The organism is Ferruginibacter sp. HRS2-29, from assembly GCF_024343615.1.
In the GTDB taxonomy this organism is placed as follows: Bacteria; Bacteroidota; Bacteroidia; order Chitinophagales; family Chitinophagaceae; genus Ferruginibacter.
This window is the reverse complement of record NZ_RJUB01000146.1, coordinates 1-56,972: the sequence shown is the minus strand read 5'-3', so window position 1 is coordinate 56,972 and position 56,972 is coordinate 1. Positions and strand designations below refer to the sequence as shown.

The following is a 56,972-nucleotide window of genomic DNA, read 5'->3' as shown; positions in this document are numbered from 1 at the left end:
CACGACCTGGCACTGGTGGCCGACATGGCCGATGAAGTGATCGTGATGTACAGGGGGCAGATTGTGGAACAAGGCGACGCCAAAGAAATATTACAATCTCCCAAACATCCGTATACCAAAGCTTTGCTGGCCTGCAGACCCGGCGCAGGGAGTAAGGGAAAAAGATTGCCGGTCATCAGCGATTTTATCGAAAGGGATAATATTGATAAGAATCTGGGTGGTGATAACACCGGCAATGGTGAAAAAATGAATATTGCTGATAGTAACGCCTATGCTGCTACACAGGATGTTGTTGGTGATAACACCAACAACGGCGGCGATAAAAGTATGGTTAAGGATAATACCAACAACGGCGGCCTGGTAGTAATATTGCTGATAGTAACGCCTATGCTGCTACACAGGATGTTGTTGGTGATAACACCAACAACGGCGGCGATAAAAGTATGGTTAAGGATAACACCGGCAATGGCGAAAAAATGAATATTGCTGATGGTACCGCCTATGCTGCTACACAGGATGTTGTTGGTGATAACACCAACAACGGCGGCGATAAAAGTATGGTTAAGGATAATACCAACAACGGCGGCCTGGTAGTAACTTCGGAGGAAAATATATTTCGGGAAACAGAGAAAAAGACCATTCTTTCCGTAGAAAACCTGACTGTCTGTTTTCCGGGCAAGCGCAATATTTTCGGCAAAGCTATTTCAGTTGTGCCCATCGTAAAAAACGTCAGTTTTGAAGTGAAAGAAAATGAAACGGTAGGGCTGGTAGGCGAAAGCGGTTGCGGGAAAACCACGCTGGGCCGGGCGATCCTGCAACTCATCAAGCCGAGTTCGGGAAAGATCGTGCTGGAAGGCACCGACCTCACTACGCTCAACAGCGGACAACTGCGGGTGATCCGTAAAGACCTGCAGATCGTTTTCCAGGATCCATACGGATCATTGAATCCACGCATCACCATCGGTGATGCCATCATGGAGCCGTTGAATGTACACCGGATACATTCTTCCAAAAAACAACGCAAGGAACAGGTAGTGGAATTGCTCGAAAAAGTGAGCCTCCAGGGCGATCATTTCAACCGTTACCCCCACCAGTTCAGCGGCGGGCAGCGCCAGCGTATCTGCATTGCCCGTGCATTGGCATTACAGCCCGATTTCCTGATATTTGATGAAAGCGTTTCCGCACTTGATGTGAGCGTACAGGCCCAGGTGCTCAACCTCATCAACGACCTGAAAGCGGAGATGAATTTTTCTTCCATCTTCATTTCACACGATCTGTCGGTGGTGCATTATATCAGCGACAGGGTGCTGGTGATGAACAAAGGCCGTATCGTGGAAGAAGGTACCGCCGATGATATTTATTTCAACCCGTCAAATGCCTACACACAACAGCTGGTGCAGGCCATTCCCGGCAAAGGGTTATTTTAATCTTCGTATTCCGAAAGGGATTTGAAATTGTACCCGTTCTCATTCACAAAAAAGTTGCGGGCACTGCGGTGATAACCGAATAATATCTTCTTCAGCTGTAGATTGAATTGTTCTTCGGCGGGTTCATACTCCTTGAACTTTTTGTCGGTCAGTACAGAAAGATCATCGTTGCTGCTGAGATCCGTTCCCGCCAGCGGCTGCAGTCCGCTCATGCCTATCTTCCAGTCATCCGAACGTTTGATCCTGTATTTGAAAAAATACACCACGCCATTTTTCCCTTTCAGGGAAGCCGTTTTTTTATCCAGCATCACGATGGAATCCATCTTGTCGTAATTATTCTGCGACAGCATATAACTGCGTGCAAGCGCCAGCTGATTTTTATATGCTTCGGGAAATTTGTCAAGCCGCCTGATCTCTTCCAGCTTGCTGTATAAAGTGCCAACCAGTTTTTCCTTCATCACAATGCCATTGAAAACCGAATCGGGAACTTCCTTTTTATTGCGCAGCATCAATATGGCCGCATTCATTTTTACATAATCGTCCTTGCTCTGAAGCAGCCGGGTAAAATATTGCTGCACATTTACATCCTTGTCGTAAAATGGCATGAGCAGCACCGCATAATCGTTCAGTCCGTAAAGATTGTTGCCGCGGTTATATTCTCTCGTCACATCATCCTCATCATTCGCTTCTTCCTTTTTCTTTTCATCCTGCATCTTCTGTTCGTCTGCGGCTTTCTGTTTTTTCTGCGCCACTTTTGCATCTATGTAGATCGAAGAAAAATAATCCTTGTAATTTTTAGCTTTTATGAACCCGCTGTCTACGAGCATTACCAGTAATTCCGTAACAGGTTCCTTGTAATCGGCCAATGTGGAAAGTTTCAACAGGTCAGGAAAAAGCGCAGCGCTGAGTGCCAGCGAATCTTCAAGATTGTTGAACACGGAACGATAATCGTCATCATCATTGAATATCGGCGGATCCTGCAGCATGATCTCTTTCAGCACCGCATACGCATGACTGGTCTTGAGCCTTGCCAGCGATTTGATCACTTCATTTTGAAACAACGCCGTATCGGCAGTCTGTGTATACAATCTTTTCAAATGATCCGGGATATCATTGCTTACCGAATCCTTTATGTAACCCAGTTCCGAGATCAGCTTTGCTTTTGTATCAAAATAATCCTTGTCACTGACCGATAAACGTGCGATGGCATCGTAGATGTAAGGGGCGCCTTGTTTTCCATAATATACATTGGTGATGGCCTGCTGCGCTTTTTTGTGCAGGGCGCTATCCATGCTGAAAAGATCTTTGAAAAACAAACCCAGTTTTTTTTCATAAGGTTCAAAAAGTGTGTCGGTGCTGTAAGGAACAAAACTTCCGAAAACGGAATTTACAAAATCGCTGCGGCCGCTGAGTGTATCCGAAACAGTGGCGATAGAATAAAGGTATTTGTCTTTAAGCAGCAACATCCGCTCGATCATCCGTGAAGAACCGGTATCCTGCAAGGTGAAAAAATATCCCTGGCTACCGGCGGGCAGGCTCAGGGCAGATTTATTACGAATGACCATATCGTTCTTGCCCACATATTCATTGATCGCGTTTTTCCAGAACCGCCCGGAATCGGATATATAAAAATACTTCGGGTACTCCTGCACCGACACCGACACCATTTCGCCGGTAGAATCGCTTTGCAATATCCCATGCCTTTCTTTCAACCAGTAAGTGATATAGCCCGAAGAGTTGTTGCCATTGTAAGCATCCTGCGTTGTTTTTTCTATCAGCGAACGGATGCCTTCGTCCAGCTGAGGTTTCACCGGGGTATTTATTTTAAAATGAAAAAATGAATCTACAAAAGCCGTTGAAGGCGCATAGGCATAGTTCTCCCATTTAACAGAGTTGATGAAAGCAAACGCTGTGTCGTTCGCATCAGCGGTACGTTTCGCAAAAACATAAAAACCGGCACCTTTCAGGATATAAGCGGCATTGACGAACTGCCCGTTCTTCAATTTTTCCCTGACGAACAATGCGGGATAACCATTCCATATTGTTTGTTTCCTGCTGATCTGTTTGTCGAAATAATCAGGGCTTCGGAAAGATTCTTCCACCAGGCTCAGATCGAAACTATCTTCTTCGATGAAATTATAATTGTATACATTCTTTTTGAAAATAAGATAGGCGTCACCGCTAGTGTTGTCTGCGGCTTCGTACTCCCAACGGTCTTCCCTTATCCTGTCGTAATACTGGTGCGCAGGCTGCGGCAGGTTGATGCTGAAACCTTTTTGACCCGGCGTAAAATTGACGGGCTTATTTTCCAGCGGTTTTAATTGTATGGAATTAAAAAAACGGGCAGCTTCTTCACCGGCTACATAATCGTTCTTCCCGCTCATTTTGAAAAGGATGATCTCAAAGGGTGTGATGAAGATCTGGTAGCGTTGCAGATCGCCCCGCCTCGTGCGGTTGGTGATATCATAACCATTATAACCATTTTTTTGAATGACTGTTTTGGTCAATATCTTCCCCGGGATATTTTCATACAGGAGGCTGTCTATTTTTTTCTGCACTTCCGATTCAGCCTGGCCCGTAAAAGACGAATAGGTCTTTACTCTCGTTACGAGATAATAAGACCCGTTGTTCATGTCTGCAAACTGGCTCCTGTCGAGCGGTACGTATGCATTCCTGAGCACATAAAGCTGCCCCGGCACATCTACGCAGTACATGCCATCGGGTGAATATTGCGTGGTGAAATTCACTTTCACTTTCAGCTTATCGATATTGTCTTTCTGGTTGGCATCGCGGTCGGCCATTTTGATCGGGCGAAGAGTGTACCCCATTTTGCGGAGCTGCTCAATCACGCCCCTTTCTCCGGGAAGATGCGCCGCACCTACCCCTGCAAACAAAGACCTTTTCCGGATGATACTATCGATTGATGCCGCCTGGATATCGTTTCTTTTATAAAGGAATTTTTCGCGGAAGGCCGCCGAGCTCTCCATCATGTTATCCAGTGAATCCATCAGGTCGAGATCGCCCCGGCGATAAGCATTCTGCATTTTTTCCACCAGGCTACCCATGGTTTCACCATCGAGGTCTACATCTTTCTTTTTCTTTTCTTTCGCCATATCGGCATAGGCTTCCAGCACCAGCTTTTCCGATTCGTAATAATCCTCTACGCCTGCAGGTGCTTTACCAAGTTTGCGGCCCGTCTGGAAAATATAGAGATCAAGAAAAGTATCTTCTTCAAAATCTTCCTTCATCTGGTAAGAACGATACAGCAGACTGTTGACAACAGGTGGCTCGCTGCTCAAAGCAGATTTGAGGAGATCATCGTATTTGGTGATGCGGAAACTGTTTTCGGTGAGATAATCCGTACCGGGGATCCGGGTATAATTGGTATAATTCTGATTCAGGTCGTTGAGGCGCACCATTTGTGGCTGCCAGGTTTCGGGATTGAGCTCGAGGGCCACCGCATCCACATTTTTCAACGCATAATAAAACGAATCGCTGAGGTGAAAAGCGAGTTTGCTGCTCACATGCATGGTCCCAAAAAGGTAGGAAGGCCTGGTAAGCCCGTTGCCGGTGATCTGCCAGAGCAGGCTGGGATAGCTGGGATTGTTTTTTTGCTGGGCACCCGAAGTGAAGGCTGACAATAAAAGAACGAAAAAAAGCTGGACGAATTTAGATAGGTGCATAGTTGAGTATAAACGGCTTTTGCCTTGTATAAAGTTGGGGATTAATGGACAAACCCCCAAAAAAGGGAGGGGATTTAACAGATTGGGATTTTTTTTGAAGAGTTACGGGGTGGCGGGTTATTTGACCGTTAGCGAATACTAAAGCGAAGCTTCTCTGCGAAACCTCCTTTATCTCTGCCACTCTGCGGTTAAGGAAACTTCGCTTCACCGCAGAGAACGGGAGAAAGCAGAGATTTCGCAGAGAAAAGCTTCGCGAACGATAAGTTCACCCGCAACTCTAAATGCCCTTATAAGGCACTAATAATCAAATTTTTACACCCAGCCAAATTTTTCTCCCAAAACCCGATTTTTAGTAGTAACTTCGCAGCCTTTAAAATCATGCCGTAACATGATAAATGCCTTTTAAAATGAAAGGCTACCTATCTCTGTAAACCTTTTACAGTTCCTGGCATGTGATAAATAACTTTTATAAATAAATTTATTGCATGAAATTATCTCAATTCAGATTTGACCTCCCGCTTAACCTCATTGCCCAGCACCCCACCAAAAAAAGAGAAGAAAGTAAAATGATGGTGGTACACCGTGCTACCGGACAGATTGAAGACCGCCATTTCAGGGACATCATGGAGTATTTCGACGACAAAGATGTTTTTGTGGTGAACAACACCAAAGTTTTTCCTGCCCGTATGTATGGCCGCAAGGAAAAAACGGGCGCCAAGATCGAAGTTTTTCTTTTAAGGGAACTCAACAAGACCAACAAGCTTTGGGATGTGATCGTTGATCCTGCCCGTAAGATCCGTGTTGGTAATAAATTATATTTCGGCGAAAGCGATGAACTGGTAGCCGAAGTGATCGACAATACCACCAGCCGCGGCCGTACGATCCGTTTCCTTTGGGATGGCACCGACGACGAATTCCGCCAGATGCTGGATATCATGGGCGAAACCCCGTTGCCAAAATACATCAAACGCAAGCCGGAAGAAGAAGATAAAGAGCGCTACCAGACGGTATACGCCAAGCACGAAGGTGCGGTAGCTGCGCCAACTGCAGGTATGCACTTCAGCAAAGAACTGATCAAAAGGCTGGAGATCCAGGGGGTACGCTTTGCGGAAGTTACGCTTCACACCGGCTTGGGCACGTTCAGGCCCATTGAAGTGGAAGACCTGAGCAAGCATAAAATGGATGCTGAATATTATAAGATCGATGAAACTGCCTGCACCATCGTAAACAAAGCCAAGGAAGGAAACCACCGCATCTGCTCTATCGGTACCACTACCATGCGGGCGATGGAAACATCTTATACGGCTCAGAAATTACTGAAACCGTCTGAAGGCTGGACCAATCATTTCATACACCCGCCATACCAGTTCAACATCGCGGATGCGTTGGTGACCAATTTCCACCTGCCAAAAACGAGCCTGCTGATCATGGCATGTGCGTTTGCAGGTTACGACCTGATGATGGAAGCGTATAAAAAAGCGATCAAGGATAAATATCGTTTCTTCAGCTATGGGGATTCGATGCTGATCATCTAGTGAATGGTGAATAGTCAATGGTGAATAGTCAATGGTGAATAGTCAATAGTCAAAGCTTGATACTTCGTAATAAAATTGGAAGCTCCCTTTACGGGAGCTTTTTTAATGCCTGACCCTGTAGTTTAATTTCTTAAAAAAGATTATACAGAAAACTCCTACATCTTACCGTCTTCCCGGCTATTTATGGCATGTATGGGCAAAAAAAAGGGGCCGAGATGGAAATCTTAGCCCGTATTAATCCAATATCCTATGAAAAACCATACTAAAGACGAAAAATTTTAGATTTTATTGTGAAGAGAGTGTTAAAGGAGAAAAAAATTATTGATTTCTAAAGATTTGCAGATAAAAAAAGGGCGTTATCTTTAAAAGAACCAAAATCGCCATCATGAAAACCTTGCAACAATGGCTTGCCGAATATGGGGAAAGCCATCAGAATGGAACCAATAAAACCATTCACTGGATCTGCGTCCCCGCAATCTTCTTTTCAATCGTAGGGTTGTTATACAGTATTAAACTACCGGCATCGATTGCTGGTTATCAACTGAATATAGCCACAATATTGTTGATTTTAGTCATTTTGTACTATGCTTCCTTATCCAAAACCCTCTGGCTGGGTATGTTGCTGTTTGGGGCTTTCTGCCTCTGGCTCTGCCACCTGGTGGAAAGATCGGGGTTCATGCAATTGTGGTTGCTCTCACTGATAGTGTTCGCTGTCGCCTGGGTGGGGCAATTTTACGGGCATAAAGTAGAAGGGAAAAAGCCGTCGTTTTTAAAAGACATACAATTTTTAATGATCGGCCCGGCGTGGCTGATGAACTTTATTTATAAGAGATTAGGGTTTAGGGTTTAGAAAAAAGTTTAAAAGGTTCAAAAGTTCAAGAGGTTCAAAAGTTAATTGCATTCCATTAGAATGTAAACTTTTGAACCTCTTGAACCTCTTGAACTTTTGAACCTTTTGAACCTTTTATTCCAGTCCAAAAAGACCGGCATTCAACGCACCCAATGTCTGGTCTTTAAAGCTTCTGGGGATCAGTAAAGAAATATTGTGCCTGCTGCCACCATAACTCACCATTCTTACCGGTATATCATGAATGGCATCGAATAATTTACGCATCACTTCCTTGGTTTCGGTGATCTCGTTGCCCACGATCGACACGATGCTCTGGTTGGTATCGATCTCCACCGTACCATACGCTTCCAGCTCACGGGTGATCTCGTTGAGGTAAATATCATTATCGATCGTAACAGAAACCGCCACTTCAGAAGTAGTGATCATATCGATCGAAGTCTTATATTTTTCAAACACTTCAAATACTTTTCTCAAAAACCCATACGCCAGCAACATGCGGCTGCTCTTGATCTTGATGGCGGTGATATTATCTTTTGCCGCAACAGCTTTTACGCCTGTGCTTCCGGCCTGTTCGGTAATGAGTGTACCTTTTGCCGAAGGCTCCATGGTATTCAGCAATTTCACCGGCACATTATAAAACTGCGCCGGCCAGATGCTGGCCGGATGCAGGATCTTTGCGCCAAAATAAGCCAGCTCGGCGGCTTCTTCAAAACTCAGCTGCTCGATCGGCCTGGTAGTTTTTACCACCCTTGGATCGTTGTTGTGCATACCATCGATATCCGTCCATATTTCGCATACATCTGCATTGATGGCAGCTGCAATGAGCGAGGCGCTGAAATCGCTTCCTCCACGCTTCAGGTTATCCACTTCACCTTTGGCGTTTTTGGTAATGTATCCCTGTGTGATAAAAATGGGTGTATCCTTATGTTTGGTCAGCAGTTGAGATAACTTCACTTTGATGGTGCCGATCTGTGGTTCGTCCTGCGTATCCAGGGTCATAAAATCCAGCGCCGGCAACAGCCTGTGCGGTATCTGCTGCTCTTCGAGATACAGGCAAAAAAGTTTGGTGCTGAGCAATTCGCCCTGCGCCAGTATATCCTTATTCAAGGCTTCGCTGAAGGAGATTTTCAAAATGATGGTGAGAAATTCGAAATGCTCGGCCAGTATCTTCTTCGCCTCAGAGATCAGCTGGTCATCGCTCAACAGTTCATCTACAAACTGGTAATACAATGCTTCCAGTTCCCATATCTTCTGCTTCGCTTCGTTCCTGTCGCCCGCGGCAATAAGGCTGCTGATCTCCACCAACGCGTTGGTAGTACCGCTCAATGCAGAAAGCACCACGATCTTTCGGTCATCATCCGCAGTTATCAGTTTCGCTACTTCTTTCATCCGCTGCGGCTTGCCCACACTGGTGCCGCCAAATTTCATCACTTTCATTGTTCAATTTATTTTGGATTGCAAATATAAAGCAATGTATGATCTAAGATGTATGATCTATGATCTGAACTTTCGGTTGGAATTATTTTCAGAAACTGAGCAACCTTCAATCCAAAAAAGATCATAGATCATACATCTTAGATCAAAGATTAAAATCCGATTCCAAATCTATTTCCCAGTCCCCTAAGATCCTCTACCACCACATTCAGCAGATCAATCCCCTTTTCCATCCTTTCTTTTTCCATGGCTGCTTCGGGCTCACCGGGAATGATCACGGCATGTTCGCCTTCCACGGTAGCCGATTGTTTGAAACGGGTGATCCATTGATCCATATTGTCCTTGAAATCCTGCGCCGGCCGGAAGGCATCTATCCGCATGGCGCCAAAGAAATGGCCGATCCCTTTGCCCGGCATATTTTCGGGCATGGGCACATAAGCCGGAAACGGCGGCACCCAGGGGCCGTAATTGGCACCACTGAGAATGGCTGAAAATATATCCACAATGCTTCCGAGCATATAGCCTTTATGGCTGCCATGTTCGCGGTCGCCGCCGAGTGGCAGCAAAGCCCCGCCTTCTTTCAACTCATGGGCATTGTTACTGGGTGAACCGTTTTTTGTCTGCACCCAACCATCCGGCACGGGTTTATTTTTTCGCTGCAGAATTTCCAGCTTACCATTCGCCGCGGTGGTGGTGGCAAAATCGGCCACAAACGGCGGTTGTTTTCCCGCAGGGATCGCTACCGCAATGGGATTGGTACCCAGCAGCCTTTCGGTGCTGAAGGTAGGCGATACCAGCGGCGACGCGTTCGTCATAGCGATACCGATCATATCATGGGGCAGGGCCATCATGGCGTGGTACCCCGCTATGCCAAAATGATTGCTGTTTTGCACGCTCACCCACCCGGTGCCGGCATTTTTTGCCTTATCGATGGCTACCTGCATGGCATAGGGCGCCACCACCAGCCCTAATCCGCTATCGCCATCTACTACCGCAGTGCTGGGTGTTTCATGAATGACCTTCAATTCAGGGGTCGCATTGATGCGGTTGGCTTCCCACAGCCTTACGTAGCCCGTGAGCCTGGCCACCCCATGGCTGTCGACCCCACGCAGATCGGCACTGATGAGCGCTTTGGACGCTGTATCTGCATCCGTTTCATTACAACCGACCCTGGAAAATATCGCATGGCAAAAATCATATAATTGCTGGTAGGTAAAATTCTGCTCCATGCTGCGAAGGTAGTGAATGGTGAATAGTCAATAGTCAATAGTGAATGGTGAAATCTTCAAAGTGTTTGCTTAGGTGTGAAGTCTGTATTTCCAGAAGTAAATCATACCAAATCCTAAAAACTTAATATCAGCGTTCCTGATCCGTTTTGTCCCGACGGGACAATGTATGGGTAGAAAAAAATATCCCCCAACAATCCGTGCCGTAGGTACGGTATATGGATTTTGGATGTAATAAACCGTACCTATGGCACGAAAGCCTACCCGATTTAAATATCCGCCCAGGGGATATTCTTGTGGCACAAATACCAGGCACAATTTCCCCATTTTGCCGCCCCAGGCATGCTCCTGAAAAGTGCCATTCTTCTTTTGCTAATTCGTGTAATTCGCTAAAATTCGTGTAATCTTTCTTAGATTTGCAGCCCGATTGCGAACATAAATTAAAAGATCATTTAAATGGGAAGGATATTTGAAGTACGAAAAAGTGCCATGTTTGCCCGCTGGGATAAAATGGCCAAAAATTTTACCCGTATCGGGAAAGAGATCGCTATTGCTGTAAAAGCCAGCGGACCTGATCCGGATAACAACCCGGCATTGCGCCGCTGTTACCTCAACGCGAAAGCGGTAAACATGCCGAAAGACCGTGTGGAGGCCGCCATCAAAAGGGCGATGGGTAAGGATACCAGCAGCTACGAAGAGATCGTGTATGAAGGATATGCACCGCATGGTATTGCGGTGATGGTAGAAACAGCTACCGACAACCCTACCCGTACGGTGGCCAATGTGCGCATGCACTTCACCAAAGGGCATGGTTCATTGGGCACAAGCGGAAGCGTTGGTTTCGGTTTTAATCATATGGCTGAATTCAAGATCAAAGCTGCCGGGCAGGATGTGGATGAACTCGAACTGGAACTGATCGACTTCGGACTGGAAGAGATCGGGGAAGATTCTGAAGGAAATATCGTGATCCGCACCCCTTTTAATGAATATGGCAATATGGCCAAAGCGCTGGAAGAAAAAAAGATAGAAGTGATCACTGCAGAACTTACCCGCATACCAACCACCACCGTAGAATTAGGCGAAGAAGAAGCCAACGAAGTGCTGAAGCTGGTGGATAGGCTGGAGCAGGATGAAGATGTGCAGAAAGTGTATCATAATTTGAAATAGTGAATGGTGAATGCCCGCCCGGCTGAATGCCGTTCGGACGGGGTCAATAGTGAAAGCGTGAAGGGTTCTAATAAACAGGACAGTTTACATTATCAGATATTAAAAAAGATCAGCAATCATGCTGATCTTTTTTGTGGTATATATGCCTTACTACAGCAACTTCATATTGCTCAATGCCTTGTTACCTGCTTATTTCATGTCCATCTTTCTTTGACATTCTCTATATTTTCTGCAAGGTCATTGTAATCAGAATGCCCAACATAACATGCAAAATAGGGCTTACTGCAATGTATTTTTTTTAAATCAGCTTCGTGGGTTTTCCAATCTGCTAATTTTTCTATTGAAATAATCTCACCATTTTGCAGCATTAATGTTGAATTGAACACTTCCGTTATGCCTTCTAACTCTTTATCAATTGGCACTTCATAAAACGGCCCTTCACCAATACGGAAATTTTCATAGCTACCGTCTTTAAATTTCGCAAGAAAAAAATGCGCAGGTTCGCCGTTGATCTTTTTTAAAATTTCTTCCGGCATGGCAAATTTACATTTCTCCACTTTGATGATTTCATCATTAAATCTGACAATATTTTCAGCAACAAGATGATGTTCAATGATATTTTTTTGTACAAACTCTCTATCATGAGGTCTGTCATTTGTTACGCCCCTGCTCAATCTTTTTTTATGCAATTCGCCATATATAAGATCGATCATTTTTCTTTTATGCCTGAATACAACACACGGAAGGATCGTGCCGTCATTTAATGAAACAGCAGCACAATATTCCTGGCCATAAAAATCTGTAAAATTTGGGGTGATCTGCTTTTGTAAGAAATAAATTAAATCTCTCTCATCAATGGGCGAACCAAAACGTTTATAGTTTTCTTCATCTCTTTCAATTATTACCATAACTATCAATAATATAAGTGCAGAGCTATATGCGCATTTGGAATCAGTATCGCGACCGGCGATCACCATTTGCCATTGTTGGTGTTTTTTCGCCATTTTCGCCGTTGTTGGTGTTTTCACCAACAACACCTTTGGGCTAAAAAAAGTTGTTGGTGAAAACACCAGAGACATCCTGGGACCTAAAAGAAGTTGTTGGTGAAAACACCAACAACGGCGAACATTCGTAATTCGTAATTACTCCCCCATCATCTCCTTCACCACCCTCAACACATCTTCCACATTCGGCTTCGCAAAATAATCCCCATCGCTGCCATAACCGGGGCGATGCGCCTGTGCGGTGAGTGTTCTTGGGGCTACATCCAGGTATTTATATCCTTTCTGCTCTTCCATCACTTTATTGAACATATAAGCTCCGGCGCCACCGGGTATTTATAGCAATAACTATTAGCAGGAATTCGATCCCCCAATTTACAGTTCCCCAAAATAAGCCCGCGATAACAACATAGTGTTTTGTCAAAAACCAGCAAATAGATAAGACAGCATTGATGATCATAACAATCGCAGACCAGCTACCTCAAGACACACGAGTGGTTCTGGGGACTACTCGTGCCAGAGGGTTGAACTCGTCTTTCAAGACCTATAAGATTAGAAATAACCGCATTATTCCAATTACAATAAATTATTTCTTACAAGATAAGCTAAGCGTGCACAAGCGATACAGGAGAAAATCACATAAGCTATAATTACTGATATGATAAAAGTATTGTGCTTTTTTCCTTGATATTTTATTAAATAGTGAGAAATAATTTTTTCTCGATTTTTATATAGGATAAAATAATTCGTACCAAGTACTATTAACGCTAAAAAAATTCCAAATATGGCAGCATTACCTTTTGCAAATAGAGAGCCTGCGAAATAAAATACTATAGTAAATACATTCAACAATAGTACTGTACTAAATAATGACAGCCCTGTAAATGCTGAATCTGGTAGATCTTTTTTGATTCGTTCAGCAAACCTTATAAATAAAAAATATGTATAATAATATATGTTATCCATGTGTACCGCTATTTACCGTCTCCAAAAATTTTATCACCAATTCCATAATCAATTATGGACAATACCACTCCTGCCACAGGACAAAAGTAACCAATAACACTAATTGCCACTTGAGTTACAGCGTGGGCTCCACTCACATTACCCGCCGCATAGTTAGCAATGGCAGCACCTACGCCGAGAACTAATGCACCTTGTGAAAGTTTTGCCAATCCTTTTGTCCCTATAACCCCTCCACGTGCAAGATTTGCTGCCGCAGCTTCGGCTCCGCCTGCATTTATTGCAACTTCTGCTATCCCTTCTCCCGTTGTCAATACCCCGGTCACAGTGGTTACATTGGCTACAGTACTCGATGCATCGGAATTGGAACCTTCACCCCTTACATCTGGCTCTGTATTTGCACGATCGGAACTTGTCGTGCTTTGCTTTGCATGTTCTTTTCCATTTCCCGTTTCTCCATCGGATGACCCTGATTGGAGTGTTGGAGGTTTTGCTCCTTTTGCCACTTCCACATCCGGCCCTGCTTGTGAAGCATCATACATTATGCCATTATATCCGTCTTTTTCTTTAGTATAAAGTAGGTAGTCCTTTCCAACTTCGGTGTATGTATCCGTTGTACTGTTGGTGGGTATGCGGAAAACTTCTTTCCCCTTATGAGTAAATATGTGATCATCTGGCTTCATTCCATCAGGATCAATATATCTAAGTGGATTATTATAAGCATAGTTGTAAGGAGAGTGTCGACGCATTAAATCGGTCTTAGGATCAATAGTATGCCATTTTCCTATCTGTGGATCATAGTTTCTTGCACCAAAATCATATTGTTCCAGCCCACTTCCATCTGCAAATTCATTACTATTTAATTCTTTGCCATTAAACTTATACCTATTTGTTAGCGCTCCTAAAGCTTTAGAAGATATCCCCGCCATCGTCAACCCAAACGGATAATAATGTGTCTCCTCCAAAATAGGCCCCGGCGTATGGATCACCTGCAAATTATCAAAGAACACATCGTAATTACTTTCATTACTAACGTACACATAAATGTACCCATTTTTTGGAATTGAAATAGTGGGAATGGTAGAAATAGTATGAGATTTAACGGAGCCGCTTGCCCCTACCTGGTCGAAGCCGCCACCGGCATAGCCGAATTGTTCGTCGAACATGATCCAATTAATGAATGCCCTTGGGGTGGTAGAAGTTTGTGCGGGTTGACTGCCTAACAATCCAGTTACTGTTGTAGGAAAACCGCTTTGCCCGGTGATCTGAGGCGCAGTAACCCCCTTGGCGGCAATGGATGGAGCACCTATAAAAGTACCGATAATGTCTGCTACGGATAAGGTAGACGTGCCGGTAGTATACCCTCCACCCGGTGCCAGGTGATAGCTTTTACCGTAGATGTTGAGTTTGTCGCCTGCCATCACTTTTAGTACTATGCCCAGGCCAGTTTTATTGGTGCCGGCGTTGGTCTTGTACATTTTTGTGGTAGTGGCCGCCGTATTGCTATACGGGTTATTGTTGTAAGGCGGGTTGCCATTGTTGTTGGCATACGTAGCCGAGCCTGATGGGTTGGCGACGGCTTTTGTATTGTCGATGTTATAATACAACGCTTCTGTGGTAATGGCTGTGCCGCCATTATAGGTAGCGTTTTCCATGGTTACCGCGGGATATACATTCGGCTGCTGAAACTCATCGGTCAGCACCATCCTTACATTGCCTAAATGATCTTTGATAAAATAATCATATTCCAGCGGCGGCGTTGCGGTAGCTTTATAGCGTATCCTTCCTTCTTCTTGTGCTAAAAATTGCAGTTGGTCGGTGTATTGCAACGACACCAATGAAGGATTGGAATATTGTTTTGATTCAAACACCGTTCCATTGAGATAAGTAGTGGTGGTGGTAATGTTGCTGGTATAGCTGGCCCCGTTAAAAGGCACCGAAGCATTATTTTCCTGTGTTTGTTTGCTCAACTTGTTGCCTCCCGCATCGTACACGTAGGTGATGGTTCCCTTTCCGGTAACGGTGATTACCTGCGGCAGGTTAAGATGATTGTATGTAATGGAGCTGATGGCTTTATTATTGTCAAGGTTCATATTACCATTCACATCATAGGTATAATCATCTGTAGCGCCGTTGCTGCCGTCTTTAAAATCAGCCAGCTTTCCGTTATCGGTACCTGTGATGGCATCGGTTACTTTCGCAAGCTTATTGGTATTGGTGATATAGCCATAGCCCAGGTCATCTATCTGCGCCGAAGTGATGGTCTTTAATCCCCATTGCTGCATCCGCAGGATATTGCCGTTAGCATCATACGCCAGTGTGGGGTCGAGGCCATCCCCCATTTTTACATTATAATTTACGATACTGTTGTTCCAGCTTCCGTCACTGTTCTTCTGCTTAAAGTCTGCTTTCATCAACCTATTCAAAGGATCGTAGGTGAAATCGTATTGACGGTTTACACCATCCCCTTTAGTTTTCCAGAGCATACCGCCAATGTTGCCATTAAATTGTGCCGCTGCATAACTGGTTCCGCTTACTGATGCAGTTGTTTTATCGTATGCCAGCTCCATTCCAAAATAGCTGGTACTGCTGTTTGATAGATAACCCCGATTGATACCAAGCAGCCACCCGCGGATATTGTAATCATAGTTGAGGGTTTCTACGGGAGTGGATGTATAGTTGCCGGATACATCACGGGAGCGACCGAGTGATTTTGTTTTAAGGTTTCCCAAAGCATCGTACTTCATTTCGGAAACCGTTACATAATTGGACGGTACTACACCAGAATTCACCAGGCTATTACCGACTGTCTTTTCTGTTTTCAGCAATCGCCCCAGGTTATCATAGGTGCTCCTGCTTACTACTACAGAATTATTGGAAGACGGCCCTGAAATGGCAGCTATACTTACCAGTGGCTGACCGGCCCATGAATATTGAATGGTGCTGATATCTACGCCCCCGGTATTATTCTTTACCTGCGTCTGGATCAGTTGTTTTTTTTCGTTGTAAAAAAGTGCACTGTATAAATAGGAAGAAGTTCCGAGTACTTTGGTTCGCGTGCCGGTTACCATGTTTTGCAACATGGATGTGGCACTGTTTGATTGCGCATACGGAAACGTGGTATTACTGGCGGTAACAAAATAGGTATCGTAAGCCGTATTATAGGTATTGGTAAGTCCTGTAGTGTACAATGATTGCCAGCTGTAATTATCGTAAAAAGTCGTGGTCAGTTCTTCGTAACCGGGGTAGCTGGCCAGGTTGGGATAGCTGTAGCTGCCATTGGCGGCAGTAATATGATAGGAAAGGTTGTTGTAGTTAGATGCGTCGGTGATCAGCCCGGTAGTAACCGGCCTGTTTAAATAATCATAGGTAAGGTACATCCATTTTTTTTGCCCGGTAGCGCGCATGGCCGCATCCTGCGACATCACCAGCCTGTCGGCATTATCGTACACCATCCAGGTTTCGCCTGCTCCCGGCACTTTTTTCATGATCATCCGGTTGCGGGTATCGTATTCATAGCGGAAGCATTGCTCAGCCAGGATGGTGGTATTTATTAACACCCAGCCTGCTGCACGCACCAGTTCAACTCCTTTCGGCTGGATAGCACATCTTAAATTACCAATATCATCATACAGATAGTATGTACAGGTCCAGCCGGGGTGATCGCTGCCGGTTCCATCATCTGCGGTGGCGGTAAGTTGTACCTTCTTCAGGATAACGCTGCCGCTTTTGTCTTTAAATTCTATTACCTGCTTCCCGTTTTCATCAACGGTCACCGTTTTCTTCTTTCTTTGCATTATTGGCAGGATGTATCAGGATCAGTGACCTGTCGGGCACATCCGGCAGCCATAAATGATTTCCAAACTTTGGGCTGTATCGCTGTACTACCAGGTACTCTCCTTCGGGGATGCACGAAATACGGGGTGCATTTTTTTTCCATGGCAACTCTATCGTTGCACATATTTTTATCTTATTAAAAGACAATACTCCGTTAGTGCCTCCGAGGAGGTACGTTCTGAATAATTCCAGTTTCATGATGAGTGAATTTGTGAGTGCCCTCCCGGCTAAATGCCGTTCAGACAGGAGTGAATGGGGTAATCAGCTTAAGCGTTCCCCTGCATGGGTTGGCGGTTTTATCCGCGATGCAGGACTACAAGCGTTACAAAGCCGCTTTCCGGCCCTGGATCTGAGCAATGAAGTCGTCGATTGCAACAAGGTCATTTTCGATGCAGGTGATCTGAAATTCCAGGGAATTCATGGCAACTGAACCATAGCTTTCCGACTTTTCGTTTAACAGGAAAAGTTTATGCTGTGTTTTCTTCAATTTGCTCTCCATCGACTTTTTAGCATCACCTTCAGGAAGATTGGCAATCACTGTTTCATAGGCAGCAATTTCTGCTTCAAGTGCAGGCCTTTCTGTTTCTATGTTCAGGGTATTGTTTGTGATCCCCAGGCGCTTTTTATCCTGCTGATACTTTTTAATTTCGATCTCCTGTTTTTGCAACCCTGCCGATGTTAACAGCGCATCACAGTCGGCCACTGTGGTCAATAATAAGAGTGAGTACTCCATTGTACTTGATTTTAGAAGTTAAATAAAATGGTCACATAGGCTTCTCTTTCGCGGCCGTCGCCGGATTGAGATATTGGTTTAAAAGGCTTGCTTCGGCCAGGAGCAAGTCGATTGATAACTGTAGTCGGAGTTGCGCAATCCTCCCACAGGTCAATAATTTTCGTTGTATTGTTTGTTGTATGTCGTCCAGGTAATCAATTTCTACCGGTGCTCCATTTACAGCAGGAAGCGATTGCACTGCCTGCCAAATCCCGCGGCTTTTACGCAATGTCGCTTCAAAGTCAAGCTGCATTTTTCTTAGCTGTTGCCGGAGACAGTGTTGCTGCCAGGTGTTTTTTGAAAGCATGGCTTCCCAGATACTTTTTGCTTCGAAACCCAACATCAGCTCACTTTCAATTATTCTCAGTTGCTCCTCTATCGGCATTTTTCCACCGATTGCTGAAATCTTTAGAAACTCTTCCAACCTTTCTACTGCATGGGCTGGCAAGGGGCGTTCGCCTCTTTCAGCCATATTTATCTGGCTCCGGGTTGTTTTAAGCATTTCAGCCATGGTCGATTGGCTGAGCATTGCTTTTTTGCGGAATTCCCTGAGTGTACTCATGTCAAAAATTTTAAAAGTTCAGTTTTAGACGCCTTTGTGCCAGAGCCGCCATTTCTATTTTCCGCTGACACGTTTTTCGTGTCAGCGGAATCTTTTTTTTGGGCGACTGGCACACCACCACCTAAAATCGAAATTGGCTGGATACTCAATTTTTTCCTTCCATCCCCTTTCCTCCATTCCCTCTTTCTGAAAACAAAGCAACAACATTCAACCAGGCAAAAAGGGGCCATGGGGGCACCTGCCCCTACCCGAAACCCAGTACAGCAGCGGCTTTTAATTTTTAAAAAAGTTTACAAAAAATCACAAGAATGTTGTTTTCACCATAAAACGCCGGTGTTTTTCCCGGCAAATCCTGAGGTTTTTCTCCCTAAATCCTGAGGTTTTTTCCACGGTAAAAAGTTGCAGGACGCTAATTGTATGCCTTCATTTGCGCCGCATTTTTCATCCGGATCCCAATGGCTGAAAAATTTTTTTAAAAAAAGTCGGCCTCTTTTGAAACGTTTTGCTCAAAAAGTGGCGATAGTATTTATAAACCCGTAAAAACCTAAACATGACTGTACCAGAATTGATCGAACAAGCATCTAAAAAAAATGTCAATGCCCAGCGCAAGCTGTTCGACTACTATTATGAAGAGTGCCTGACTTATTGTAATGTCAGATTGAAAAACCGGCACGATGCTGAAGATGTGGTATCAGAGTGCTTTGCAGCATTTTTTGTAAGGCTGCATGTATTCAAGTACCAGGGGGAAAAATCTGTCATCAATTGGTTGAAAGGATTTATTCGCCTTGAGTGCCACCGGTATAGGCGCACTTACGGCCATTGGATGACGGCGGAAGAAAATGCCGTCCGGGAGTTAACGTTCGAAGACGTTGTTATGGCGAATTTGTCTGCAAAAGATCTGATGGACTTGATTATGCGATTGCGGGAACCCGGCAGATCTGTATTCATCCTGTCGGCTATCGAAGGTTTATCACACGCCGAGATATCAAGCCTGCTAAAAATTAATATCAACACATCCCGCATTTACCTGAAGCGGTCGAAAGCATATTTACAATCACTCATCATCTCAAACTCACCAAATCATGGAAATTAATGAAACCTCCGACCTGGGCGATAACCAGTATAAAAAACATCCTGACCAGCAATACATGAAAGACGCGAAAGAACGTGTATGGCAAAATGTGCTCATTAAAATGGAAGTTCAGAGGGTTATTATAGCAAGTTCCAGGAAACGAGCTATCCGCCGCCAGGTTCGGGCACTGGCTGCCTGTAGTGTTATATTGCTTGGCCTCGCCATATTTTTTGCCTGGAGACAAAGTTCAACAACACAACTAGCAAAAACAGCTATCGCCACAAATAGCCATATTGGAATTGATAGGTCTTACATGATTGAAGATTCTATAAACCTACGTTCCACAAAACCTGCAATTGTTTCCAGGGGAAATAAGATGACTGACGAGCGCACAGGGCGCCCCGCAACAACACTTATAACACCCCATAAAAAGGTAAGACAGGAATCACTTCAGCATAATAAATTCTACGAGCGGCTTGATCAAAACCAGCGTCAACTTCCCAACCCAGACATTCATTTGGCCGCTGTTAAAGACAGTGATCAGGTAAGGCATGCCCAAGATAGTTTAACCGTAAAACCACCAAAAGGGGTTCGGATAACAGATAATGATCTCTGGCAAATGCTTCAACAGCGCATAGATCATAAACCTCAGCTTAAGAAAAAAGACACACTTTTTAAACCAGCAATTATCAGGCAATCGCAAGACACCAATAATTTAATTAATCAATAAAGTTGTTTTATGAAAATTTTTATCCTCTTACTATCCATGTGTATGATTTATCACACTAGTAACGCACAATTATTGCTCAAAAAACGAACTAGTAAGATTGAGCAAATGGAAAACTTCACCTGTAGTTATTTCATTGATTTAAAAGCGAACAATAGCATGCGAATCGATATTTACGATATGGGTGGCGCGCCATTAAAAACAAACCTGGACTCCCTATTCAACATTATTATTACCACTTACCGCCAAATGCAGGATAGCCTTGTGGATGATCTATCGGCCAGGAAGCTTAATATAAGCCTTTACGATACGCTGATGAAAGTGGTAAGCTGGAGTTCTATTCCGCCTCAGGAAAAGCGGCTACTGCTGTACGAAGGAAATAGCAAACCGGTAAAGTTTTGCCAGGACACCGTTTATCTGAATGTTTACAGTATCACTCCATCCTCGCAGGGGCAACCTCCATTTTTACGGATTACGCTTCTTCTTAATGATCTGGATCGAATCGACTCTTATAACAATGGCAGGTATAACGCTATCCTCAAGACTATGGATAGGGACAATGATCACCTGTGGGGTTATACACAAAAAGGGATGCTTTACCTGAAAGCTGATCCCGAAAAGCAAATACTCAAAGCTTACAACCCATATAAAAAGCAGGTCATCCTAAAGTTTGATTTTTCGTTAAGTGCCCAGAATTACAAAGATCGTTTTGTCCCCTCTGTTCATCTTGGAATGGGGCTCGCAATAGAGCAGTACAATATGCAGGTACAATACTGGATAGGAAGCGAAACTCATTTTACTTTTTCAAAAGAGCATAACGGAGTTTCGAAAACGATGAAGAATAATTTTTTAATAGCGGGATATAGAACAATCAACCTGACGTCTCCCAACAAACCGTTTCGGATTTATCCCAACTTCATGCTGGGATATCTGGTAAAACGCCGGGATCATATCTACAACAATCACTCGTTTAAGCTGGAAGTAGCAAGGATATCTGTAAATAAAGGTTCCCTGCGAATTGACCCCACCTTCTACTTTCATGATTTTTTTAAAGGCATTATCCCAAGCCTTAGGATTACCCAGTCATTAAAATAGCCTGCTAAAACTATCTGTATGCAATATGAATTTCATAAAATAATGGAAATGCTTAAGAATAAGCTCGGAAAAAGAGCAGGTGATTTCGTTTTGCTCCGCTCCGAAAATAAAGTATTTATTTCATCGATTGCCGAATCGGTGACCAGCGCACAAGTACATTTATATACGCTGCTACGTACCAATGACTATGCCACCTTAAGTCATTATGTACCACTTTATGAAAGGGATATTATTACATCGTTAGATTTGATCCATCATTACATCAAAGAGTGTGTCAAGGGCGCTAAACCGATGCCGGAACATAACGTGCAGGCATTTAAAATCTTTATCGAAAAATTAGAGGGCTTGTTGGAGTTTGTTCAGGAACAATTTTGCGCACACAGAAATTATGAACAAACCATTCCGGAGAAAATGAGGCATGACCAGGAGAAGATAGTGGTAGACTTTTTGAAAAAGATTGATAAAGGTTTTCGTAAAGCAGATATAATACCTCTGTTGCAGGCCTGCGCAAAAAAGCCATTTCTCGATTATCTCGATGAAGACAAAACTTTTACCTACCGGCGGTTAGATTTTTTGAGATCGTTTATCGAAAGCTGGGACGAAGGCCTGAAAACGGAAGAGTTGAATGAAGAGTTTGTGTTATTTTTTTTGATAGGAAAAAATTACAACGATTACTTATTCTATGAATTTTGTAAATCTTTGATAATTGGCCGGGCAAATGAACTCTTGGATACAAAATCGCGGCTGTTGTATTACTACCATCAACAGAAACTAATGAGGGAATCCAGCCTGCTATATTCTTCCCGTTACAACTCTCTACTCCCCTCCATTTCCGAATCCCTTTCGTTGCTTATAGCCGACGAGCTAAAATACCTGGAGCAGGTTTACCAACACGAACAATTAAATGCCGGCAGCCCCCAATTACATAAGGCTAACGCAAAAGTGAAGCTGGATTTATCGGTGGAAGAATTAAGCCTGGCAGTACACGTCTTGATGGATGCGAAGATCATCCGGAATGAAAATTTCAGTGAAGTGATCCGGTGGGTATCGGAAGTATTCAGTACAAAAAATACCATCACCCCATCGGTAAAGACGCTAAAGAGAAAAGGCACTCAATTTTCCCCAAATCTGGTAAACAAGTTTCGCGATAAGATTATGGTAGTATTTAATCTTGCCCGCAAATATGCAGCGGCGTAATCTTTTTTCTCAAATTTTTAAAAAATCAACTAATGGCAGACAACAAAAAACTCAAAGGCAAACAAGACCGTATACGCGTAGCAGCTGCTGACCCCTCAGAAGTTGAATATCTGCACCGTACCTATCACATGCTCAGTCACCAGGCTATCAGCGGAGCTATACGGGCGGCCGGGCCTATGCGAAAAAATATTGTGAAATACATTAAAGCGAAACACCGCTTTGTATTGGGATGTTATGGAACTAAGTAACGCTAAACTGAATTATATGCAACTAAGTACCCTGATTAATATCGCTTTTCGTTACGATGCTATCTTAACAAGGTACGCAAGAATCCTGACGGGATCCAAACCGGCTGCCGACAGTATTAGCATGGCCGTATTTGAAATGTATTATAATGCAGCGATCGAATTGGATGAAAGTGCATTACGAGCTTACCTGCTATGGGCGGTGAAAGAAAGATGTATTAAATGGAAAATGGCAAATGCGGTTTGGCATTAAAACTTATTTTTATTTTTATGTGTAAAGGATGCTGTAGAAACAGCATCCTGTTTCTTATTGTACCTTCTCAACCATTTTGAAAAAGTCGGATAATTTTATCTCAAAATAATCGGTCAACGCAGCTAGGCTACTAATAGAAATATTTACTGCGGCAGTTTAAATTCGTACCACATGATTCCGGTAGCAGCGGGGTATGGCAGTTTCAATACATGAGTAATCATACGAGATGTTGTTTCTACAACATCTCTTTTTTTAGACAATCATTGTTGTTTTTCCACTAGTTTGAAAAAATCGGAAAGTTTGATTTCAAAATAGTCTGTTACCACAGACAAACTACTTATAGATAAATTTCTGGCAGCGGTTTCCATGCGTGCGATATGTATACCGGTGTCCGTATATACATCTTCCTGCGTTAGTCCTTTCTTGATTCGGACTTCCTTAATTGTCACTCCAATTTTATGCAGCAATTTCGTATTGATGAATTTGGTCATAGTAAGCAAATAGACTAAAAATATTTTTATAAATAAATGACCCAGATGTCAGGCATTAATTGTATCTTTATTTTATCAACTTTCCGTTCTGAAATCTGGTACATCTAAGCACAGGAAAGCCTAACGTTTCCCGTTTTAAAGCGGGAAACGTTTTTAATATTATTTGATGTACCGCTCACCATCAAATGATAAAAATGAAACAAGCTACAAAAACCATTTCCAGTATTACAGAAGCCTACGAGGCGATCCACGATTTTTACGATTGCTTTCATCTACATGAAGCGTTGGAAGAAACAAATAAATTATTCAAATGGGCCGGTAAAGAGAAATATTATGATAAGGGGGCTCCTGCCAATCTTATATTTTTAAGCCAGCAGCTATTTAAGCTATTCAGTGCAGCTGAATTTATCTGCTACAGCACCGGCAGAAGATCTCCTGCCATACTACACGAAAACGAACTTTCAAAATACCTGGCTCTAACTATGCCTGATAGTATGGCCACGGCTGAGTGGGCATCACTTACCCGCTATCTTAGTTGGGAGGAGTATATAAATCCCTACTATACTTTTGAAAAATTTGGCGTAATGCGAGGTTGGGAAGAGGTACTGCAGGAACTGATGGAATTTGCGTTGATGAATGGGAGTATTGAAGGGTGTTTCACCTCTGCTGAATTGAAAAAATGGAGGATGCGGATGGTGGGTGTGGTGGAGGGTGGATGGTTTGTGGATGTGAGGGGGAGAGAGGCAAACTGATTAGGCACTTGCTGAAGTGGAGTAAATCAGGGCACTTCAGCCCAACGCTTTGCACTAAAATTAAATTGAAAAACTAAATTCGAGCCTTTATTCGTCAGCCCCCATTTTGGTAAACCCTGTTGGGCATAATTTTTATTTACGCTTAGTTCTGTCCGCAATAAGCTGTTTTATAAATTCGGGAAGTTCAATATTATTATGGTCTGCAATGACTTTCAAAGCGTCATAATATTTTATTTCGTCACCGTTCCATTGCAGGTCAAGTCGTCTTACTTGTTCCATAGCAATGTGATTATAATTTTCAGGACTGCCCCAATAACATTGCATACAAACTGGTGGTTGCTTTTCTGTTTTCCAATTGTCGCAATGTTCACAACTCCATGATTTCGCTCTGTTACAAGAACCGCACAACAACATAAAATGTTCAGGTTCTCTGTCAGTAACATCACCGCCAACTTCATAAGGAACTCTATGGTCAACCTGCAAATAGCGTTCTTCAAATAATCCATTACAAACTTGGCAACGTCCGCCACAAGCTATAAATAACGAATGTTTGAAATCTTTTGAAAACAAAATTCGACCTGCAACACGATTGGTCTGTAATGCTGCTAGGTCGCCAAACTTGTATGCTGCAATTGATTTGCCGTCCTGTGATTTTATTTTGAAAGTTTCAAGTGGAATTCCTGCTTCACGAACATCTCTTGCTGCTCGTGGCGGATGATTATAACCGTAAGTTTTTTCAAGGTCTTCGGTCGTAATAAAACCATGAGCTAAAATATGGTCAATAACAATTTTCGCCCTTTTATTAGTAATGGATTGAACGTATTCTAAAAATTCTTTGGGGTAAACTCTCTTTTCTTCTAGCATTTGTTTACAAAAAGTTCTGTTTGATAATTTTGTTTTCCTGTAACTTTCTGCAAGTCAATTTTTGATACCAAAGCCGGTGATAAAAAAACAGCCTCGTATGTTATTTCGTTTCTGTTCAGAAGGGTTGCTTGTGATGAACGCCCTGCATTTATCTCGATCTTTGTAAGGTTTAAATTGTCAGGTAAAGGACTGCCATAAGTTTTATCCCCTGTCCGCCCGTCATAGCTTAAAATGTATGGTACATTGCCGTTGTTAAGTTCAAAAAGTGAAACTACGAAGTTGTCAAACTCAATGTTGCCAGCATAATTAAAACCGCCATTTAAACCTGTTCCTTGGTAAGGTGGGTCCATGTAAACTAAATCATCAGCCGTTGCAAGGTCAAGCACATGTTGGTAATCGGTCGAATAAAATTGTATTTTACCTTTCAAGAGTTGTGATACCCTTAGAATGTCATCACGCATTAAAGATGGATTTCTTCCCAAACGCCTTTTGTCAGGACTTTGGTTAAAACCGCCTTGTGCATTGTAACGAACTGCTGCTTTTACACACTTTGCCAAAAGAAAAAGTAAGTATTCCGGTTGTTTTGTATCGTTAAATTTATCTCTAATTTGATAATAATATTCTTCTTCGTTTCCTAATTGTCCGTGCCAAATATCGTGGTAAGATTTAACCATTGATTTTGGGTTGTTTATAATTTTTTCCCAAAGGCTAATCAATGGTTGGTTAATGTCATTGATAATAAAACTGTTAGCCTTAAAATAATAAGCCGAAGCAATGGTTATAGCCGCTGAACCTACAAAAGGTTCAATTAAATTGTCAAAATGGCCAGGAAACATACGCAAAATTTGGTCTGCCAAATTCCGTTTACTTCCTTGGTATGGTATGGGATGCGGTAACTTCATAATCTGTGTCAAGTTGTAGTGCCAAATATAGCAATTTTTGTTTGTCTAGTTGTGCCTGTACGTCGGTCTGGTACAATTACGACCAACGTGCAGGGCTTAATGAAGGTTGGAGATTATTATTCCGTCAGCCCAACTTGCATAAAATCTAATGTTGGCTATAGTTTTTTACAAATTCTGTTCAAGATTGTGTATCGTATTTTCCATTTTCTCGATTAAGTCAGTGTAAGTAAGAATTTTTATGCTTACATGGTCGCATAAGGATTTATAATTTTCACCCCATAAGTCATCGTCAACCCTTTGTCCAATAATTATAATGCATTCTGAAATTTCCTTTTTTTGAATTATGCCAAGTTGTTTAACTGTTTCAGTATTCATTTGGGCGTATAATTTCTTATAATTTAGAATCTGCGGTATTGCTCGTGAAAGTTCTCTAGAAAGTTTATATGAAGTTGCAACTCCTTCATTTTTATTTGCAGTTTCATCTACTTCAAAAACGTCTGCGGTAGGGGATTTTAATTCTATTAAAATGTGTCTTTCTCTGTTTTGAGTTGCCAAGATATCGAACCTTTTTCTATTGAGTTCACCTTCTCTCTTTGGGTCAATATATTCTATGCCAAACATTAAACATCTTTGCTTACGAAATTGCCCTTTATTTTCATCAATCCAGTTTTGGAAAAAAGTTTCATTTTTATCAAGATTCGCTTTTACAAATTCTTTTATTTGTTTGAGTGAGTTTAATTGTATTTGTGGTATTGACTCTAATATGGACTCTTGAATTTTGTTATCTGATATAAATTTGGTAAAAATTGAAATAAAGCTTTCTGATGAGATTAATGAATTTCTTGGTTCATTTGTACTTTCAAGTTGAAAAATAGCATCCAAGACTTTTTTTTGGGATTCAGGAGAAAACGTTCGGATTTTATTTAGTAAGTCTTTTTCAGATAAATTTGCTTCAATAAAATCTTGTTTTTCTTTCTCTGTGAAGTTTAGATTTGATAACGAAATATGTTGACCAAAAAAAGCCTTCGCTCGTTCCTTATTTTTTTACTGTCACCAATGTTGCTGCAAAAGTTAATAAAGCTATCAATATTTACCACAATATTTTGGTCGACATATTGAAATCTTGTAACCAACGGATTTGTTGTCAGATAAATAATTATTGCTGTATTGTCATTAAGAAAATTTTTAAGTGCATCAAAATATCTAAATTTTGTCTATTAACTGCGTAATGATAATGCGACGAAACCCAAAAGTCTACAAAGATTCTGTCGTGATATTGGTGCTTGCGAAACGCAGATTTTTCAAAATGATATGTCTTAGTTTTTTTTGATTCACTCATTTTGTTATGATTGGTGATGTCGTTACAATTTCAGGCAACTTATAAATATACGAAACACATCCTTATACTGCCCTAACGCATATTTTTTTACCCCCCTGTGCAGCAGTTATTTAAAAAAATATACGAACCCCACTCCGGCTTCGCAAATACAAGTATGTTTATTGAAAAAAATATTCCCAGTGAAGAGCATAAGGTTCGGGCACCCCAATAGTACCAATTCCCTATCAAAAATGCAAATCTAAAAACCGTAAAATAAAAATGCCCAGGTGGGGTATTCATTATTGTACTATTCGCCTTCTGAAAACGAATCTGGGATTTGCAATTAGCTGCTGTCATAATGTTGAGCCCCACTTGAAGCAATAACAATGTTGGCTGCTGTATTATTCAACTATAAATTTCCATTTAGTCATGTCTCTAAGTTTTGCTTTTGTCCTGTTAGTTGAAGAAATCAAATACCAAATGTTAATGCCGGGAACAAAAAAACAACCAACACAACCTTCTTCATTAACTAAATGTGTTGGATAAATTATTGTCGCAATGTCGGTATACGCAAATTTTTTGTACTCATAGCTTACTATTTTTCTCAACGTAACATATTGTTGCTTATCTCGCTTAAAGAATTTTCCTACGTGAAAATCAAAATCTAAATTTTTATATAATCCGTCATAATATAAAACAATGGTATCATAAATAATTATAAGGTCGCCGGATAATTAAGCTGTCAATAGTTGTTTGATATATATATAAATTTAATTCTCCTTACTGTATTTAATGCTATCGCTTTTACTTGTCAAACCTATCCATGCATTAGGTTTGAGGAGAATTTTATTTTTGTCTTTTTGTATAAAAACTTTCTGTCCACACAAACTAAAAGTTGTGAAAATGATACTAGAAAGAGCGCAAAGAAATAGTTTAATAAACAAAGCCTAAATATACTTTAGATGTTACTTAAGTGGGTTTATAAATATAGGAGCCAACGGTTACGTATTGGCGATGGTGGGGCATTTGAAAAACGTCAGCCCAACATTTGCACAAATGCCCAATAGAATTACAAATGTTGAGTTTATAACTGTCAGCCCCACTATTGCCAATACGATGTTGTGCACAGTTTTTTGTTTATTTAGTTCAATTGAAAATCTGTCCTTAAGCTTCGCCACAATGAGTCAACCCAATATGCAACTTTACTCCAGTGTTTGAATGATAGGCTGTTCAAGACTGCTCCAGTGAATATTAAACCTATTCCAAAAAAGGAAACCAGCTTGTAAGTGATAATATATCCAATGCTAACCAATAATGTTCCAATCAAACTAATCCAAAAAGGGAATAGACCATTTCGCACTATTGCCTTTCTGTAAAGGAATGCTAGGTTAAGAACCATCACACCGAAAATTACAGGCAGCAACCATGGGCTATACGGAATACTATGAAGTCCCGAAATTCCAAACACACTTAGGTAAGCAGCCCAACAAAAGGGACATTTTGGAAAGAAAACAACCAGAATAGGAAAGACCACTTGTTGAGTCGTATATAAAATTTTGGAGCTCCATCTTCGTTTTGACGATGATTCGACTATTTTTACTAAATCTGAAACTACATTATCTACTTCCCACTGTAATCTTGTGTAGGTTGTTTCAATACCACCATGTTGATTCAGAATGAATAGTTCAAGTCTGTGCTGATTGACTGTAGAAGCTACATGATTGACTCCAAGTTTAAAAAAGTCTGAGATTATGCCAAATTCTTCGGGACGGGTTCTCAAAACATGAGTATTTGAACCAAACTTTATTCCTCTGTTCTCTCCAAATACTCGCATTTTAGCAGGTGTGTCATAGTTTGGATCATAAGTGAATGCAAGTAGATTTACATTATACTCCAATCCCCTTTGCAATAATTCACTTTGTAACCAACCCATTTTGTTAATGGTTAAGGTACACTTATTGGGGTTCATACATCTTGTATAGAAGAATGCCACAACCGTTGACTTTTGGTCAATTACATCCTCAAGTTTTTGAGTTGCTCCATCTTCGTTTTGGACGCTTAGGTTCCCAATGGTTCTAACGTTACGCATGCCTTTCCATAACCATGAGAACCGTGATGTGCTTTTCCCTTCAACTTCGCAACAACTGAGGTCAAGTTCTCTTTGGTCTTCCTCAATTGCTTGGATAGTTTTCAGTATCTCATCACGCATCTCAGGAGTAAAGTCTTCTGTATTATTTAGAAAAGACCTGAGTTCAGGCACTGATCCTGTAGCATATCCTTTTAGCCATTGAAGCGTTTTGAAAATTTCAAGGCGTCCATTAGAAGGGTTTTTCAGTGGCCAATCTGGCTTAAACACTGATAGATCAAAACTATCATCATGGTATTTAAGATTATAAATAGCTTGGATTAGGAAGCTCGCGTATTGTGCCTTGGGTTGTTTGGCACCACGCAAACCTCTGGCCGCTGCTCCAACCATGTAGGCATTTCTTCCGTTTTGTAGCTCATCCAAAACAAAATTCATGGCTGAATCAGGCAGCCCTACCTCTAAAAAAGAAGCGAGTGCATAGCCTTTGATTCGGTTCATCTGATAGCCGGGACGTTCTATATAAACGTTATGCCGCTCAGAAAGAAGGTCTAATAAAAGGTTTCTGGACAACTCGCCTTTACGAATTTTGTCCAATACCTTTCCGATTTCTTCTTCGGTGGTATCTTTTGTAAGACTGGATTTATTCATTGCTGTTGCTTTCTATTCTTGTAAGAAGTTTCTTAGCCATTTGTTCAAGAATGGTGGGCTCATCTGTTCCTATAGTAGTAAAAGCTTCTAAAGATGTCTTAAAGTTTGCTTTGTTTTGAGTGCTGGGAGACTCTACTTCTCGCAATGAAGATTTTAATTCTTCGTTATCTTTTAATGCGTTTATGTCGCCAGTAAATGTCAACATGTTTAATAAACCAGCTTTAAAATCTACTTCATCAGGATTTGGGCTCGTACTTCTAAATAACTTTATGCCTTCGCCTGGTTCTGGTTTAGCAATGATTTGAGCAGCTAATTCATTCATCAATTCATGATTTAGGTTATGCAGAGATGATGCACTTGCCTCCCTTATTTTAAAACTTTCATTAGGATCTGTTACAACCGCTTTTAGTAATTCAGCTGATTCAGGATCATTCCCAAGGGCTTCAATGGCTGCTTTTCTAGTTTTTTCATTATGATTTCCAGTGACTAATTTTCTGAATAATCCAGCATGTTGGTTTTTGGGATTGTATCTAAGTAAAAAAATCGCTTCAATTAGGGTGATAATGGTGTTGTTATCACGCTTTGCTTTTTTGATTTCTATATTTTCTGCCTGTTTATTTTTAATAGCTTTTGCTACTTCTTTCGACAAAATTTCTTCTACAACTTCATCTCCTTGAGAAGCCAAAATCTCAAATGCTTGATGACGAAGCTTTAAATTGTCTCTATAGAGCATACCTCTAAGAATATCAAAGAAGAAGGGTCTTCGGGAAGCAAAATTCGGATTGGATCTTTTAGCAGAAAAGATCTTCCGAATCAATTCTAAAATTACCTTCTCATTGTATTGGTTGTCCATATTTTGAATTACCAAAAGAGCTGTGTCAAGAAATTTTGCTCTTGAGTCAGATACAAGTTCAATAGCTTTTAATTGGATATCAAGTTCTGCATTTGGGTTTTCTATTATCTTCAATGCAGCATCTTGATCTTTATCGCTGAAAAGAAATGCATTCTTAGCGGCTTCGAATCTTACATCAACAGAAAGTTCTTCATTTAAAAAAGTATCATTGAAATGTTCTCTGGTTATCGTTATTGGCTTTATAATATTTTTTTTATCCTTATCAAAATATGGAATATCATAATAATCAAATCCTAATCCAGATTTTTGATTAACCCTTCCCTGATAATCAATTGTATCTTTAACTGTAGGAGGTCTTTGTGGTAAATCTGAAATTGAAGACTCTGGAAACTTCAAGAAAAGTTCTGGGACTACCGCACTGCCATAACCATTTTCAGTATATCTTCTCCATGGTCGACTAAGCCTATCGACAGCATCCTTAGAACTCCCATCTGGTTTTTTCTCATCTTTTTCCTTATACAAACCCCATGGCCATAATTCATCATTAGCAAAATTTCCAAGATCATAGCTACCTACATTATAAAAACTGGAACGCCTATCGAGTTTTTTATGGTTGGCATCGGCCCATTCATCTCCCCTGCTTCCATCGAACGAATATGGAATTGGATAGGTTTTTATATTCGTATGATCATATCTATCGTATGTTAGTTGCCATAATGCCCAAAGTCTATCTACATTGCTGTGCATCAAGAAAAAAAGTGGGTCTACAGGGTCTTTGCCTATATCCACCACCCTGCCATTGAATGCGTTATGAGCTTGGTTATGCGAGCTGCGTTCTTCAAATTTACACCACTCAATAAATTCATCTGAGTGGTTGATAATTTCGGATTCATTCCTTATTGCTTTGTATGATTTATCAATGGCTGGATCCGTCTCGTGATATGATCTTGTTAAAGGTCCCCACAAAGTGTGATCTTTATACCAATTCAATGGGTTTTTTTGGCTGAAATCCGGCATTGAAGTGTCAAAATATCTATCTGGATCATCCAATTCTAACTTTTTAGTTTTACCGATAAATTGCTCGTTAAATACATTTTCAGCTTTTTCATCAAACTTCCAGTAAGGAATGGTAACTTCGGGAGCTAATTTTTGCATTTCTCTTTCTAAGTGCATTAAGTATGCTCTATGCCATGGATGAAAAGATTCTCTGTTATGAATTTCAAAAGAAGTATCATATGTATGCATCAGTACTATTTCATGCAAAAGTGTAGATGGTTTAACAGTGTATACACCTTTATATTCTTCAGAGGTAGGAGTAATATTGAGACGAACAAAGACATCTAAAAACAGATCAATTTCTGTCTGATTTAATTTGTTTGCATTCTTCCTCACCCTAACCATCATGTCCTTTTTCAATTCAGGCACAACATTGGAATCTTGTTTAACAAGAATATAAGTATCCTTCTCCGCAACACTTGCATGGTCAAATTTACCTGCTACATAGAAAGTGAGTTCACTTGCAGTTTGAAAATCATGTTTTATTTCAGCAATAGGTGTAGCACTTGTTGTGCTATCAAGATACAGGTCTATTCGCCCACTTTTGTTTTTATCCTCTGGTGTAATTGTTACCGGCATAGGTGTATCTCCGTTGTAACCGTCAATCGTCAGTGTACACTTTACAGGAGTCCAGCCAACAAATTCAGCGTTTTTGTCTTCGCTTCCGTTTATTTTGAGAATAAATTTCATTCTTATTTGATTTTCAGGTTTGATTAATTCATTTTTACCATAATGAACGAAGCCACAACTCCCGCTTTTGCCTGACCGTGTGGTTCTGTTCTTATCACACTTCCCACGATTGCAGGGACTTGATTTATGCCTTCAACCCAATTAGGTATATAGTAACCAGTATAATCGTATATCCATTCTTCAGCTCCTGTTCCTCTTACTCCTCTTCCCTGAAATCTCAGTTGGAAAGGATTGCCGAAATGTACAGTTCCTTTAACTGTCATTTTACCCCATTGATTAAAATCAAAGTCTCCAGCGAGATGACCAAAGTCTGAGGGTAAAAAGGTCAATTCTCCTTGACCGAATAATTGGGGATCTTCATCTGGGTTAGCATTGTTAACGAAGCTTCTATAAAGCCACTTTCCTGTTATGTCTTTTGGATTTTCCATTTTTTTAATTTTTTATGTAAAGATTTTGTTTCTCTTCAATTGTGCACAATACGGCGATTTGCGAAGTAAATGCCGTACTTTTTATTTCGCAAATACGTTGTTGGGCGTAGTGCTTTACGAAAGTTTTTAAACAATTAAAGAGTGCATTTCGCCCAACTTATAAATATGCGAAACCACTCCCCCTTCTGTCCTTGCCCATATTTTGTTAAACCCCTGTGCAACATCTAATTAAAAAAATATACGAACCCCAACTCCGGCTTCGTAAATACAAGTATGTTTATTGAAAAGATAATTTTTAGTGAAGAGCATAAGGTTACGGTGCTCCAATACTACTAATTCCCTTTCAAAAATGCAAATCTAATAGCCGTAAAATATAAATGCCCCTGATGGGGATGTATTCATGATTTAAGGGCAGATCAATACGTATGGTACGTAATGGTCGGGAGACTACGGGCGACGACTTACGGGGTAAAGATGATTTTATATTTCGAATGGTGCCAATTTAGGCGGAAACCAATAAATATAGTATTGCTAAAATGGATTTAGCATAACGTCTATCTTTCAATTGTGATAAACTTTAATTCTTCGAGTTTATTGAATATATCTTTTATCGGCTGACGCTTTATGTTTCCGAATCCTTTATCAAATTTTCCCTGTATGGATGGATAAACTAAATATTCTGACTTTGCATTAAACGAAAAAATAAAAACACTATCTTTTCCTATCCTGATAAGTTTTGCATCTTCCAGAAATTGGCTGTTGTTTTTAATAACCTCGCTAATTTTTGAACGAATAATAATCAAAGCGCCTTCATTCGGAACAAGTTGTTCTAATCTAACGTTTGTGTATCTTATTCCAATACTACTTTCGTCGGTTATAACTTTAGCGTGGAATTTAGGATATATCTCCATACTGTCATTTGGTAATAATTGCAAGTCTAGTTCTATGTGATTTACAGTATTGCTAGAATTATTAACTATTTTATAAGTGGGAACTATATGTTGGTAATCGAAAACTGAATGTTTTTCAACCACTTCAAAGTTTGCCTTGTTATAATAATCTAAATAAAAAGGAGTCGAAAAGATTAATTGTAAAAGTGATATAACTAATGCAATTATGGATAGAATTAAAGGCAGATATGCTTTTTTTTCTTCCTTTTTTTCTTAATCTCAGGTATTAAAATTTCAGATTTTTTTCCCGATTTTGGATTAAACTTCAATTTTTCAGCATCTACCATATGTATTTAATTATATGAATATGACAAAGTAACCGTCTTTTACTAAATTTTATTTCGCAGATGTTAGCGGCAGTTCACCCATTTTCTGAAAACCAATTTGTGAAATTATTTCTTTGTAAATCGAAAAGAAGAGTATGAAACAATCTAGAGTTATTTATGTATAAAATATGACGAATTATTGTAAATGGATTCATATTCTCTCCAAAACTTAATTCTCTAAACTTTCGGTAATCTTCAATACAGTCCAAATGTGTTTCAAAAGCTTTGATGAAATCTGCCAGTGTAATTTCCTTTAATGACAATATCTCTTCAATAAATCCTTCAATTTTGTAATCTTCAAATGTGTAATCTGAAAATTTACTCATAAAGAGATTTTTGATTTTTTGCATTGCTAAACCGCAGCCTAAAGATTTAAGAAACTGCCGCTAACTCATATTTTCACGAAACTTTCCCAATACATCACTTCCGTATATTTTTTAAACCCTGTATATCAAGCCTTAAAAAATATATAAACCTATAAAAAAGCTTCGCAAATACAAACTGAGTGTTGTTGAAAATAATTACATGTAAGTGAAGGACATAAGGTTACGGTATAACAATACTAACCATTTCATTTGATAAATACAAATACTAAAATTTGGCTTAAAATAATATCATAGACATTTTATAGGATCCGGTAAATATATAGGGCGCGCTCAACTATTTATTGCTAAAAAAGATCAGCATTTCTGCTGATCTTTTTTAGTGGCACATGTGCTCAGTGTTGTCGTTTGTCAATATCTTGTTACCTGGTTATCTTACGTCCATCTTTCTTTTACGCTATCTATGCTTTCAGCAAAGTCATTATGATTACTTTGTCCAATGTAACAGGCAAAATAGGGCTTACTACGATGTATCGTTTTAAAATTAGTTTCATTGGTTTTCCAATCTGCTAATTTTTCTATTGAAATAATCTCACCATTATGCAGCATTAATGTTGAATTGAATACTTCTGTTATGCTTTCTAACTCTTTATCAATTGGTACCTCATAAAATGGCCCTTCACCAACACGAAAATTTGCATAGCTGCCGTCTTTAAATTTCGCAAGAAAAAAATGGGCTGGTTCGCCGTTGATCTTTTTTAAAATTTCTTCCGGCATGGCAAATTTACATTTCTCCACTTTGGTGATCTCATCATTAAATCTGACAATATTTTCAGCAACAAGATGATGTTCAATGATATTTTTTTGTACAAACTCTGTATCATGAGGTCTGTCATTTGTTACACCCCTGCTCAATCTTTTTTTATGCAATTCGCCATATATAAGATCGATCATTTTTCTTTTATGCCTGAATACAACACACGGAAGGATCGTGCCGTCATTTAATGAAACAGCAGCACAATATTCCTGGCCATAAAAATCTGTAAAATTTGGGGTGATATGCTTTTGTAAGAAATAAATTAAATCTCTCTCATCAATGGGCGAACCAAAACGTTTATAGTTTTCTTCATCTCTTTCAATTATTACCATAACTATCAATAATATAAGTGCAGAGCTATATGCGCATTTGGAATCAGTATCGCGACCGGCGATCACCATTTGCCGTTGTTGGTGTTTTTCGCCATTTTCGCCGTTGTTGGTGTTTTCACCAACAACGGCGAACATTCGTAATTCGTAATTACTCCCCCATCATCTCCTTCACCACCCTCACTACATCCTCCACATTCGGCTTGGCAAAATAATCCCCATCGCTGCCATAACCGGGGCGGTGCGCCTGTGCGGTGAGTGTTCTTGGGGCTACATCCAGGTATTTATACCCTTTCTGCTCTTCCATCACTTTATTGAACATATAAGCCGCGGCGCCACCTGGCACATCTTCATCGATGAACACGATGCGGCTGGTCTTTTTCAAAGACTCCACGATGCTGTGATGAATGTCGAATGGCAGCAATGTCTGCACATCCACCACTTCGCAGCTGATGCCTAATTTCTCCAGCTGTGTGGCTGCTTCCTGCACGATGCGCAAAGTAGAGCCGTAAGAAACCAGGGTGATGTCGTCGCCTGTTTTGATCACTTCCGGAATGCCCAAGGGCACTGTATATTCCAGCAGGTTGGCGGGTAATTTTTCTTTCAGCCGGTATCCGTTGAGGCACTCTATAATGATCGCCGGATCGTTGGCCTGTAATAAGGTGTTGTACATGCCTGCTGCCTGCGTCATATTCCGCGGCACACACACATACATTCCACGGAGCGAATTGATGATCATTCCCATTGGTGATCCGCTATGCCAGATACCTTCGAGCCGGTGGCCGCGGGTACGTACTATCAGCGGAACACTCTGCTGACCCGCCGTGCGGAAATGTGTAGTAGCTACATCATCGCTCAATGGCTGCAAACCGTATAATAAATAATCGAGGTATTGTATCTCCGCGATCGGCCTGAGGCCACGCAATGCCAGGCCGAGCCCTTGCCCCATGATGGTGAGCTCACGGATACCGGTATCGAAGATGCGCTGGTTGCCGTGCTTCTCCTGCAGGCCGCTGAAGCCCTGGTTCACATCGCCGATATGCCCGAGATCTTCTCCAAATGCCACCACTTTATTGTTGTGCGTAAACAGCTGATCGAAATATTTATTCAACACTTCATACCCATTCACCGTAGGTGCATCCTGGTCGAAACGGATTGGTTTCACTTCCACAGCCAGGGCGTTTTTCGACCCTTCGTTGTAAAGCAGGCTGTCGTATAATTTTTTGCTTTCGGCCAGATAATCGTTGTAAAATGCCTGGACCGTTTCCACACCTGCCGGATTGTTTAGCTGAAGCAGGTCGATGGTTTTAGCGAGTGTTTTCAGGATGTCGCGGCGCATCGGCTCACGCGTTGCGGTAAGCGCCGCCGTCATTTGTTTAATGCCGGCAAGGCCGCCATCATTATCAGCAATGAGTTTCACCGTTTCTGCCACTTTTTCTTTCAGCGGCGCCTGGTAACGATCCCACGCTTTCTGTTTGCTTTCCCTCACATGCACTACGGCCGCATCTTCAATCGCTTTCAATTCATATTCTTCGGCGAGTGCATTTTCGAGTATCCACTCTTTCATCTGCTTCAGGCAATCCCATTCTTTTTCCCAGATGAGCCTGTCGGTATCTTTATAACGTTCATGGCTACCCGAAGTGGAATGCCCCTGTGGCTGTGTGATCTCTTCCACATGAAAAAGCGCCGGCGTGTGGGTGTCGCGGATCTTCTGGATGGCATGTTCCAGCACTTCGCACATGCCCGCGTAATCCCATCCTTTGAGTTTATATATTTCAATACCATTGGTATCGTCTTCTTTCTGCATGCCCGACAAAGCCTGTGATACCGATGCTTTGGTGGTCTGGTATTTTTTAGGAACAGATATCCCGTACCCATCATCCCACACAAAAACCGCCAATGGTACCTGCAGCACCCCCGCGGCGTTGATGGTTTCCCAGAAATGTCCTTCGCTGGTAGAAGCGTCGCCGATGGTGCAGAAACAAACTTCGTTGCCGTTGTCGCTCAGGTTTTGTAACTCCTGCAGCTGGGGCACATTGCGGAATACTTTGGAGGCGAACGCCAATCCCAAGGCCCGTGGCATCTGCCCGGCGGTGGGGGCTATATCGCTGGATATATTCTTCAGATCGGCCAGGTTGAGCCAGTTGCCATTTTCGTCCACCATCCTGGTGGCAAAATGGGCGTTCATCTGGCGCCCGGCGCTGAACGGATCGTTATTGATATCCGGATCGGCATATAATTGTGCAAAAAATTGTTCTACCGTGGCTAATTCGCTGGCGAACATAAAGGTCTGATCACGGTAGTACCCGGACCTGAAATCGCCGTGGCGGAAGAACTTGGCCATGGCTATCTGGGCGACTTCCTTACCATCGCCGAAAATCCCGAATTTGGCCTTGCCGGTCAGTACTTCTTTCCTTCCTAAAAGACTGGTTTCCCGGCTAATACAAGCAAATTTGTAGTCCTTCAAAACCTCGTTCCTGAAATGATCGAAACTTAGTTTTTCCTGGGTGGCAGCATCGTGTTGATTGGTTGTATCCATATCTTGTATATTACTGCAAATTTATTAATTTTATGGCGGATTGTTAAAAAACAGCAAACAGAATAACAATTTAATCAAAAACCAACCGTTTTGTTATCTTTGGTATCGCTTAATCAAGTTTAAAATGAAAAAATTATTTGCACTGGCAGGGTTTTGTTTACTCACTTCTTCTGCCTTATTTGCCCAGACCGCTCCATCTGATGTTACGAAAATAGCGGTAACTACGCCTGTAGAAGCATTATCAGTTAATAAAACTGAATTCGACTTCGGTAAGATACCACAGGGCAAACCGGTAACTACTGAGTTTGAAGTGACCAACACCGGCAAACCCCCCTACAAACTGGACAATGTGCAGGCAAGTTGCGGCTGTACCACTCCTCAATGGGACAAGGATGCGGTAATAGCCCCTGGAGCTACAGCAAAAATAACAGTAGGCTACAATGCGGCGGCAGAAGGCCCTTTCACCAAAAACATCACGATCACCTATAACGGTACACAATCAAAATTGCTGATGATCAAAGGTGAAGTCTGGAAAACACCGGCTACCAGCGCCCCTACAAATGAAAGTTTAAAAGACCTCAATTAAAATTTATAAAAAACACAAAAAGCACAACTCATGAAGAAATTATTATTCTCATTAATGGCATTGACCTTAACAACGATCACATTCGCTCAGAAAAAAGCAAACGATGTGGCTAAATTCAAAACAGACGCCATCGATATGGGAAAGATCCCACAAGGAACACCGGCTACCGTTACTTTTGTTGTAACCAACATCGGTAAAGAACCATTGATCATCGAACAGGCTAACCCAACCTGCGGTTGCACTATCGGCGATTTCACCAAAGAACCGATCATGCCGGGCAAAGAAGGAAAGATCACTGCTACTTATAATGCAGCTAACCTGAACGCTTTTGAAAAACACATGAATGTGAAATTCGCTGGTGTTGACGAAATGAAAAGCATCACCATCAAAGGTGAAGTATTGACTGCTGAAGACTATGCAAAGATCAAAGGTTCTACTCCTGCTTCAACTTCGGACCTGAAAACTGACGTAAGCACTAAACCTGCGGTTCAGAAAAGGAAACCGACACTTAAAACAAAAAGTTAATCCCTTCACATAAAATAGTAAAAGCTCCCGGTTTATCCGGGAGTTTTTTTGTTCAGTAGCCTTTGCTGTCAGCCTGAGCTTGTCAAAGGCGAGGCATGATCCCCAAGCCCGCCTTCGACAAGCTCAGGCTGACAGCTTTTTTTCGAAAAATGAACATTTCACTTTTTCAAAACACGATGATCATATTACTAAATCGGGAATATAGTTTCGGGGTATAAAGGGTATTTCATAATTTTATCCATCCTTTTCAAAGAAAATACAAAACAATGAGTGAACAACAATACAATTACGGCATGGTTGGCCTTGGCACCATGGGGTGCAACCTCGTGCTGAATATGAGCGACAAAGGTTTTTCGGTAGCAGGGTACGACAAAGACCCGAAGAAAGTAGATACACTCAATGGCCTGGATGTACACAACAACATCGAAGCCTTCAATGACATCCATGCTTTTGTACAGGCATTGCAAACCCCCAGAACAATCCTCCTGCTCGTTCCTGCAGGCCCGATCGTGGATGCAGTCATCAATGAACTGAAGCCATTGCTGCAGGCAGAAGATATCATCATCGATTGCGGCAACTCACATTTTACCGATACCCAGACAAGAATTGATGCCCTTGCAAAAGAAGGCCTGCACTTCATGGGATTGGGTGTTTCCGGTGGAGAAACCGGTGCCCGCTTCGGCCCGAGCATCATGCCGGGTGGCGATCTCAAAGCTTACAACCGCATCTCCTCCATGCTCGACGCTGTAGCCGCCAAAGTGAATGACGAACCTTGTACCGCCTACATGGGCAAAGGCGCCGCAGGGCATTATGTAAAAATGGTGCATAACGGTATCGAATATGCGCTGATGCAGTTGCTGGCAGAAACGTACCATATCCTGAAAGTGCATGGCGGGCTTACCAATGAAGAATTGCACGACACATTCGATAGCTGGAATAAAGGAAGGCTGCAATCTTTCCTCGTGGAAATAACAGCGGCCGTGTTCACCCAGCCCGATGAAGAAGGCAAAGGAATGCTGATCGATTTCATTGCGGATACCGCCCACCAGAAAGGTACCGGCGCCTGGATGAGCCAGGATGCGATGAGGATACAATCTCCGATACCGGCCATTGATGCGGCTGTTACACAAAGGATCTTATCTTCCCTCAAACAGCAACGCGTGGTAGCGGCAAGATTCTTCAACAAAGAAAACGTGGTAGAAGCTGCCCCGAATAAAGAAACCCTGATACTGGATGTGGAAGCGGCATTATATACCAGTTTCATCATCACCTATGCACAGGGTCTGGCCATGCTGCAGCAGGCATCCACTACTTATAAATACGAAACGGATATAGCGGTGGTAGCTTCCATCTGGAGAGGTGGCTGTATCATCCGTGCGGCATTATTGAAAGAGATCACCGAAGCTTTCAGAAAGGATGATAAACTGGCCAACCTGATGCTGGCCGAAGAATTCAGCGAGCAGGTGAAAACAGGCTCGATCGCTTTGCGCCGTGTGCTGCAGAAAGGGTTGCAATACGCTATCCCGATGCCCGGCTTCTCTGCCTGCCTGAACTACTACGACAGTTATTTCAGCGAATGGTTGCCGGCCAATCTCATACAGGCACAACGAGATTTCTTTGGGGCACACACTTACGAACGTACCGATAAAGAAGGAACATTTCATACTAACTGGAACCAAACAATCTACTAAAATGGACGCAACAGTAAAAACCAACCCCACCGTCATTACCATATTCGGAGGATCGGGAGATCTTACCAAACGCAAGCTGATACCGGCTTTATACAATTTATACCTCGATCATTGGCTAAACAAGGACTTCCGCATCATCTGCACCGGGAGGTCGGCCATCTCCGATGAAGTATTCATCAAAGGCTTGAAAGAAGCATTGGACCAGTTTTCCCGAAGGGGCAAAGCAAAGAAAAACGAATGGGAAGCTTTCGCAAAGAACATCGAATACCAGCGTGCCGATTTTACACAGCCCGCTTTTTATAACTTTTTGAATAAAGAGATCAAGACTTTTACTGACCGGGTGGATTGTGCGGTCAACAAAATATTTTACCTGGCGGTACCGCCACAGTTTTTTGAAACTATCGCGTCACGCATCGGCGAAGCAGGGTTGGCGGCAGACAGGCAGCATTCAAGACTGGTGATTGAAAAACCATTTGGTGTTGACCTGGAAAGTGCAAAAAAGCTCAACAAATCTTTGCTGTCGATCTTCGACGAAACACAATTGTACCGCATCGATCATTACCTGGGTAAAGAAACGGTTCAGAACATTCTTGCTTTCCGTTTCGCGAATGCGTTGTTTGAGCCTACCTGGAACAGGAATTACATTGATCATATCCAGATCACGGTGGCCGAAAAGATCGGTATCGAAGACCGCGGCGGATATTACGAACAAAGCGGTATCATCCGCGATATGATCCAGAACCATCTGCTGCAGCTGGTCTGCCTCATAGCCATGGAGCCCCCGGTGTCCTTCAATGCCAATGAAGTGAGGAATAAAAAAGTGGATGTATTACATGCTATCCGCAAAATAAAAAGAGAGGAAGTACACGATTTCGCAGTCCGTGGACAATACAGCGAAGGATGGATGGAAGGCGAAAAAGTAAAAGGATATACCGAAGAAAAAGATGTGGCGCCCAACAGCACCACACCAACATTTGCCGCCATAAAATTTTATATCGACAACTGGCGCTGGAGTGGCGTTCCATTTTACATCCGCTCCGGAAAGCGTATGCAGCAAAGCATTTCGGTGATCACCATCGAATTCAAACCGGTACCGCACCAGTCGTTCCCCGCAGAAGCGCTCGACAACTGGCAGCCCAACAGGATGGTGCTGAACCTCCAACCCGATATGGGTATCCGGGTAAGGTTCCAGGCCAAAAAACCGGGCCTGCAGATGGAGCTGAATCCTGTAGACATGTTGTTCAACTACAACGATACCTACGCCAGCACCGGCACACCGGAAGGTTATGAAACCTTGTTGCTGGATGTGATAGAAGGTGATGCCACCCTTTTCATGCGTGCCGACCAGGTAGAAGCCGCATGGGAACTGATCATGCCGATCCTCAGCACATGGGAAGCAAACCCATCGGTGAATTTCCCCAACTATACCGCCGGTTCTTACGGGCCTGAAGGCGCTGAAGCGTTAATAGCAAAAGACGGGCACAACTGGATCGTTATGCCTTTTGAAAAAAATCATCATGAGTAAGATCAAAATATTCGAAACGGAAGAATTGCTGAGCAGATCAACCGCAGATTTTATCGTAAAGCTGTCGGCAAAAACGATTGAAAAGAATGGGAAGTTTACCATCGCCCTTTCGGGCGGAAGTACACCCGACAAGCTTTTTGCCTTGCTGGCGAACCCACCTTACAACAAGCAGCTGGACTGGAAGAACATTTTTGTTTTCTGGGGCGACGAACGTTACCTGCCCGCTACCAACCCATCTAACAACAGTCACCAGGCTAAAAAGATATTGCTCAGCAATGTGCATATTCCCGCGGAGAATATTTTTCCGGTACCAACACGTTTCACGCCCGCCAAAGCTGCTGCACATTATGAGCAAACATTGAAAACATTTTTCAAAAATGATTTCCCTGCTTTCGACCTCATCCTGCTGGGTATGGGCGACAATGGGCATACAGCTTCACTGTTCCCCTACACCACCATACTCGAAGAAAAAACAGCGCTGGTGAAAGAGGTATTTGTAAAAGAAGTAGATATGTTCCGCATCAGCTTTACTGCGCAACTGATCAACCATGCAAAAACGATCCTTTTCCTGGTAACAGGTAAAAAGAAAGCGTCGATGCTGCAAACCATTCTCGAAGGGAAAGAAAATATAGAAAAATATCCTGCGCAGATGATAAAGGCGGATAAAGGCGGAAAGCTGCTGTGGTATGTGGATAAGGCAGCTTCTTCTAAACTCAAAAATATTTAAGAGTGGCGGGTTGCGGGCAAAGAGTTACGGGTTAAATGATGACTCGCAACTCGTCACCCGCAACCCGTAACTTTTTTCATTATTAATTCTTAATTATTAATTCTTAATTATTTCATGTTCATCAACGCCATAGAAACCGCCTCCACCTTCACCCGCCCTATCCACACCATCATGCGTACTTACGGCGGCAAGCAGCTCATTCCGGGAGCATCTACGATCTTTTTTGTAAACGACAAAGGATATGCCGTTACCTGCAAACATGTGGTGGAATTGATTGCTTCAGCAGACCAGATCAATCAGCATTTTAATAATTTCAAGCAGGAAAGGCAACAGATACTGAATCATCCGAAATACAAACAGCTGATCAAAGGGCTGGAACTCAAATACAAATTACAGCCCGATAGCATCATCCAGATAAAACATAATTTCGTGGAGACTATCGACAAAATGAGCGGCTTCACCTGGCACCTGCATCCAACACTGGATCTTGCCATCATAAAATTCAACGATTACGGAAAGCTGCATTACAGCGGCCACGCAAAATTTTTAAAGAACGGGGAAGATATCAGGCAGGGGAAATTCCTTTGCAGGCTTGGCTTTCCTTTTCCTGAGTTCAGCAACTTCACTTTCAATGCCAATACGGATGATATCGAGTGGACAAATACCGGCGTGAGCGTTTCCCCACGTTTTCCTTTAGAAGGCATGGTGACACGTTTCCTCGGAGACCAGCAGCATGGCCTGTACGGAATTGAAATGAGTACGCCTGGTTTGCGTGGACAAAGCGGTGGGCCGCTGTTCGATCAAAACGGGATCGTATATGGTATGCAGTTCAGCACCAAACACCTTCACCTTGGGTTCGACCTGGAAGACAAAGAGATCATGATCAATAATGCCCCTAAAAAAGTAACCGATTATTCCTTCATTCACCTGGGGCAATGTATACATGTAAATGCGATCAAGGCGTTTTTGCAGGAACACCAGGTTGAATTTCACGAAAGCTGATTTAATGGATAATGGTTTAATGGATAATGGATAATATTTTCAAATTTAGAATACCATCCATATTTTGTGAAGACCAACTCACGGCAACATTATCAATTATCCATTATCAATTATCCATTATCCATTGTCAATTATCCATTATACAATTATCAATTATATTTGCGCTATGTTAAAGATCAGTCACCGCGGCACCGAAATGCCCGCCTCTCCTATCCGTAAGCTGGTTCCATTTGCTGAAGCAGCAAAGAAAAAAGGCACTAAAGTATTTCATCTCAACATCGGCCAGCCCGATATTGAAACGCCGAAGGAATGCCTGGATGCCGTAAAGCATTGCGACATCACCGTGCTGGAATACAGCCATAGCGCAGGTATGGAAAGCTACCGCAAAAAGCTGGTAGAATATTACCAGCGTAACCACATCGATGTTACCCACGAAGAGATCATCGTTACCACCGGCGGAAGCGAAGCCATTCTTTTCGGTTTCATGGCCTGCCTGGATGCAGGTGATGAAGTGATCATTCCCGAACCATTTTACGCCAACTACAATGGTTTTGCCATGCAGGCCGATGTGAATGTAGTGCCTATCAGCAGCAGCATCGAAAGCGGTTTCGCATTACCACCAATTGAAGATTTTGAAAAAGCGATCACGCCAAAAACAAAAGCGATCGTGGTTTGCAACCCCAACAATCCAACCGGGTATTTATACAGCGCTGCCGAAATGGAAACATTGAAGCAGATCGTCATCAAGCACAACCTTTTCCTTTTTGCCGATGAAGCTTATCGTGAATTTTGTTACCAGGGGGCACATACCAGCGCCATGCACCTCAAAGGCGCTGAGCAACACGTGATCCTGATGGACACGATCAGCAAACGCTACAGCGCATGTGGCGGACGGATCGGCGCATTCATCACAAAAAACAAAGAGGTATTTACGGCAGCCATGAAGTTTGCACAGGCAAGGCTGAGCCCGCCGTTTTATGCACAGGTACTCGGTGAAGCGGCTGTAGACCTTCCGGAAAACTATTTCGACAGCACCAAGGCTGAATACCAGCTCCGCAGGGATATCATCGTAAAAAGGCTCAACGAAATGCCGGGAGTATTTTGCCCTAACCCGGGTGGAGCGTTTTATGCAATGGCACGCCTGCCGATTGACGATTGCGATACCTTCTGCCAATGGCTGCTCGAGTCGTTCAGCCACGAAGGGGCCACCGTAATGCTTGCGCCAGGTACAGGGTTCTACAGCACACCCGGCCTTGGAAAAAATGAAGTAAGGCTGGCATATGTACTCAATGCCGACTCTATCAACAAAGCGATGGATTGCCTGGCAAAGGCGCTGGAAGTATATCCGGGACGAATCTATGATCTATGATCTATTGATGTATGATCTATGATCTCGTTTAGGGGGATGGCTTAACGGAGTTGTTACCCTAAGTATTTGGCAGATAATGTATAACAAAAAAAAATTATATAGTATTATTGGCAAAATTTGATCGCCCCGCATTAAAAAGCGGGGCTTTTTATTGCCATATCTATCCTCCCCCTGTATAACCTGCAAACAATCTTATACCCTTCAAAGGTTTCACTATTGACCATTGACTATTTCACCCGTTCATGGTATTGCTTCCCCCGACTAAGCGGGCTACTTTGCATTCAAAACAATTCTTGTTATGAAAAAATTCCTCCTGTGTTTCGCTGTTGTGGCTTCGTTGATCAGCTGCTCCGGCAATGATAAAAAAACAACCGATCCTGCCGGTGCAACAACTTCCGGCGAGAGATCTTCCGGCGATCTTTATTTCGATTATACTGTAGACGGAAAACCCATGCAGATAGCCGCGGCCGATATATCTGCCTCCTACTATGTAACCGGCGACAAAAAAGTATTTAAAATATTTGCCGGAAAAGAAGGCGAGCCGAATGTTTTATTAGTCATCCCACACGACATGACACAACCCTCGAGCACACCCAACGGATCAAAAGATTACGACCAGCAGATCACACAGGGAAGTGTTTCATTACAGAATTATCCGGAAAAAAATTATACCACCAACAGTTTTAATACTACTTACGACGAAATGTCTGTAGTAATCCCTGATGCAGTGGTGATCATTTCTTCAGAAAAAGAAGCTGACAAAGCCAGGATCATCACCGGCACTTTCAATGCGACCACTTATGGCGAAAAAGATAGTAAAGATCCAAAAAACACCAATCATAAGGTTTCGGGAAAATTCAGGATAAGGCATGAATTTTCCTCCACCAATGGCGGTGAATTTTAGTCCGTATAAAAACTTATTTGTATGAAAACATTACTGGTACTGGCTTTCAGCCTTACGTGCTTTACAACCCAGGCACAATTTGGTAAAAATGTTCTGGAAAGAGCCAAACAAAGCGCCAAGCAAAAAGTGAATAACAAGATCGATCAGAAGACAAATGAAGGGATCGACAAAGTGCTGGACGCACCGGAGAAAGCCGCCAAGAAAAACAAGAAAGGACAGGCCACAACAATAGATGAAACCGATGTATCAGGTACTTCAACTGACAACGGTACCCCTACTCCTGCCCCGGCAAATGATAATACCATGAGTGGCGAGGGTGCACAAACAGTGATACAGACCAATATCCTGTGCGAAAGCGGGAAGAAAAAAATTGAAGCACTGTTAAAAAAGCAGGATGGTGTATTTGAAGTAAAAACAAATATCGCCAACGGCGAACTGGCAATCCGCTACAGCAGCGATGGAACCAGTTATACCACTTTACTCCAGCTGATCAATGAGCAGGGATTTGAAGCCGATGGCAACAAACCTTCGGCATCAGCACCGGCTAATCCATGTAAGAAAGGAAAAAATTAAACGGCTGATCTTCATGAAAAAAATTATCGGTTGCCTGTTCATTTCATTTCTATTGTCTGTACAGCTTTGCCATGCGCAAATGGAAGAAGGTGCGCCTATCAGCGTGGAAGTGAAACCGGCCATGACCATCCCGGGCAAGCCGATAGAGATCAGCGGCTCTACAGTTGTTGGCAAAGAAGCCCTGGATGTAACCATCATCATCACAGATCCCGGCGGAAAAGAGATCCCTCTCACTACCAGGACAGACAAAAAAGGTGCTTATAAATTCACCTACACCAAAGCATTTTCTACCGGCAAATATACAGTTACTGTAAAGCCCGCTGATGGCATCAATTCAGCATCCGGCAGTTTCGCTGTCGCAACCATCACCGGGGCAGTCAACACCATACAAACCGATCTTTTCAAAATGTCGCAGGTCGCACAAACCACGCTGGATGTGATCATACAGAAAATGGAAAGCCTTCCGCCGTCGCCCGATATTGAAACGCAAACCACCAAACTTAAAAGCTACCGCGATAAATTCAGCACATTAAAAGCAAGTGATGAGAAAGTAGCACAAGGGATCAAAGACCTGATCAAGAAAACACAGGATGTGCCTGAAGCGGCTTTGAAGGCGAATGATTATATCAATGAGCTTGAAGCAAATAATAAAAAAGTGACAGACAAATTACCCGAACTCAATTCAAAAGTTCAGGAGTATAAAAACAAAAGCCTCAAATGTGAAGCGTTGAATGGCATTACGGAAATGTGTGGATTTATTTCGCTGGTTCTGGATGTAAAAGCGAGTGCATTAAAAATTGTTGTCAACCTGGCTTCCGACAAAGTGTTGCCCGGCGCAGTAGACCGCATGAACTGGAAAGGGAGCGATCAGCAAAAAGAGCAGACAAAATTTGGCATCAACTCTGCCCAGAAAGCACTGGTGGCACATTACCTGGGCTCCGCCGAAATGGTAGATTTTTTAAAGAAGGGTTTGAGCCTTGATATCTGCAGTTACGTTTTCAAATTTTTATATGCGCAGAATTGTGAAGAACTGAAAGGCCCTGCAAGTACAACTTTTAAAGTGACTTTCCAGGCGGACAATGGCGAAACTTATCTCGTATACGATCTTGACCTGAAAGGAGAATTGAAACTACGCTACGAAAAAAACACCGACCTCAGCAAAAGTGCGGAGATCACCGGCGAGTTCATTGGTTATAGAGTCCGCTATGGCTTTGAAGAAGATTTTGAGCAGCAGGAAAAAATCCCGGATGGGATGACGGTTTTGGCCAGACAGGCGCTGACACCCCGTGCCGTTGACCTGAATAAATTCAACAATGACATCGGCTCCTTTGCAAGCAGCGCCATCCCCGGCTCGTATCATGTAGCAGTAAAAGGAACAGTGCTCAATAATAAACTGACTTTACAAATTGTTCCTTCTGCATTTGATATGACAGAAACAGAAGAAACGAACCGGATTTTCCTGGTATTACTGCAACCCTTATTACCGATACCTGTAGTTAAGAATTTCACTGTGCCGATCGCGAAAAATAAGACCATTTTTATCGCATCGATCCCGAAGCAACAAACTTTTTCTCTGGTAAAAAATAAGACCAAGGTTACCGCGGAGATCAAAGGCCTGAAAAATGAATTAAAACCTGGCACAGGCGTCAGGGTCAACACTACATTTAACATGAACATCAGCAATTGATCATACCATGAAAAATAAAAGAAACCGTTGGGTGCTATTGTTATTATTGCTACTGCTCTGTTTTGCAGCAATATGGTATTTCTTTTTGAGAACCCCCACCATTTCCCGCGAAGGCTTCGTGCAACAAGGGATCACAACGGTGAAAGGAAGCCCGGAGATCAGCATATGGGATTACAGCGCTGTTGACGGGGATACGGTTGATTTTTATTTTGATGGGAAACTCATTTTCAAAAGTCTCGGACTGGGCGATACTGCTGTCACTTACAAGACCGTCAGCCTTTCAAAAGGAGAACACTGGATCGGCATCAAAGCGATCAATGAAGGGTTCAATCCTCCTGCAACACCACATATCAGCATTACAGACGATAAAGAAAAATTTGAATTTGATATCGACTCCTGGAAAGATTCTGCTTCCGGCTCGTGGCTGATAAATGTTGAATAAAAAAATTACGGCACAAGAGTCGTTTTCCTGCTTTTTAAAATAAATTCAAATAACAGCAATCCACCTTCTTCAGGACAATTTTTAACTGGCCTCGACCTTTTACATGAAAATGTAATTTCAAGCGGCCCGTTTTTCAGATCTTTAAATGCAGCAGCAGGTATTAATACTTCATTGTGATTGATCCCATACAATATTTCGTCATAACTTTTTTTACTGGTATCCATCAATGCGATGCTGATACTATCTCCCTCATCAACACCACTGAAACTGAGGCGAAGATCGGCTGCTTTAACAGATGCGGGGATGACAGTTTGCAAACTGACAGGTTCAAATATGAATGTCTCTTCATACAGCTTTCCATTGATATCGGTAAATGACCAGGTATGTTTGCCGGTGAAGCCATCCACAGGCTTGCGTACGTTATAAAATGCTCCGAGAAATTTAGTGCTATCAGCTGAAATAGCAACGCCGTCTAATTTAACATTGCTGGGATCATTCAGTACCAGCGTGGTACCATCCGGTCCCGCGAAGCGAAACCTGGCCATGTTGTTTACGTTAGGTTCAGTTTCATTGTAAGTGGTGGTGTAAGTGGTATAAATCGTAGCGGGATTTACATCTTTGCTATTACCTATTTCCTCTGTTGTACAAGAGGCGATGCCGGCGATAAGAATGAAGGGAAATAATATCCGTTTTATCATGGTGCAGGTTTAGTCTTAATACGGCTATTGCTAAAAGGTAACCATGGGTTATTGTCTACAATGCCAATGTAGACAATACTGCGAAGTGATCGGAAGCAAAACGCCCGCGCCAGCTTTGTGATATCGTGGCATGATTTTTAACTTTCCAGTTTCCTTTCAAAAAAATATAATCGATCGGATCATCGTTCCTTTCTTTTGGCCCGAACCCATTGAAAGTTCCGGTTGGGCCGTAGTGCCCTTTCGCAGATAATTCTTTGGAATCAATGAGGTAGCCTTCATTCGATTTATCCCTGATCACCTGTATCGGCTCATCCTGGGGACTGGCATTGAAGTCGCCTGTAACCACAGCGGGTGTGTTACCCGCGATCTCTTTAATTTTCTTCAACAAAAACAGGGCACTTTCTCTCCTGGCTATTTTTCCCATATGATCAAAATGGGTATTAAAAGCATAAAATATTTTTTTGGATTTCCTGAATTGAAATTTACCCCAGGTAACCACTCTCGGATAAGCCGCATCCCAGCCTTTACTACCTGCCACGGTTGGCATTTCGGACAACCAAAAAGTTTCGCTCTGCAAAACTTTTACAACAGTAGTATCATAAAAGATCGCGGAGTACTCGCCTTTTTCTTTTCCATCATCGCGGCCACCACCAATATATTTAAAGGAGGGTAACCGTTCCTGCAGGTCGGTCATCTGAACATGCAATGCTTCCTGCACGCCCAGCAATTGCACCTGGTGATACCTGATCTCATCGGCAGCAATGTCTTTACGATAAGGCCACGCATTCAAACTATCGGAAGCGATATTCAAACGGATGTTGAATGTCATCACATTCAACTCCTGTGCAACGGATGTCATTGCCGACAGAGCGCAGATAAGGATCAGCAGGTTCTTTTTCATACTCTATAATTTATTATTCAAAGCTAAAGAGAATGGCCAAAAAATTCTGTTTTTTTATCAATACCAATCTGTAACATTGCAAAAAAATCATGCTTCTCCAGATCGCTCCATATTTCGGCTACCTCGCTTCCCTCCTGCTCATCATTGCACTGTTGGTCAATAACGACCTCAAATTTCGCTGGTTCAACACTATGGGCAATGTCAGCTTTATCGCATATGCCATCATATTCAATGCGTACCCGGTATTGCTGACCAATTGCATCTTACTTTGTATAAATGTCTACTACTTACTAAAAGTGTATAACAAGAAAGAAAATTTCGATCTTTTTGAATTTGAAGGAAAAGAAAAAATGGTGCAAAAATTCACTGAATATTATCGCCAGGATATAACAGGATATTTTCCCGAATTCAATGCATCACTATTCCACGGGCAACTCAATTTTGCCGTAACCCGCGACCTGGTGATCGCTAATATTTTCAGTGCCTCGCTGAAAGATAATGGCGATGCGGAAGTGATCATCAATTATACCACACAAAAATACCGCGATTATAAAGTAGGCACTTTCATCTTCGAGAAAGAACACGATTACCTGGTATCCAAAGGCGTGAAAAGGATCGTGTATAAACATGTGGCCAATAAAAAACACCTTCGTTTTTTAGAGGTGATGGGATTTGTATATGAGGATGGGTTGTTGATAAAAAAGATATGATCCCTTGCAAATGTGCCGGAGTAGTAATTAAGCCGGGAATACGGAAGAAAAAACGAGTGATTACACACAAAATATTTAATCCCTCGTTTTTTCTTCCCGGCATCCAAAAAATATGCAAAAGACCGCTTCGTCCCTCACGATAACTGCGGGTTGATCTTCTCTATGATTTATTCGCGAGTTCTCTTCCGAAAAGAAAAGTGCAGCTTTCGCTGCACTTTCCCAGTTTACTACTTCACTATTAATCAACAAAACTAAACAATGCTTCTTTTTGCCTGCGTACTTTGATTGCCCCTGCCAGGGTATCTTCGCTGCTCCTGTAGCCTATGGCCATCATCACTACCGATTTAAGCCCTTTTTCTTTCAGTCCCAATATTTCATCAAATTTTTCAGGAGAAAACCCTTCCATAGGGGTGGCATCGATCCTGAGTTCTGCGGCAGCTGCCAATGCCGTTCCCAATGCGATATATACCTGGCGGGCGGCCCATTCCTGCTGTTCATGCGGAGTAAGCGATTTTATTTTCCCATTGATCATGTCGCTGAAACCTTTGAGGTCTTCCACTTCTACTCCCCTGCTTTGGGCTATGTTCCGGATATATACGTCTACATGCGCTTCGCTAATGCCATCCCATACCGTAAATAACAACAGGTGCGAGCTTTCAACAATCTGGGGTTGATTATACCCGGCGGCCTGCAATTTTGCCCGCACCTCCGGATTGCTGATGACCATGATGGTGTAAGGTTGTAATCCCATTGATGAAGCGGAAAGCCTTGTTGCCTCCAGGATACTTTCCAGATCAGTTTCACTGATCTTCTCCCCGCTCATTCTTTTTGCTGCATAACGCCAGTTAAGGCTATCTACTAAACTCATAAAATTATTTTAAATACCTAAATCAATGTTCTAACATCAAAGATAACTATTTTTGCAATCTCAAAGTTTAAACATTAAATTATTTAACATTACTTCAACCCGGAAAATTGGCTTAATTATTGTTCTTTAACAACCTTTAAACAGAATACAACTACCTGGATATTACCTTTATAAAAAACGCAGTAATTATGAAAATCAATAAACTAGCATTAGGAATTTTAGCAGGAGCTGCACTGGTAGCTGCCAGCATGGTACTAGCGAAGAACAGGAGAAAAAAAGTGAGCAGGATGCTTTCGGAAGTAGCAGAAGAAGGATACGAAACAGCGCATGATATCCTTTACCCCGGTAAAGGCAAAAAGGAAAAGAACCTGCGCTACGGGCCGGTGCTGCCTATATAATCACAGATGAAAAATATAACACCTATAGAACAGCCGCAGCATTTACGCTGCGGCTGTTCTATTTCATGCTGATGCTGGGTGCTGGATGATGGTTATTATCGCAAAGAAGAAAACGATTCCAACCCGGGTGAATATCCAGCATCCCGCAACTATTTACCCCCCGGAGGGCAATTCTTCTTCAAATAATTTGTATAAAGGGTACTCAAATGTAACCATGTTCCTTCGCCTTCATTGATATTATGTGTGCGGTTTGGATACGCCATGAACTGGAATTGTTTGTTGTATTTCACTAATGCATTCAACAGTATTTCCGCATTATCGTAATGCACGTTATCATCTCCGGTACCATGGATGTACAATAAATTCCCCTTAAGCCCCTGTACATTTGAAACAGGAGAACCTTTAATAAAATCATCGCGGTTTTCCTGTGGAAGCCCCATGTATCTTTCCTGGTAGATATTATCGTAAAACAATTGGTTGGTAACAGCCGCTATCGCAATACCCGTCTTAAATATTTCCGGGTATTGAAACATCAGGTTAAGCGTAGAAGCGCCACCGCCGCTCCAGCCCCATACAGCCACCCTTTCCTTATCGATGAAAGGGTATTTTTCAAGCAGCTTTTTAGTTCCCATCGCCATATCACGGATATTCAATATTCCTATTTTACGATAAATAGCCCGGCGCCATGCAGCCCCTTTCAGAGAAGGCGTACCGCGGTTATCGATACCCACCTGTATATATCCGTCTTCAGCCATATCCCCACCGTAAAGAAAATTCCTGTGATCGCCGTATTCATCACTTACCACAGTGGCTGCAGGTTCACCATAAACATATAATACCATCGGGTATTTTTTATTGGGATCAAAATTCGCCGGTTTGTTGATCCAGGCATCCAGCACAATATTATCTTCAGTTGTCAATTGGAGGTATTCTACATTGATGTTCTGATCTGTGCGGATATTGCTGGCAATGCTCTTGGCTGCAGACAATGGTTTGTTGTCCGGCAGGGAAACCCACTCTGTAATATTCGGTGTATTATGATTGCTGAAGGTATGGCTGGCAAGTTTTCCTGTAGGGGAAATATCATAATTATGTGTTCCTTTAAGGGAAGCAGGGCTCACCAGTTCGGCATCGTCTTTTCCGGCATTGATCTTAATCCTGTACAGGTAAAGTTGCGTAGCGTTGGAAGGTGATGCGGTGAAATAAATATAACCCGTCGATTCATCTACTGCTTTTATCACGCCGATATCATAATTACCTTTGGTGATGAGCGTAACGGTTTTTCCATCCCTGCTGATGCGATAAATATGGCGCCAGCCGTCTTTTTCGCTAACCCATAAAAAATCCTGTCCTTTATTCACCCATTTCCATCCGCCGGGTTCCCCAAAAATATCCGGAGAGTTCAGGTCCACCCATGCGTCATCATTTTCCGCCCAAAAAGTACGGGTAGTGCCGTCGCTTGTTTTGCAATAGATCAGTTTACTTTCCTGTTGCTTGCGATCGAGCTGCTGTACGATCAGTTCATTGGCACCACTCCATTCCATCCTTGGAATATAATGCTGTTGCGGATCTCCTTCGATATTCATCCAGCGGGTATATCCATTCTGCAGGCTCACCACACCGATCTTTACAGGGGAAGGCGATTCACCAACTTTCGGGTATTCTACGGGGATTATTTTTGAGTAAGGCGAATCGGTATTATTCACCATATAGTAGTCCCTGATCCTCGTGGCATCCACCTGCCAGAAAGCGATCTGTTTGCTGTCGTCGCTCCAGCGAAAACCATCGCGGCAGCCAAACTCTTCTTCATATACCCAATCGAATGTACCATTGATCATCTTGCGGGTACCGTCGGAAGTGAGTTTGCGGATCTGCCCGGTATTAATATCTTCCACAAAAAGATTGTGATCGCTTACATAGGCCACCAGTTTATTATCGGGTGAAAATTTAGCGAACATCAGTGATTGTGCGGTAAGGCCTTTGCCCAGCTGGGAAAGTTTACCGGTAACGGTATTGAGTATCCAGTAATCGCCGCGGGTATTGAAACGCCACACCCGTGCGGTATTGGTAAACAGCAATAATTTTGTACGATCATTACTGTAATCAAATTTTTGCAGGCGCAAAGGCAGCGTAGCCCCCGCAGGAGTCAGTTGTTCCTTTTTTACAAGGATTGTTTCTGCATCAGTTTTGGGATCGATGCGTACGATATTCCCTTCTTTTGTTTTTAGATATCCAAGCCCGTCCGTAGCCCAGTTAATCTTCTGCGCATTTACAACAAGCGGTTGGTACAGCAGCACCACAAGTACTGCCCAAAAGCCGTTTTTCCAATTGATCATATCTGAATTTTAGGGTTTAAAAATAAGTAAATAACGGCTGCTGCCGCCACCATTGCTGTAAAAAGTAACATAAATTTGCAGCTATAACATAATTGTTCATGAATAAGGAAAAATTACGCCTGGATAAATATCTCTGGAGTATCCGGATGTTCAAGACCCGAAGCCAGGCGGCAGAAGCGTGTGAAAAAGGAAAGGTGAAATACAATGGCTCAGCGGCAAAACCAGCCAAGACGGTATCTGTAGACGATGAATATGAAATAAAAACTGAAGGAAAAAAATGGCTGATCAAGGTGGTCGCATTATTACATAACCGGGTGCAGTATTCAGAAGCCATCAATTATTATATGGACATTACGCCTGCGGAAGAAATTGAACGGATTAAATTTCAGGCTGCCGCTTTTCATACCGGAAAACGGATGAGCAAAGTTGGCCGGCCAACCAAGAAACAGCAGAGGGACCTGGATGGATTCATGAGTAGTGAATAGTCAATAGTGAATAGTCAATCTTTGAAGTTCATTGTTACATAAACTTTTATAAATTCAGTCAGAAAACTTTCAAAAAATATTTCAAACTACATATTTTAACCATTGACTATTCACTATTGACTATTCACTATTGACCATTCACTATGCGTATTGACATCATCTCCGTAGTTCCCGACCTCCTCGCTTCCCCGTTTTCGCATTCCATACTAAAAAGGGCGAACGATAAAGGTTTGCTGCAGGTCAACGTGATCAACCTGCGGGAGTACACCACTTATGCGCGGGCACAGGTAGACGATTACCAGTTTGGCGGTGGCGCCGGAATGGTGATGATGATCGAGCCCCTGGTAAATGCTATTGAAAGTTTGCAACGGGAACGCATATACGACGAAATCATTTATCTAACCCCCGACGGAAAAACATTTGACCAGAAAACTGCCAACAGCCTTTCTCTTAAAAATAACCTGCTGATGATCTGCGGCCATTACAAAGGGATCGATCAGCGGGTGCGGGACCATTTCATCACCCGTGAAATCTCTATCGGCGATTATGTACTGAGCGGCGGAGAACTGGCAGCCGCGGTACTTACAGATGCCATCGGCAGACTTATCCCCGGTGTGCTGAATGATGAAAGCTCAGCGCTAACGGACAGTTTCCAGGACAACCTGCTGGCACCACCGGTGTACACTAGGCCGGAAGTATTCAGGGGCTGGGGAATACCGGATGTGTTGAAAAGCGGCAATCACAAACTGATAGAAGAATGGCGGCACGAACAATCGGTGCAGCGTACCACGGAAAGAAGGCCGGATTTACTCTCCGAGTAAATTAATTACGAATTAACAATTACGAATTACGAATGAGTTCATTCAGGTGAAAGATATTAATTGCAAAACCTTTCTATAACTTGCACTGCCAAAAATCAATTCGTAATTCGTAATTCGTAATTCGTAATTCGTAATTCGTAATTCGTAATTCGTAATTCGTAATTCGTAATTCGTAATTCGTAATTCGTAATTCGTAATTCGTAATTCGTAATTCGTAATTTCCTTACTTACTAAATACCTTATCGTCTACCGGAATATTCGTCTCGATGGTGCTATACAGGATCGTTCCGCGATCATTGGTTACAC

The 56,972-nt window shown here is 42.3% G+C and carries 51 protein-coding genes and 1 pseudogene; 27 read left to right on the top strand and 25 right to left on the bottom strand.

Features of this window, described 5'->3' with window-relative positions; all coding sequences use genetic code 11:
* Together EGI32_RS17455 and EGI32_RS17450 are read left to right on the top strand one after the other, a co-directional pair.
* A pseudogene (locus EGI32_RS17455) lies at window positions 1-480 on the top strand (hypothetical protein); the annotation flags it as partial.
* Window positions 444-1,427, top strand: a complete 984-nt coding sequence (locus tag EGI32_RS17450) for an ATP-binding cassette domain-containing protein (RefSeq protein ID WP_255156642.1) — start codon at window positions 444-446, stop codon at window positions 1,425-1,427. The pseudogene EGI32_RS17455 and the gene EGI32_RS17450, both read left to right, overlap by 37 nt.
* Here the strand turns inward: EGI32_RS17450 and EGI32_RS17445 are convergent.
* On the bottom strand, window positions 1,424-5,110 hold the full coding sequence (locus EGI32_RS17445; protein ID WP_255156641.1) for a TraB/GumN family protein: 3,687 nt from the start codon (window positions 5,108-5,110) through the stop codon (window positions 1,424-1,426). The two genes, EGI32_RS17450 and EGI32_RS17445, sit on opposite strands and share 4 nt — an antisense overlap.
* A 485-nt stretch (window positions 5,111-5,595) precedes the next feature.
* Between EGI32_RS17445 and queA the strand changes: the two genes are divergently transcribed.
* Window positions 5,596-6,645 (top strand): tRNA preQ1(34) S-adenosylmethionine ribosyltransferase-isomerase QueA, encoded by a 1,050-nt coding sequence (gene queA / locus EGI32_RS17440; protein ID WP_255156640.1) that lies wholly within the window; start codon window positions 5,596-5,598, stop codon window positions 6,643-6,645.
* 385 nt (window positions 6,646-7,030) lie between these two features.
* Window positions 7,031-7,495, top strand: a complete 465-nt coding sequence (locus tag EGI32_RS17435; RefSeq protein WP_255156639.1) for a DUF962 domain-containing protein — start codon at window positions 7,031-7,033, stop codon at window positions 7,493-7,495.
* Between the two features lie 114 nt (window positions 7,496-7,609).
* Here EGI32_RS17435 and EGI32_RS17430 read toward each other — a convergent pair whose 3' ends face one another.
* Entirely contained in the window at window positions 7,610-8,932 is a 1,323-nt protein-coding gene (locus tag EGI32_RS17430) for an aspartate kinase (protein WP_255156638.1), read from the bottom strand.
* A gap of 149 nt (window positions 8,933-9,081) precedes the next feature.
* Window positions 9,082-10,158: an Ldh family oxidoreductase gene (locus EGI32_RS17425; protein ID WP_255156637.1), complete on the bottom strand. Its 1,077-nt coding sequence runs from the start codon at window positions 10,156-10,158 to the stop codon at window positions 9,082-9,084.
* Window positions 10,159-10,611: 453 nt separating this feature from the next.
* On the opposite strand from EGI32_RS17425, the gene EGI32_RS17420 reads away from it, so the two are divergent.
* Entirely contained in the window at window positions 10,612-11,322 is a 711-nt protein-coding gene (locus EGI32_RS17420) for a YebC/PmpR family DNA-binding transcriptional regulator (RefSeq protein ID WP_255156636.1), read from the top strand.
* 194 nt (window positions 11,323-11,516) lie between these two features.
* Here EGI32_RS17420 and EGI32_RS17415 read toward each other — a convergent pair whose 3' ends face one another.
* From EGI32_RS17415 to EGI32_RS17385, 7 genes are all read right to left on the bottom strand, one after another.
* Window positions 11,517-12,350, bottom strand: a complete 834-nt coding sequence (locus tag EGI32_RS17415; protein WP_255156635.1) for a hypothetical protein — start codon at window positions 12,348-12,350, stop codon at window positions 11,517-11,519.
* 114 nt (window positions 12,351-12,464) lie between these two features.
* The gene (locus EGI32_RS17410) at window positions 12,465-12,635 is read right to left on the bottom strand and encodes a hypothetical protein (RefSeq protein WP_255156634.1); all 171 of its coding nucleotides are present in this window, start codon (window positions 12,633-12,635) and stop codon (window positions 12,465-12,467) included.
* A 264-nt stretch (window positions 12,636-12,899) separates the two neighbouring features.
* Window positions 12,900-13,289: a hypothetical protein gene (locus tag EGI32_RS17405; RefSeq protein WP_255156633.1), complete on the bottom strand. Its 390-nt coding sequence runs from the start codon at window positions 13,287-13,289 to the stop codon at window positions 12,900-12,902.
* A gap of 8 nt (window positions 13,290-13,297) precedes the next feature.
* The gene (locus tag EGI32_RS17400; protein WP_255156632.1) at window positions 13,298-17,083 is read right to left on the bottom strand and encodes an RHS repeat-associated core domain-containing protein; all 3,786 of its coding nucleotides are present in this window, start codon (window positions 17,081-17,083) and stop codon (window positions 13,298-13,300) included.
* Window positions 17,052-17,321 (bottom strand): DUF5675 family protein, encoded by a 270-nt coding sequence (locus EGI32_RS17395; RefSeq protein ID WP_255156631.1) that lies wholly within the window; start codon window positions 17,319-17,321, stop codon window positions 17,052-17,054. Before EGI32_RS17395 ends, EGI32_RS17400 begins: the two co-directional genes overlap by 32 nt.
* A gap of 124 nt (window positions 17,322-17,445) precedes the next feature.
* Window positions 17,446-17,856 (bottom strand): hypothetical protein, encoded by a 411-nt coding sequence (locus EGI32_RS17390; RefSeq protein ID WP_255156630.1) that lies wholly within the window; start codon window positions 17,854-17,856, stop codon window positions 17,446-17,448.
* A gap of 31 nt (window positions 17,857-17,887) precedes the next feature.
* On the bottom strand, window positions 17,888-18,457 hold the full coding sequence (locus EGI32_RS17385) for a helix-turn-helix transcriptional regulator (protein WP_255156629.1): 570 nt from the start codon (window positions 18,455-18,457) through the stop codon (window positions 17,888-17,890).
* A 550-nt stretch (window positions 18,458-19,007) separates the two neighbouring features.
* On the opposite strand from EGI32_RS17385, the gene EGI32_RS17380 reads away from it, so the two are divergent.
* From EGI32_RS17380 to EGI32_RS17355, 6 genes are read left to right on the top strand one after another with little or no spacing between them, the layout of a single operon-like run.
* The gene (locus EGI32_RS17380; protein WP_255156628.1) at window positions 19,008-19,550 is read left to right on the top strand and encodes an RNA polymerase sigma factor; all 543 of its coding nucleotides are present in this window, start codon (window positions 19,008-19,010) and stop codon (window positions 19,548-19,550) included.
* On the top strand, window positions 19,540-20,259 hold the full coding sequence (locus EGI32_RS17375; RefSeq protein WP_255156627.1) for a hypothetical protein: 720 nt from the start codon (window positions 19,540-19,542) through the stop codon (window positions 20,257-20,259). Before EGI32_RS17380 ends, EGI32_RS17375 begins: the two co-directional genes overlap by 11 nt.
* 9 nt (window positions 20,260-20,268) lie before the next feature.
* Window positions 20,269-21,351, top strand: coding sequence for a hypothetical protein (locus EGI32_RS17370; RefSeq protein WP_255156626.1), 1,083 nt, complete (start codon window positions 20,269-20,271; stop codon window positions 21,349-21,351).
* Window positions 21,352-21,369: 18 nt separating this feature from the next.
* The gene (locus EGI32_RS17365) at window positions 21,370-22,548 is read left to right on the top strand and encodes a hypothetical protein (protein ID WP_255156625.1); all 1,179 of its coding nucleotides are present in this window, start codon (window positions 21,370-21,372) and stop codon (window positions 22,546-22,548) included.
* A 32-nt stretch (window positions 22,549-22,580) separates the two neighbouring features.
* Entirely contained in the window at window positions 22,581-22,796 is a 216-nt protein-coding gene (locus tag EGI32_RS17360) for a DUF3606 domain-containing protein (RefSeq protein ID WP_255156624.1), read from the top strand.
* 16 nt (window positions 22,797-22,812) lie between these two features.
* On the top strand, window positions 22,813-23,046 hold the full coding sequence (locus EGI32_RS17355) for a hypothetical protein (protein ID WP_255153433.1): 234 nt from the start codon (window positions 22,813-22,815) through the stop codon (window positions 23,044-23,046).
* A 260-nt stretch (window positions 23,047-23,306) separates the two neighbouring features.
* Here EGI32_RS17355 and EGI32_RS17350 read toward each other — a convergent pair whose 3' ends face one another.
* Window positions 23,307-23,537: a helix-turn-helix domain-containing protein gene (locus tag EGI32_RS17350; protein ID WP_255156623.1), complete on the bottom strand. Its 231-nt coding sequence runs from the start codon at window positions 23,535-23,537 to the stop codon at window positions 23,307-23,309.
* A 194-nt stretch (window positions 23,538-23,731) separates the two neighbouring features.
* Between EGI32_RS17350 and EGI32_RS17345 the strand changes: the two genes are divergently transcribed.
* Window positions 23,732-24,289: a hypothetical protein gene (locus tag EGI32_RS17345; RefSeq protein WP_255156622.1), complete on the top strand. Its 558-nt coding sequence runs from the start codon at window positions 23,732-23,734 to the stop codon at window positions 24,287-24,289.
* Window positions 24,290-24,421: 132 nt separating this feature from the next.
* On the opposite strand, the gene EGI32_RS17340 is transcribed toward EGI32_RS17345, so the two are convergent.
* From EGI32_RS17340 to EGI32_RS17295, 10 genes are all read right to left on the bottom strand, one after another.
* Window positions 24,422-25,153: an HNH endonuclease gene (locus EGI32_RS17340; RefSeq protein WP_255156621.1), complete on the bottom strand. Its 732-nt coding sequence runs from the start codon at window positions 25,151-25,153 to the stop codon at window positions 24,422-24,424.
* The gene (locus EGI32_RS17335; protein ID WP_255156620.1) at window positions 25,147-26,055 is read right to left on the bottom strand and encodes a DNA adenine methylase; all 909 of its coding nucleotides are present in this window, start codon (window positions 26,053-26,055) and stop codon (window positions 25,147-25,149) included. Before EGI32_RS17335 ends, EGI32_RS17340 begins: the two co-directional genes overlap by 7 nt.
* 165 nt (window positions 26,056-26,220) lie before the next feature.
* Window positions 26,221-26,937: a Shedu anti-phage system protein SduA domain-containing protein gene (locus tag EGI32_RS17330; RefSeq protein ID WP_255156619.1), complete on the bottom strand. Its 717-nt coding sequence runs from the start codon at window positions 26,935-26,937 to the stop codon at window positions 26,221-26,223.
* Window positions 26,938-28,514: 1,577 nt separating this feature from the next.
* Complete coding sequence (locus tag EGI32_RS17325; protein ID WP_255156618.1) at window positions 28,515-30,107, bottom strand: SCO family protein; 1,593 nt, start codon at window positions 30,105-30,107, stop codon at window positions 28,515-28,517.
* Window positions 30,100-32,706 (bottom strand): tyrosinase family protein, encoded by a 2,607-nt coding sequence (locus EGI32_RS17320; protein WP_255156617.1) that lies wholly within the window; start codon window positions 32,704-32,706, stop codon window positions 30,100-30,102. The genes EGI32_RS17325 and EGI32_RS17320 overlap by 8 nt, the downstream gene beginning before the upstream one ends.
* Before the next feature lie 23 nt (window positions 32,707-32,729).
* Window positions 32,730-33,134 carry a hypothetical protein gene (locus EGI32_RS17315; RefSeq protein ID WP_255156616.1) on the bottom strand — a complete coding sequence of 135 codons (405 nt, stop codon included), beginning with the start codon at window positions 33,132-33,134 and terminating at the stop codon, window positions 32,730-32,732.
* Between the two features lie 554 nt (window positions 33,135-33,688).
* Entirely contained in the window at window positions 33,689-34,168 is a 480-nt protein-coding gene (locus EGI32_RS17310) for a hypothetical protein (protein ID WP_255156615.1), read from the bottom strand.
* Between the two features lie 277 nt (window positions 34,169-34,445).
* On the bottom strand, window positions 34,446-34,736 hold the full coding sequence (locus tag EGI32_RS17305) for a hypothetical protein (protein WP_255156614.1): 291 nt from the start codon (window positions 34,734-34,736) through the stop codon (window positions 34,446-34,448).
* A 432-nt stretch (window positions 34,737-35,168) separates the two neighbouring features.
* Window positions 35,169-36,017 (bottom strand): hypothetical protein, encoded by an 849-nt coding sequence (locus EGI32_RS17300; RefSeq protein WP_255156613.1) that lies wholly within the window; start codon window positions 36,015-36,017, stop codon window positions 35,169-35,171.
* Between the two features lie 13 nt (window positions 36,018-36,030).
* Entirely contained in the window at window positions 36,031-38,418 is a 2,388-nt protein-coding gene (locus EGI32_RS17295; RefSeq protein ID WP_255156612.1) for a thiamine pyrophosphate-dependent enzyme, read from the bottom strand.
* Between the two features lie 124 nt (window positions 38,419-38,542).
* Between EGI32_RS17295 and EGI32_RS17290 the strand changes: the two genes are divergently transcribed.
* The 11 genes from EGI32_RS17290 to EGI32_RS17240 all read left to right on the top strand — a co-directional run bounded on the left by EGI32_RS17290 (window position 38,543) and on the right by EGI32_RS17240 (window position 49,449).
* Window positions 38,543-39,004, top strand: coding sequence for a DUF1573 domain-containing protein (locus tag EGI32_RS17290; RefSeq protein ID WP_255156611.1), 462 nt, complete (start codon window positions 38,543-38,545; stop codon window positions 39,002-39,004).
* A gap of 30 nt (window positions 39,005-39,034) precedes the next feature.
* Window positions 39,035-39,529, top strand: coding sequence for a DUF1573 domain-containing protein (locus EGI32_RS17285; RefSeq protein ID WP_255156610.1), 495 nt, complete (start codon window positions 39,035-39,037; stop codon window positions 39,527-39,529).
* Between the two features lie 266 nt (window positions 39,530-39,795).
* Window positions 39,796-41,220, top strand: a complete 1,425-nt coding sequence (gene gndA / locus EGI32_RS17280; RefSeq protein WP_255156609.1) for an NADP-dependent phosphogluconate dehydrogenase — start codon at window positions 39,796-39,798, stop codon at window positions 41,218-41,220.
* 1 nt (window position 41,221) lies between these two features.
* Window positions 41,222-42,745 carry a glucose-6-phosphate dehydrogenase gene (gene zwf / locus EGI32_RS17275; RefSeq protein ID WP_255156608.1) on the top strand — a complete coding sequence of 508 codons (1,524 nt, stop codon included), beginning with the start codon at window positions 41,222-41,224 and terminating at the stop codon, window positions 42,743-42,745.
* The gene (gene pgl, locus EGI32_RS17270) at window positions 42,738-43,472 is read left to right on the top strand and encodes a 6-phosphogluconolactonase (protein WP_255156607.1); all 735 of its coding nucleotides are present in this window, start codon (window positions 42,738-42,740) and stop codon (window positions 43,470-43,472) included. Before zwf ends, pgl begins: the two co-directional genes overlap by 8 nt.
* 114 nt (window positions 43,473-43,586) lie before the next feature.
* Window positions 43,587-44,474, top strand: a complete 888-nt coding sequence (locus tag EGI32_RS17265; protein ID WP_255156606.1) for a trypsin-like peptidase domain-containing protein — start codon at window positions 43,587-43,589, stop codon at window positions 44,472-44,474.
* Between the two features lie 166 nt (window positions 44,475-44,640).
* Entirely contained in the window at window positions 44,641-45,843 is a 1,203-nt protein-coding gene (locus tag EGI32_RS17260) for a pyridoxal phosphate-dependent aminotransferase (protein ID WP_255156605.1), read from the top strand.
* 298 nt (window positions 45,844-46,141) lie between these two features.
* On the top strand, window positions 46,142-46,747 hold the full coding sequence (locus tag EGI32_RS17255) for a hypothetical protein (RefSeq protein ID WP_255156604.1): 606 nt from the start codon (window positions 46,142-46,144) through the stop codon (window positions 46,745-46,747).
* Between the two features lie 21 nt (window positions 46,748-46,768).
* A complete protein-coding gene (locus EGI32_RS17250) occupies window positions 46,769-47,320 on the top strand; it encodes a heavy-metal-associated domain-containing protein (protein ID WP_255156603.1) in 552 nt (183 codons plus the stop codon).
* A 13-nt stretch (window positions 47,321-47,333) separates the two neighbouring features.
* Window positions 47,334-49,007: a hypothetical protein gene (locus tag EGI32_RS17245; RefSeq protein WP_255156602.1), complete on the top strand. Its 1,674-nt coding sequence runs from the start codon at window positions 47,334-47,336 to the stop codon at window positions 49,005-49,007.
* Between the two features lie 7 nt (window positions 49,008-49,014).
* Complete coding sequence (locus EGI32_RS17240; protein ID WP_255156601.1) at window positions 49,015-49,449, top strand: hypothetical protein; 435 nt, start codon at window positions 49,015-49,017, stop codon at window positions 49,447-49,449.
* Between the two features lie 5 nt (window positions 49,450-49,454).
* On the opposite strand, the gene EGI32_RS17235 is transcribed toward EGI32_RS17240, so the two are convergent.
* Complete coding sequence (locus EGI32_RS17235) at window positions 49,455-50,147, bottom strand: hypothetical protein (protein WP_255156600.1); 693 nt, start codon at window positions 50,145-50,147, stop codon at window positions 49,455-49,457.
* 55 nt (window positions 50,148-50,202) lie between these two features.
* Window positions 50,203-51,048 (bottom strand): endonuclease/exonuclease/phosphatase family protein, encoded by an 846-nt coding sequence (locus EGI32_RS17230; protein WP_255156599.1) that lies wholly within the window; start codon window positions 51,046-51,048, stop codon window positions 50,203-50,205.
* A gap of 89 nt (window positions 51,049-51,137) precedes the next feature.
* Between EGI32_RS17230 and EGI32_RS17225 the strand changes: the two genes are divergently transcribed.
* Window positions 51,138-51,758, top strand: a complete 621-nt coding sequence (locus EGI32_RS17225; protein ID WP_255156598.1) for a YgjV family protein — start codon at window positions 51,138-51,140, stop codon at window positions 51,756-51,758.
* Window positions 51,759-51,996: 238 nt separating this feature from the next.
* On the opposite strand, the gene EGI32_RS17220 is transcribed toward EGI32_RS17225, so the two are convergent.
* The gene (locus EGI32_RS17220) at window positions 51,997-52,626 is read right to left on the bottom strand and encodes an NAD(P)H-dependent oxidoreductase (RefSeq protein WP_255156597.1); all 630 of its coding nucleotides are present in this window, start codon (window positions 52,624-52,626) and stop codon (window positions 51,997-51,999) included.
* Window positions 52,627-52,814: 188 nt separating this feature from the next.
* On the opposite strand from EGI32_RS17220, the gene EGI32_RS17215 reads away from it, so the two are divergent.
* Complete coding sequence (locus EGI32_RS17215; protein WP_255156596.1) at window positions 52,815-53,024, top strand: hypothetical protein; 210 nt, start codon at window positions 52,815-52,817, stop codon at window positions 53,022-53,024.
* Window positions 53,025-53,173: 149 nt separating this feature from the next.
* Here the strand turns inward: EGI32_RS17215 and EGI32_RS17210 are convergent, their stop codons facing one another.
* Complete coding sequence (locus tag EGI32_RS17210; RefSeq protein ID WP_255156595.1) at window positions 53,174-55,360, bottom strand: DPP IV N-terminal domain-containing protein; 2,187 nt, start codon at window positions 55,358-55,360, stop codon at window positions 53,174-53,176.
* A 98-nt stretch (window positions 55,361-55,458) separates the two neighbouring features.
* On the opposite strand from EGI32_RS17210, the gene EGI32_RS17205 reads away from it, so the two are divergent.
* Entirely contained in the window at window positions 55,459-55,845 is a 387-nt protein-coding gene (locus EGI32_RS17205; protein ID WP_255156594.1) for an RNA-binding S4 domain-containing protein, read from the top strand.
* A gap of 143 nt (window positions 55,846-55,988) precedes the next feature.
* The gene (gene trmD / locus EGI32_RS17200; protein ID WP_255156593.1) at window positions 55,989-56,666 is read left to right on the top strand and encodes a tRNA (guanosine(37)-N1)-methyltransferase TrmD; all 678 of its coding nucleotides are present in this window, start codon (window positions 55,989-55,991) and stop codon (window positions 56,664-56,666) included.
* Window positions 56,667-56,972 lie beyond the last annotated feature (306 nt).

What these genes read in the sequence shown, in the direction of transcription:
- EGI32_RS17450 (WP_255156642.1), top strand. Translation starts at nt 444, where the DNA reads ATGGTTAAGGATAACACCGGCAATGGCGAAAAAATGAATATTGCTGAT.
- EGI32_RS17445 (WP_255156641.1), bottom strand. Translation starts at nt 5,110, where the DNA reads ATGCACCTATCTAAATTCGTCCAGCTTTTTTTCGTTCTTTTATTGTCA.
- queA (WP_255156640.1), top strand. Translation starts at nt 5,596, where the DNA reads ATGAAATTATCTCAATTCAGATTTGACCTCCCGCTTAACCTCATTGCC.
- EGI32_RS17435 (WP_255156639.1), top strand. Translation starts at nt 7,031, where the DNA reads ATGAAAACCTTGCAACAATGGCTTGCCGAATATGGGGAAAGCCATCAG.
- EGI32_RS17430 (WP_255156638.1), bottom strand. Translation starts at nt 8,932, where the DNA reads ATGAAAGTGATGAAATTTGGCGGCACCAGTGTGGGCAAGCCGCAGCGG.
- EGI32_RS17425 (WP_255156637.1), bottom strand. Translation starts at nt 10,158, where the DNA reads ATGGAGCAGAATTTTACCTACCAGCAATTATATGATTTTTGCCATGCG.
- EGI32_RS17420 (WP_255156636.1), top strand. Translation starts at nt 10,612, where the DNA reads ATGGGAAGGATATTTGAAGTACGAAAAAGTGCCATGTTTGCCCGCTGG.
- EGI32_RS17410 (WP_255156634.1), bottom strand. Translation starts at nt 12,635, where the DNA reads ATGTTCAATAAAGTGATGGAAGAGCAGAAAGGATATAAATACCTGGAT.
- EGI32_RS17405 (WP_255156633.1), bottom strand. Translation starts at nt 13,289, where the DNA reads ATGGATAACATATATTATTATACATATTTTTTATTTATAAGGTTTGCT.
- EGI32_RS17400 (WP_255156632.1), bottom strand. Translation starts at nt 17,083, where the DNA reads ATGCAAAGAAAGAAGAAAACGGTGACCGTTGATGAAAACGGGAAGCAG.
- EGI32_RS17395 (WP_255156631.1), bottom strand. Translation starts at nt 17,321, where the DNA reads ATGAAACTGGAATTATTCAGAACGTACCTCCTCGGAGGCACTAACGGA.
- EGI32_RS17390 (WP_255156630.1), bottom strand. Translation starts at nt 17,856, where the DNA reads ATGGAGTACTCACTCTTATTATTGACCACAGTGGCCGACTGTGATGCG.
- EGI32_RS17385 (WP_255156629.1), bottom strand. Translation starts at nt 18,457, where the DNA reads ATGAGTACACTCAGGGAATTCCGCAAAAAAGCAATGCTCAGCCAATCG.
- EGI32_RS17380 (WP_255156628.1), top strand. Translation starts at nt 19,008, where the DNA reads ATGACTGTACCAGAATTGATCGAACAAGCATCTAAAAAAAATGTCAAT.
- EGI32_RS17375 (WP_255156627.1), top strand. Translation starts at nt 19,540, where the DNA reads ATGGAAATTAATGAAACCTCCGACCTGGGCGATAACCAGTATAAAAAA.
- EGI32_RS17370 (WP_255156626.1), top strand. Translation starts at nt 20,269, where the DNA reads ATGAAAATTTTTATCCTCTTACTATCCATGTGTATGATTTATCACACT.
- EGI32_RS17365 (WP_255156625.1), top strand. Translation starts at nt 21,370, where the DNA reads ATGCAATATGAATTTCATAAAATAATGGAAATGCTTAAGAATAAGCTC.
- EGI32_RS17360 (WP_255156624.1), top strand. Translation starts at nt 22,581, where the DNA reads ATGGCAGACAACAAAAAACTCAAAGGCAAACAAGACCGTATACGCGTA.
- EGI32_RS17355 (WP_255153433.1), top strand. Translation starts at nt 22,813, where the DNA reads ATGCAACTAAGTACCCTGATTAATATCGCTTTTCGTTACGATGCTATC.
- EGI32_RS17350 (WP_255156623.1), bottom strand. Translation starts at nt 23,537, where the DNA reads ATGACCAAATTCATCAATACGAAATTGCTGCATAAAATTGGAGTGACA.
- EGI32_RS17345 (WP_255156622.1), top strand. Translation starts at nt 23,732, where the DNA reads ATGAAACAAGCTACAAAAACCATTTCCAGTATTACAGAAGCCTACGAG.
- EGI32_RS17340 (WP_255156621.1), bottom strand. Translation starts at nt 25,153, where the DNA reads ATGCTAGAAGAAAAGAGAGTTTACCCCAAAGAATTTTTAGAATACGTT.
- EGI32_RS17335 (WP_255156620.1), bottom strand. Translation starts at nt 26,055, where the DNA reads ATGAAGTTACCGCATCCCATACCATACCAAGGAAGTAAACGGAATTTG.
- EGI32_RS17325 (WP_255156618.1), bottom strand. Translation starts at nt 30,107, where the DNA reads ATGAATAAATCCAGTCTTACAAAAGATACCACCGAAGAAGAAATCGGA.
- EGI32_RS17320 (WP_255156617.1), bottom strand. Translation starts at nt 32,706, where the DNA reads ATGAAATTTATTCTCAAAATAAACGGAAGCGAAGACAAAAACGCTGAA.
- EGI32_RS17315 (WP_255156616.1), bottom strand. Translation starts at nt 33,134, where the DNA reads ATGGAAAATCCAAAAGACATAACAGGAAAGTGGCTTTATAGAAGCTTC.
- EGI32_RS17305 (WP_255156614.1), bottom strand. Translation starts at nt 34,736, where the DNA reads ATGAGTAAATTTTCAGATTACACATTTGAAGATTACAAAATTGAAGGA.
- EGI32_RS17300 (WP_255156613.1), bottom strand. Translation starts at nt 36,017, where the DNA reads ATGTTCGCCGTTGTTGGTGAAAACACCAACAACGGCGAAAATGGCGAA.
- EGI32_RS17295 (WP_255156612.1), bottom strand. Translation starts at nt 38,418, where the DNA reads ATGGATACAACCAATCAACACGATGCTGCCACCCAGGAAAAACTAAGT.
- EGI32_RS17290 (WP_255156611.1), top strand. Translation starts at nt 38,543, where the DNA reads ATGAAAAAATTATTTGCACTGGCAGGGTTTTGTTTACTCACTTCTTCT.
- EGI32_RS17285 (WP_255156610.1), top strand. Translation starts at nt 39,035, where the DNA reads ATGAAGAAATTATTATTCTCATTAATGGCATTGACCTTAACAACGATC.
- gndA (WP_255156609.1), top strand. Translation starts at nt 39,796, where the DNA reads ATGAGTGAACAACAATACAATTACGGCATGGTTGGCCTTGGCACCATG.
- zwf (WP_255156608.1), top strand. Translation starts at nt 41,222, where the DNA reads ATGGACGCAACAGTAAAAACCAACCCCACCGTCATTACCATATTCGGA.
- pgl (WP_255156607.1), top strand. Translation starts at nt 42,738, where the DNA reads ATGAGTAAGATCAAAATATTCGAAACGGAAGAATTGCTGAGCAGATCA.
- EGI32_RS17265 (WP_255156606.1), top strand. Translation starts at nt 43,587, where the DNA reads ATGTTCATCAACGCCATAGAAACCGCCTCCACCTTCACCCGCCCTATC.
- EGI32_RS17260 (WP_255156605.1), top strand. Translation starts at nt 44,641, where the DNA reads ATGTTAAAGATCAGTCACCGCGGCACCGAAATGCCCGCCTCTCCTATC.
- EGI32_RS17255 (WP_255156604.1), top strand. Translation starts at nt 46,142, where the DNA reads ATGAAAAAATTCCTCCTGTGTTTCGCTGTTGTGGCTTCGTTGATCAGC.
- EGI32_RS17250 (WP_255156603.1), top strand. Translation starts at nt 46,769, where the DNA reads ATGAAAACATTACTGGTACTGGCTTTCAGCCTTACGTGCTTTACAACC.
- EGI32_RS17245 (WP_255156602.1), top strand. Translation starts at nt 47,334, where the DNA reads ATGAAAAAAATTATCGGTTGCCTGTTCATTTCATTTCTATTGTCTGTA.
- EGI32_RS17240 (WP_255156601.1), top strand. Translation starts at nt 49,015, where the DNA reads ATGAAAAATAAAAGAAACCGTTGGGTGCTATTGTTATTATTGCTACTG.
- EGI32_RS17235 (WP_255156600.1), bottom strand. Translation starts at nt 50,147, where the DNA reads ATGATAAAACGGATATTATTTCCCTTCATTCTTATCGCCGGCATCGCC.
- EGI32_RS17230 (WP_255156599.1), bottom strand. Translation starts at nt 51,048, where the DNA reads ATGAAAAAGAACCTGCTGATCCTTATCTGCGCTCTGTCGGCAATGACA.
- EGI32_RS17225 (WP_255156598.1), top strand. Translation starts at nt 51,138, where the DNA reads ATGCTTCTCCAGATCGCTCCATATTTCGGCTACCTCGCTTCCCTCCTG.
- EGI32_RS17220 (WP_255156597.1), bottom strand. Translation starts at nt 52,626, where the DNA reads ATGAGTTTAGTAGATAGCCTTAACTGGCGTTATGCAGCAAAAAGAATG.
- EGI32_RS17215 (WP_255156596.1), top strand. Translation starts at nt 52,815, where the DNA reads ATGAAAATCAATAAACTAGCATTAGGAATTTTAGCAGGAGCTGCACTG.
- EGI32_RS17210 (WP_255156595.1), bottom strand. Translation starts at nt 55,360, where the DNA reads ATGATCAATTGGAAAAACGGCTTTTGGGCAGTACTTGTGGTGCTGCTG.
- EGI32_RS17205 (WP_255156594.1), top strand. Translation starts at nt 55,459, where the DNA reads ATGAATAAGGAAAAATTACGCCTGGATAAATATCTCTGGAGTATCCGG.
- trmD (WP_255156593.1), top strand. Translation starts at nt 55,989, where the DNA reads ATGCGTATTGACATCATCTCCGTAGTTCCCGACCTCCTCGCTTCCCCG.